The 57,671-nt window shown below is 49.5% G+C and carries 52 protein-coding genes (2 of these 52 running past the window's edge); 22 read left to right on the top strand and 30 right to left on the bottom strand.

Features of this window, described 5'->3' with window-relative positions; translation table 11 throughout:
* The 5 genes in view from ACO0LD_RS15620 to ACO0LD_RS15600 are tightly spaced (at most 52 nt apart) and all read right to left on the bottom strand, a layout consistent with a single transcriptional unit that may run on beyond the window.
* Positions 1–212, bottom strand: the 5' portion of a protein-coding gene (locus ACO0LD_RS15620) for a PilZ domain-containing protein (protein WP_423008371.1). It extends 133 nt beyond the left edge of the window; only the first 212 of its 345 coding nucleotides appear in the window; it begins with the start codon at positions 210–212; the stop codon falls past the left edge of the window.
* A gap of 52 nt (positions 213–264) precedes the next feature.
* A complete protein-coding gene (locus tag ACO0LD_RS15615) occupies positions 265–807 on the bottom strand; it encodes a histidine phosphatase family protein (protein ID WP_423008369.1) in 543 nt (180 codons plus the stop codon).
* A 1-nt stretch (position 808) separates the two neighbouring features.
* Positions 809–1,576, bottom strand: coding sequence for an adenosylcobinamide-GDP ribazoletransferase (locus ACO0LD_RS15610; protein ID WP_423008367.1), 768 nt, complete (start codon positions 1,574–1,576; stop codon positions 809–811).
* Between the two features lie 27 nt (positions 1,577–1,603).
* Positions 1,604–2,641, bottom strand: coding sequence for a nicotinate-nucleotide--dimethylbenzimidazole phosphoribosyltransferase (gene cobT, locus ACO0LD_RS15605; protein WP_423008365.1), 1,038 nt, complete (start codon positions 2,639–2,641; stop codon positions 1,604–1,606).
* A gap of 9 nt (positions 2,642–2,650) precedes the next feature.
* Positions 2,651–3,049 (bottom strand): diacylglycerol kinase, encoded by a 399-nt coding sequence (locus ACO0LD_RS15600; protein WP_423008363.1) that lies wholly within the window; start codon positions 3,047–3,049, stop codon positions 2,651–2,653.
* Between the two features lie 290 nt (positions 3,050–3,339).
* Between ACO0LD_RS15600 and ACO0LD_RS15595 the strand changes: the two genes are divergently transcribed.
* Entirely contained in the window at positions 3,340–4,119 is a 780-nt protein-coding gene (locus ACO0LD_RS15595; RefSeq protein WP_423008361.1) for an IclR family transcriptional regulator, read from the top strand.
* 82 nt (positions 4,120–4,201) lie between these two features.
* Here the strand turns inward: ACO0LD_RS15595 and ACO0LD_RS15590 are convergent, their stop codons facing one another.
* From ACO0LD_RS15590 to tkt, 6 genes are all read right to left on the bottom strand, one after another.
* Positions 4,202–4,663 (bottom strand): cache domain-containing protein, encoded by a 462-nt coding sequence (locus ACO0LD_RS15590; RefSeq protein ID WP_423008359.1) that lies wholly within the window; start codon positions 4,661–4,663, stop codon positions 4,202–4,204.
* 169 nt (positions 4,664–4,832) lie between these two features.
* Positions 4,833–5,300 carry a BON domain-containing protein gene (locus tag ACO0LD_RS15585; protein WP_423008357.1) on the bottom strand — a complete coding sequence of 156 codons (468 nt, stop codon included), beginning with the start codon at positions 5,298–5,300 and terminating at the stop codon, positions 4,833–4,835.
* 144 nt (positions 5,301–5,444) lie between these two features.
* A complete protein-coding gene (lepB, locus tag ACO0LD_RS15580; protein ID WP_423008355.1) occupies positions 5,445–6,125 on the bottom strand; it encodes a signal peptidase I in 681 nt (226 codons plus the stop codon).
* A 135-nt stretch (positions 6,126–6,260) separates the two neighbouring features.
* Entirely contained in the window at positions 6,261–7,274 is a 1,014-nt protein-coding gene (gap, locus tag ACO0LD_RS15575; protein ID WP_422974291.1) for a type I glyceraldehyde-3-phosphate dehydrogenase, read from the bottom strand.
* 216 nt (positions 7,275–7,490) lie between these two features.
* The gene (locus tag ACO0LD_RS15570) at positions 7,491–8,090 is read right to left on the bottom strand and encodes a GNAT family N-acetyltransferase (RefSeq protein ID WP_423008353.1); all 600 of its coding nucleotides are present in this window, start codon (positions 8,088–8,090) and stop codon (positions 7,491–7,493) included.
* Between the two features lie 14 nt (positions 8,091–8,104).
* Positions 8,105–10,108 carry a transketolase gene (gene tkt / locus ACO0LD_RS15565; RefSeq protein WP_423008351.1) on the bottom strand — a complete coding sequence of 668 codons (2,004 nt, stop codon included), beginning with the start codon at positions 10,106–10,108 and terminating at the stop codon, positions 8,105–8,107.
* A gap of 182 nt (positions 10,109–10,290) precedes the next feature.
* Here tkt and ACO0LD_RS15560 point away from each other — a divergent pair, with 182 nt between their 5' ends.
* From ACO0LD_RS15560 to ACO0LD_RS15530, 7 genes are all read left to right on the top strand, one after another.
* Positions 10,291–13,671, top strand: a complete 3,381-nt coding sequence (locus tag ACO0LD_RS15560) for an SNF2-related protein (protein ID WP_423008349.1) — start codon at positions 10,291–10,293, stop codon at positions 13,669–13,671.
* A 10-nt stretch (positions 13,672–13,681) separates the two neighbouring features.
* Positions 13,682–14,917 (top strand): polyamine aminopropyltransferase, encoded by a 1,236-nt coding sequence (speE, locus tag ACO0LD_RS15555; protein WP_423008347.1) that lies wholly within the window; start codon positions 13,682–13,684, stop codon positions 14,915–14,917.
* Positions 14,918–15,100: 183 nt separating this feature from the next.
* Positions 15,101–15,598: a hypothetical protein gene (locus tag ACO0LD_RS15550; protein ID WP_423008345.1), complete on the top strand. Its 498-nt coding sequence runs from the start codon at positions 15,101–15,103 to the stop codon at positions 15,596–15,598.
* Positions 15,598–16,731 (top strand): glutathionylspermidine synthase family protein, encoded by a 1,134-nt coding sequence (locus ACO0LD_RS15545; RefSeq protein ID WP_423008343.1) that lies wholly within the window; start codon positions 15,598–15,600, stop codon positions 16,729–16,731. Before ACO0LD_RS15550 ends, ACO0LD_RS15545 begins: the two co-directional genes overlap by 1 nt.
* A gap of 8 nt (positions 16,732–16,739) precedes the next feature.
* Entirely contained in the window at positions 16,740–17,147 is a 408-nt protein-coding gene (locus ACO0LD_RS15540; protein ID WP_423008341.1) for a DUF350 domain-containing protein, read from the top strand.
* A gap of 37 nt (positions 17,148–17,184) precedes the next feature.
* Positions 17,185–17,910: a 16S rRNA (uracil(1498)-N(3))-methyltransferase gene (locus ACO0LD_RS15535; RefSeq protein WP_423008339.1), complete on the top strand. Its 726-nt coding sequence runs from the start codon at positions 17,185–17,187 to the stop codon at positions 17,908–17,910.
* Between the two features lie 140 nt (positions 17,911–18,050).
* Complete coding sequence (locus ACO0LD_RS15530; protein ID WP_423008337.1) at positions 18,051–18,476, top strand: YidB family protein; 426 nt, start codon at positions 18,051–18,053, stop codon at positions 18,474–18,476.
* 64 nt (positions 18,477–18,540) lie between these two features.
* Here ACO0LD_RS15530 and ACO0LD_RS15525 read toward each other — a convergent pair whose 3' ends face one another.
* The 9 genes from ACO0LD_RS15525 to ACO0LD_RS15485 all read right to left on the bottom strand — a co-directional run bounded on the left by ACO0LD_RS15525 (position 18,541) and on the right by ACO0LD_RS15485 (position 28,167).
* A complete protein-coding gene (locus ACO0LD_RS15525; protein ID WP_423008335.1) occupies positions 18,541–19,182 on the bottom strand; it encodes an alanyl-tRNA editing protein in 642 nt (213 codons plus the stop codon).
* Positions 19,179–20,099, bottom strand: coding sequence for an ADP-ribosylglycohydrolase family protein (locus ACO0LD_RS15520; protein ID WP_423008333.1), 921 nt, complete (start codon positions 20,097–20,099; stop codon positions 19,179–19,181). Before ACO0LD_RS15520 ends, ACO0LD_RS15525 begins: the two co-directional genes overlap by 4 nt.
* 53 nt (positions 20,100–20,152) lie before the next feature.
* Positions 20,153–20,719, bottom strand: a complete 567-nt coding sequence (locus ACO0LD_RS15515) for a hypothetical protein (RefSeq protein WP_423008331.1) — start codon at positions 20,717–20,719, stop codon at positions 20,153–20,155.
* Between the two features lie 25 nt (positions 20,720–20,744).
* The gene (locus ACO0LD_RS15510) at positions 20,745–21,125 is read right to left on the bottom strand and encodes a DUF6713 family protein (RefSeq protein ID WP_423008329.1); all 381 of its coding nucleotides are present in this window, start codon (positions 21,123–21,125) and stop codon (positions 20,745–20,747) included.
* Positions 21,126–21,217: 92 nt separating this feature from the next.
* Complete coding sequence (locus tag ACO0LD_RS15505) at positions 21,218–21,826, bottom strand: glutathione S-transferase family protein (protein ID WP_423008327.1); 609 nt, start codon at positions 21,824–21,826, stop codon at positions 21,218–21,220.
* 206 nt (positions 21,827–22,032) lie between these two features.
* Positions 22,033–24,831: an Ig-like domain-containing protein gene (locus tag ACO0LD_RS15500; protein ID WP_423008325.1), complete on the bottom strand. Its 2,799-nt coding sequence runs from the start codon at positions 24,829–24,831 to the stop codon at positions 22,033–22,035.
* A gap of 530 nt (positions 24,832–25,361) precedes the next feature.
* A complete protein-coding gene (locus ACO0LD_RS15495) occupies positions 25,362–25,859 on the bottom strand; it encodes a protein-tyrosine phosphatase family protein (protein ID WP_423008323.1) in 498 nt (165 codons plus the stop codon).
* A 44-nt stretch (positions 25,860–25,903) separates the two neighbouring features.
* Positions 25,904–26,380 carry a hypothetical protein gene (locus tag ACO0LD_RS15490; protein ID WP_423008321.1) on the bottom strand — a complete coding sequence of 159 codons (477 nt, stop codon included), beginning with the start codon at positions 26,378–26,380 and terminating at the stop codon, positions 25,904–25,906.
* Positions 26,381–26,454: 74 nt separating this feature from the next.
* A complete protein-coding gene (locus ACO0LD_RS15485) occupies positions 26,455–28,167 on the bottom strand; it encodes a DUF885 domain-containing protein (RefSeq protein ID WP_423008319.1) in 1,713 nt (570 codons plus the stop codon).
* Between the two features lie 294 nt (positions 28,168–28,461).
* Between ACO0LD_RS15485 and ACO0LD_RS15480 the strand changes: the two genes are divergently transcribed.
* From ACO0LD_RS15480 to dut, 7 genes are all read left to right on the top strand, one after another.
* Positions 28,462–29,610: a methyltransferase gene (locus tag ACO0LD_RS15480; protein WP_423008317.1), complete on the top strand. Its 1,149-nt coding sequence runs from the start codon at positions 28,462–28,464 to the stop codon at positions 29,608–29,610.
* 85 nt (positions 29,611–29,695) lie between these two features.
* On the top strand, positions 29,696–29,911 hold the full coding sequence (locus tag ACO0LD_RS15475) for a hypothetical protein (protein ID WP_110257360.1): 216 nt from the start codon (positions 29,696–29,698) through the stop codon (positions 29,909–29,911).
* Positions 29,912–30,049: 138 nt separating this feature from the next.
* Positions 30,050–31,027, top strand: coding sequence for a bifunctional riboflavin kinase/FAD synthetase (locus ACO0LD_RS15470; RefSeq protein WP_423008315.1), 978 nt, complete (start codon positions 30,050–30,052; stop codon positions 31,025–31,027).
* A 68-nt stretch (positions 31,028–31,095) separates the two neighbouring features.
* The gene (gene ileS / locus ACO0LD_RS15465; protein ID WP_423008313.1) at positions 31,096–33,960 is read left to right on the top strand and encodes an isoleucine--tRNA ligase; all 2,865 of its coding nucleotides are present in this window, start codon (positions 31,096–31,098) and stop codon (positions 33,958–33,960) included.
* A gap of 82 nt (positions 33,961–34,042) precedes the next feature.
* On the top strand, positions 34,043–34,570 hold the full coding sequence (gene lspA / locus ACO0LD_RS15460) for a signal peptidase II (protein ID WP_423008311.1): 528 nt from the start codon (positions 34,043–34,045) through the stop codon (positions 34,568–34,570).
* A gap of 17 nt (positions 34,571–34,587) precedes the next feature.
* Positions 34,588–35,793 (top strand): bifunctional phosphopantothenoylcysteine decarboxylase/phosphopantothenate--cysteine ligase CoaBC, encoded by a 1,206-nt coding sequence (gene coaBC / locus ACO0LD_RS15455; protein WP_423008430.1) that lies wholly within the window; start codon positions 34,588–34,590, stop codon positions 35,791–35,793.
* 59 nt (positions 35,794–35,852) lie between these two features.
* Complete coding sequence (gene dut / locus ACO0LD_RS15450) at positions 35,853–36,302, top strand: dUTP diphosphatase (protein WP_423008309.1); 450 nt, start codon at positions 35,853–35,855, stop codon at positions 36,300–36,302.
* A 28-nt stretch (positions 36,303–36,330) separates the two neighbouring features.
* Here dut and ACO0LD_RS15445 read toward each other — a convergent pair whose 3' ends face one another.
* Both ACO0LD_RS15445 and ACO0LD_RS15440 read right to left on the bottom strand, forming a co-directional pair.
* Positions 36,331–37,686 (bottom strand): ATP-binding protein, encoded by a 1,356-nt coding sequence (locus ACO0LD_RS15445; RefSeq protein WP_423008307.1) that lies wholly within the window; start codon positions 37,684–37,686, stop codon positions 36,331–36,333.
* Positions 37,683–38,423: a response regulator gene (locus ACO0LD_RS15440; protein ID WP_423008428.1), complete on the bottom strand. Its 741-nt coding sequence runs from the start codon at positions 38,421–38,423 to the stop codon at positions 37,683–37,685. Before ACO0LD_RS15440 ends, ACO0LD_RS15445 begins: the two co-directional genes overlap by 4 nt.
* Before the next feature lie 307 nt (positions 38,424–38,730).
* Here ACO0LD_RS15440 and ACO0LD_RS15435 point away from each other — a divergent pair, with 307 nt between their 5' ends.
* Both ACO0LD_RS15435 and ACO0LD_RS15430 read left to right on the top strand, forming a co-directional pair.
* Entirely contained in the window at positions 38,731–39,390 is a 660-nt protein-coding gene (locus tag ACO0LD_RS15435; protein WP_423008305.1) for an ABC transporter ATP-binding protein, read from the top strand.
* Positions 39,380–41,806, top strand: a complete 2,427-nt coding sequence (locus ACO0LD_RS15430; protein WP_423008303.1) for an FtsX-like permease family protein — start codon at positions 39,380–39,382, stop codon at positions 41,804–41,806. The genes ACO0LD_RS15435 and ACO0LD_RS15430 overlap by 11 nt, the downstream gene beginning before the upstream one ends.
* Before the next feature lie 253 nt (positions 41,807–42,059).
* Here the strand turns inward: ACO0LD_RS15430 and ACO0LD_RS15425 are convergent, their stop codons facing one another.
* On the bottom strand, positions 42,060–42,584 hold the full coding sequence (locus tag ACO0LD_RS15425) for an NADPH-dependent FMN reductase (protein ID WP_423008301.1): 525 nt from the start codon (positions 42,582–42,584) through the stop codon (positions 42,060–42,062).
* 54 nt (positions 42,585–42,638) lie between these two features.
* The gene (locus ACO0LD_RS15420) at positions 42,639–44,588 is read right to left on the bottom strand and encodes a lipase family alpha/beta hydrolase (RefSeq protein ID WP_423008299.1); all 1,950 of its coding nucleotides are present in this window, start codon (positions 44,586–44,588) and stop codon (positions 42,639–42,641) included.
* A 336-nt stretch (positions 44,589–44,924) separates the two neighbouring features.
* Between ACO0LD_RS15420 and ACO0LD_RS15415 the strand changes: the two genes are divergently transcribed.
* Both ACO0LD_RS15415 and ACO0LD_RS15410 read left to right on the top strand, forming a co-directional pair.
* The gene (locus ACO0LD_RS15415) at positions 44,925–45,791 is read left to right on the top strand and encodes a pirin family protein (RefSeq protein WP_423008297.1); all 867 of its coding nucleotides are present in this window, start codon (positions 44,925–44,927) and stop codon (positions 45,789–45,791) included.
* A gap of 10 nt (positions 45,792–45,801) precedes the next feature.
* The gene (locus ACO0LD_RS15410) at positions 45,802–46,206 is read left to right on the top strand and encodes an OsmC family protein (RefSeq protein ID WP_423008295.1); all 405 of its coding nucleotides are present in this window, start codon (positions 45,802–45,804) and stop codon (positions 46,204–46,206) included.
* A 62-nt stretch (positions 46,207–46,268) separates the two neighbouring features.
* Here ACO0LD_RS15410 and ACO0LD_RS15405 read toward each other — a convergent pair whose 3' ends face one another.
* From ACO0LD_RS15405 to clpS, 3 genes are all read right to left on the bottom strand, one after another.
* The gene (locus ACO0LD_RS15405; RefSeq protein WP_423008293.1) at positions 46,269–46,535 is read right to left on the bottom strand and encodes a hypothetical protein; all 267 of its coding nucleotides are present in this window, start codon (positions 46,533–46,535) and stop codon (positions 46,269–46,271) included.
* A 77-nt stretch (positions 46,536–46,612) separates the two neighbouring features.
* Positions 46,613–48,913 (bottom strand): ATP-dependent Clp protease ATP-binding subunit ClpA, encoded by a 2,301-nt coding sequence (gene clpA, locus ACO0LD_RS15400; RefSeq protein WP_423008291.1) that lies wholly within the window; start codon positions 48,911–48,913, stop codon positions 46,613–46,615.
* Complete coding sequence (gene clpS, locus ACO0LD_RS15395) at positions 48,910–49,218, bottom strand: ATP-dependent Clp protease adapter ClpS (RefSeq protein WP_110257372.1); 309 nt, start codon at positions 49,216–49,218, stop codon at positions 48,910–48,912. Before clpS ends, clpA begins: the two co-directional genes overlap by 4 nt.
* Before the next feature lie 397 nt (positions 49,219–49,615).
* Here clpS and ACO0LD_RS15390 point away from each other — a divergent pair, with 397 nt between their 5' ends.
* From ACO0LD_RS15390 to ACO0LD_RS15380, 3 genes are all read left to right on the top strand, one after another.
* Complete coding sequence (locus ACO0LD_RS15390) at positions 49,616–49,819, top strand: cold-shock protein (protein WP_162021162.1); 204 nt, start codon at positions 49,616–49,618, stop codon at positions 49,817–49,819.
* A 197-nt stretch (positions 49,820–50,016) separates the two neighbouring features.
* Positions 50,017–51,384 carry a cache domain-containing protein gene (locus ACO0LD_RS15385; RefSeq protein ID WP_423008289.1) on the top strand — a complete coding sequence of 456 codons (1,368 nt, stop codon included), beginning with the start codon at positions 50,017–50,019 and terminating at the stop codon, positions 51,382–51,384.
* Complete coding sequence (locus tag ACO0LD_RS15380) at positions 51,381–52,040, top strand: response regulator transcription factor (protein WP_423008287.1); 660 nt, start codon at positions 51,381–51,383, stop codon at positions 52,038–52,040. Before ACO0LD_RS15385 ends, ACO0LD_RS15380 begins: the two co-directional genes overlap by 4 nt.
* A gap of 129 nt (positions 52,041–52,169) precedes the next feature.
* On the opposite strand, the gene ACO0LD_RS15375 is transcribed toward ACO0LD_RS15380, so the two are convergent.
* The 3 genes from ACO0LD_RS15375 to icd all read right to left on the bottom strand — a co-directional run.
* Complete coding sequence (locus ACO0LD_RS15375) at positions 52,170–53,402, bottom strand: hypothetical protein (protein WP_423008285.1); 1,233 nt, start codon at positions 53,400–53,402, stop codon at positions 52,170–52,172.
* Between the two features lie 38 nt (positions 53,403–53,440).
* Positions 53,441–56,305, bottom strand: a complete 2,865-nt coding sequence (locus ACO0LD_RS15370) for a DUF3857 domain-containing protein (RefSeq protein WP_423008283.1) — start codon at positions 56,303–56,305, stop codon at positions 53,441–53,443.
* A gap of 364 nt (positions 56,306–56,669) precedes the next feature.
* Positions 56,670–57,671, bottom strand: partial view of an NADP-dependent isocitrate dehydrogenase gene (gene icd / locus ACO0LD_RS15365; RefSeq protein ID WP_186954192.1) — the 3' portion only. The gene runs 252 nt beyond the window's last position; the window shows 1,002 of its 1,254 coding nt (coding positions 253–1,254); its start codon lies off the right edge, out of view; it ends in the stop codon at positions 56,670–56,672.

Raw genomic sequence — 57,671 nt, 5'->3', positions numbered from 1 at the left:
CTGACCTTGTAAATCTCAGCTTCTTGAAAGATGCCGGGGATTTCTATCAACATGGGGTAACTGCGTTGCGGAATCAGGTTTTCAGATGTGTGCAGGAGCACGCCTTCGGCGGAAATGTTAACGATCTTTGCCAGTATCAATCGACCGTCCGGCAACTTGACGCCTGAGCGCCAGGTCACGGTAACACGTGGAGATCTCCTGAGTTCTATCATTCAATAACCATGGCTTTTTGTGAATCTTGCGTAAATACTATCTGCAATATTACTAAAATACCAGTATTTCCTTATGTTCACCAAAGGCAAGGCTCAGCTTCTGTGTACAAACCGCTTGCGCCAGCTCCTCTGCCGTCATGTCTTCCTGCCATGCTAACAGTGTGCGCATAATGCCCGCATGCGTCACCACCGTGGCTGCCGGCATATTCAGCGCACGCAAATCATCCAACCAATCAATCACGCGTTGCGCCACGTTAACAGCTGATTCAATACCGCCGGGCTTGTATGTCGCCGGAGCTATAGCCCAGGCATCTATTTCTGATCTTGGAATATCATTCCAGGCCAGCATTTCCCATGCGCCGAAATTGAGTTCTTTCAAGCGATGATCAAACATGGGCTCAGCATGTAAAAGCCTTGCCAGCTTTGCACAACGCTGCAATGGGCTGGAAAATACCGGCAAGCCCGCTTGAAATTGTATGGATAATTTACCTGCCAGTGCCGCACATTCTGCGTCAGAGACATCCACGTCAGTTTGACCATAGCAAAGGCCATCAGCAATCTGCGGCCTGGTATGCCTGAGCAGATGCAGTCGCATCTCAAGACACCTGAAAAGCCAGCAGACCCAGATAGATAGCGACCTCAGCCACCTGCTGGGTGGCACCCAGGCAGTCCCCGGTAAAGCCGCTTATCCTGCGCTGGAACATGCGTGCCATGCGCCAGGTCAGCAATAGCATCAAGCCAAAGGCCAGCAACAATGCATAAACAGGGAGGGGAAAATAATACAGCAGCGCAGCAACAGGCAATAGCACGGTAAGACAGGCGATCAGGAATTCGCCATTGCTCATTTCTTGCGCCAGCGGTTTGGCTTTGCCTTCATGTCGTGCATATTGCATGAGCCAGATCAGGCTGCATGAAGCCAGCCGCGACAAGGGGTGGGCCAACAGCAGGGCTGGTACCGCCGTCAAGGCAGGCAAGCTGATCAAGAGTGTCAGCTTCAGTGCCAGCATCAGTAAAATACCGATGGCTCCATAGGCACCGACGCGTGAATCCTTCATGATTTCCAGCACGCGCTCTGGCGTCATGCCACCGCCAAAGCCATCGCAGACATCGGCAAAACCGTCTTCATGAAAAGCGCCTGTCAGCAAGATGCCTGCAACGGTGGATAGCACTACTGCTACCGCATGCGGCCATAATTGCGCTGTGGCGGCATACACGCCAGCACAGACCCCGCCTACTACCCAGCCAGTTGCTGGAAAATAACGTGAAGACTGCCGCAGCCAGTCTTGTTCAAACCCTACCCAGGCAGGAATGGGGATGCGGGTAAAAAACTGCAGGGCAATGAAGAATAAGCGTAGTTGATGCAAGCCAGCTCCCGCAGTGTTGGTGATTTTTTAGTCGCTACTTTTTTCGCTAACCTGTGCTGACGCAAAAGTCGCCATCTGGTTCAGGAAATTCACCGCGGCCTGCAACATGGGGTACACCAGTGCAGCGCCTGTGCCCTCACCCAGACGCAAATCCAGTTGCAGCACAGGCTTGACCTGCAATGCCTGCAACATGCGGGCATGACCACTTTCATCCGACTGATGTGAAAACACACAATAATCGAGTATCGCTGGCTGCATCCTGGCTGCCACCAGCAAGGCACTGGTAACGATAAAACCATCTATCAGCAAGACCATGCGACGCTCTGCCGCCGCCAGCATGGCACCAACCATGGTGGCAATTTCAAAACCGCCAAAAGTGACCAGCACATCGGCGGCCTCGTTAACACCCGCATGCAAGGAAACCGCCGCTTCAATCACAGCCTGTTTATGGCGTATGCCTTCCGCCGTCAAGCCTGTGCCAGCGCCTACGCAATCCACAACAGGGACGCCAGTCAGCTTGTGCATGAGTGCAGCGGCGGCAGTCGTATTACCTATGCCCATCTCGCCAAAACCCAGCACATTGCCAGACAAGCCTGCCACCAGTTCAGCACCATTTTGCATGGCTGCCTGACATTCAGCCGTAGTCATTGCCGATTCTTTGGCAAAATTGCGCGTGCCATTCGCTACTTTCATGCTCAGCAGTTTTTCACGTGGTCCAAAATCATGATTGACACCTGCGTCAACAACATGCAGGGCGATACCATTCTGACGTGCAAAGACATTGATCGCGGCACCATTGGCCAGAAAATTTTCTACCATCTGCCAGGTTACATCCTGGGGAAAAGCAGAAATACCCTCTGCCACCACACCATGATCGCCAGCAAACACGATGATGGCAGGCTCACGCAATTCTGGCTGCGTGGTTTGCTGTATCAAACCTATCTGCGCCGCCAAATGTTCAAGGCGACCAAGACTGCCCAAGGGCTTGGTTTTATTGTTGATGGCGGCAGTTAGTTCAGCTTCAAGAGCTGGATTAGCAGTAGCGACAATGTTTAAATTGAGCATATCAGGCAATCAATAGTAAAAGCGGTCCAACAAAATCACTACCCAGGTCGCCAGTGCGATCAATACCGTCAGCAAGACAGCAGCACTGCCAAAATCCTTGGCATTCTTGGACAAGGTATGGCGCTCCAGCGAGACACGGTCAACCACCGCTTCTATCGCTGAATTAATCAACTCTACAATCAGGATCAGTACCAATACCACGATCATCATCAGTTTTTCAAAAGCCGACACTGGCAATGCTAAAGCGATGACGGCACCAGTGACAACCAGTACCAATTCCTGGCGGAAGGCATGCTCATTTTTCCAGGCCGAACGCAGGCCATCTATGGAATAAAGGATGGCCGAAAATATGCGGCGCAGGCCACTTTTGCTTTTGAATTCACTGACTGCTTGTTCTTTTTCAGACATTTCTATTCCTTAAACCCACACTCAAACGTCACGCTGACATCACTCTCACGTCACTCTAACGTGCGCACTTCAACCGTATAGCCGTGAGAAGCAAGACCAGCATGCCCTCACTCAGGTGGCGAATTTTACAGGACTATAAGTCAGGGACAAGCAGATTTACTTCTTGCAAATTAAATTCTTGCAGGAGCAATCAAGCATCATGCACCGCAATGCTGCATTTTGACGATGAAACCGTGACGCCCATTTCACATTGTGGTATAACTTATATATTGCAGCGCACCAACCATAATATGAAAAACGATACGCCCGCTTCTGATAAAACTTCCATCCAGGTAATAGAACGCATGGTGTCCTTGCTGGACGCTTTGTCGCGCTACCAGGACCCAGTCAGTCTGAAGGAACTGGCCATCGTCACCGGTTTGCACCCCTCCACTACTCACCGTATTCTCAATGATATGGTACTCACGCGCTTTGTTGACCGTGCCGACACGGGCTCTTATCGCCTCGGCATGCGTTTGCTGGAATTGGGGAATATCGTCAAAAGTCGCTTGAATGTGCGCGAGGCAGCATTGGAATTCATGCGTGCCCTGCACCGCCAGACTAACCAGACCATCAATTTGTCAGTACGCCAGGGTGATGAAATCGTGTATATAGACCGTGCCTTCTCTGAACGTTCTGGCATGCAGGTGGTGCGTGCGATAGGTGGTCGGGCGCCATTGCACCTGACGTCAACCGGTAAATTGTTTTTGTCTCTGGATGAACCCAAGGCCATACGCGCCTATGCAACCCGCACTGGCCTGGCTGGTCATAATAAAAACTCGATTACTGACCTCGCCAAACTGGAAAAAGAATTATCGGCTGTGCGTGAAAATGGCTATGCCAGGGACAATGAAGAACTGGAACTGGGTGTGCGTTGCATGGCAGCGGGCATTCATGATGACAGCGGCAAAATGATTGCGGGCTTGTCTATCTCAGCGCCAGCAGACCGCCTGCAAGAAGAATGGCTCAGCAACCTGACCGATACTGCCAGACAGATTTCGCTGACCCTGGGTTACACCGGTACATTTTGAGTAGAAACATTATCCAAATAAAAAAACCAGCGCTTTTCACAGCACTGGTTTTTTAACATCTGCCACTCCGCAGTTTCAGGTCTTATTTGTAAGCACCGCTACCGACAAAATAGTCATCAATCTTTTCAAAATAACTGGATTTGGTTTCCAAAGCCTTGGTCACAGGATTTGGCCATTGATAATCGATCCAGCCATCATTCTTGGTTTTCAGCGCAGTAACCATGTCCTTGATGATAGTCTTGCCTTCGACTTTCAAGTCGATCAAATTCTTGCCTATCATTTTGGGATTGGCACCATGTGACAAATTGACGCCATTCATGTCATATACAAACAAGTACAGGTCGCGGTCGTGAAAATCTTTGTTGGATGCATCATTGAAGTCTGCAAAAGCTTTTTCTTTGCCGTTTTTCTTGATGTGGGCAATTCCTTTTTTAACCATGGCCTGAGCTTGTGCAGTCGTACCACGTTCTTCCCTTGCCATCGCTGACGAAGACATAAAAAAACCCATTACTGCCAGCAAAAACAGTTTGCTCATTAATTTCATGACTATCCTCCTTGTTAGGTCCGACCCGCTTGGCCGGCGCATGGTGATTATTGCTTTGCAGAACCAATCATTCATGACTTGCGCTGTCCAGTCCAGTATTAGTCACTGTGCAGCGCAATAAATTTGCCTTTCTTTGCAATCAGTGCCACTACAGCATAGTGCAATATGGCTATTTATAGCTAAGCAAATTTACAACTCCTTCTACATCGTCCAGACGACGCACCAGTTTTTCCAGTTCTTTTGCCTGACCAGCTGTTTGCACACAACCTTTCAGAGTGACGAAGCGACGCTGCCCTTCTATCCAGATACTGGTTTCAACAAAACGACCATCCGCTTCTATGGCGCGCTTTACCCTGGGAATAATTTCCTGATCATACAAATAGGAATTTGGCAGACGGCATTGCCCTGATTGATAGCAACTGGTGCCGCGTTCTATTCTGGAGTGTGCCTCTGACCTGGCTTGTGCCTCGGTCAATAAAGGACCTTCGGGCGCGGGGCAATCGCTGATGAATTGGGTAATTTTGAGGAAAGGATCGTTGAAGTAGTTGCTTCGTGCTTCGTCAGACATCGCTGGATTGGCACACAGGGCAAGCACGGCCATCAATGCAAGCTGGCGCCTGGAATCTTTTAGCGACATGCAAGTCTCCTCATTAGCGTATACCTTATGCAAAACTACCTGAACAAGTATTTGCATATTAACTAATTTTTATTGGATGTGCTTGCTACATAAAAAAGCCAGTACTTTACACAGTACTGGCTTGTCGATTCAACTGATACGGTACTAGATTTTTGCCCCAAAGCGGTCGAAACGTGGCGAATAATACTGATCCCCATTCAGTGAGTACATCAGACGCTTGACTTGCCCAGTGATCAGCTCACGCTTGACCAGGCCTATGTAGCGTGAATCCTGGCTATTGTCGCGGTTATCTCCCAGCATCATATATTCACCCTCTGGCACTTTGACGGGGGCAAAAGAGCGCAGCGCTTCGCGTTCTGGCATGACGATCATGTCATGCTGCAGACTCCCCAGGCGTTCTTTGTAGACCAGTTGCTGACCCTTGTATTCGCGTTTTGGTGTCAGATGGTCGTCACTACGAGGCTCCAGTGCTTCATAGCTGGCGGCTACACCATTAATGAACAGCTTCTCCTCGCGCATTTCTACTACATCACCAGGCACGGCAACCAGGCGCTTGATCAGGCGCACACCATCTGCTGGCGAGGTAAAGGTCACCACGTCACCACGCTGTGGATCAGCGACATGGGCAAGGATGACATCGGTGAATGGCAACTTGACGTCATAAGCCAGACGGTCGCAAATGACGCGATCCCCTTCCAGCAGCGTCGGATACATGGAACTGGTGGGCACGATGTAATAATCAGCCAGCGCGCTACGCACAAAGACCATGCCCAGCATGAGTACGATGAAACCTTTATTGTCAGCCAACAGTTTCTTGAGCTTCACAGCAATCTCCCAATGACAAGCAAAAAATATAAATCAATAAATTACCCCTGCCCTGCATAGACAAAAAAATACCCCGAAAGTTCGGGGTATTTTTAAGCATGTTGCAAAAACTATCTGAACAACAGATTAAGCAGATTATTTTGCATGCATCAGTGCAACAGTGGTGTCCAGCATACGGTTGGAGAAGCCCCACTCATTATCATACCAACTGGATACTTTAACCAGACGGCCAGATACTTTTGTCAGTGTTTCATCATAAGTACTGGAAGCTGGATTGTGGTTGAAATCCACAGAAACCAGTGGTGCAGTGTTGTAGTCCAGAATACCTTTCAGGGCGCCTTCGGATGCATCTTTCAATACCTGGTTGATCTCTGCCACTGTCGTATCACGGGCAGCAACAAACGTCAGGTCAACGACGGATACATTGATGGTTGGTACGCGCATGGCGTAGCCGTCCAGCTTGCCATTCAGTTCTGGCAACACCAGGCCAACGGCCGCTGCTGCGCCAGTTTTGGTCGGGATCATGCTCATGGTGGCAGAACGGGCACGACGCAAGTCTTCATGCATCACATCTGTCAATACCTGGTCATTGGTGTAGGCATGGATAGTCGTCATCAAGCCATTGACGATACCGATAGCATCATTCAAAGGCTTGGCCAGAGGTGCCAGGCAATTGGTCGTGCAGGAGGCATTGGAAATCACTGTGTCAGTGGATTTCAATACATTGTGATTAACGCCGTAGACGATGGTTGCGTCAACGTCTTTACCGCCTGGGGCAGAGATGATGACTTTTTTCGCGCCGCCAGCCAGATGGGCAGACGCTTTTTCTTTTGTCGTGAAAAAGCCTGTGCATTCCAGCACGACGTCAACATTCAATTCACCCCAAGGGATATTGGCTGGATTGCGTTCTGCAAATACCTTGATCTTGTCGCCATTGACGATCATGGTGTCGCCTTCGACCGTGACTGTGCCTGGGAACTTGCCATGGGCTGTGTCGTAACGGGTCAGGTGGGCATTGGATTCTGCATTGCCAAGATCATTGATCGCAACGATCTGGATCTCGTTCTTGAACTTGCCACCTTCGTAATGAGCGCGAAGGATGTTGCGGCCGATACGGCCATAGCCGTTGATTGCGACGCGAATCGTCATGGTTTTATCTCCAAAGGACTAAACAACAATAAATACAAATAAAAATCTGAGCACTTACAGCTTAAGACCTCTCAACACAGAGGCACAGAGACACAGAGGAAAAACATGAGAAAACTAAAGATATCCGAATGGCAATTTCAAAAGGTGCTGCCGTTCTCTTGCCTTTCTCTGTGTCTCCGTGTCTCTGTGGTGAGCTTTTCGGTCTTCAAAATAAGTTCAATGCAAAGAAGCGGAAGTACGCATTGCGTTGACCGATGCCATCAGCACCGAAAAATCGCGCCAGCCGTAACCCACTTCCATCAAATCCATGCCATCCCAGCTAAATGCCTGTTCTATCAACAGCGCACCACCCAGCTCTTCATAAAAATTGCGGGCGATGTCATTGCCGGAGATGACCCAAACCAGCAAACTGTCTGCGCCCTGCGCCTGCAAAGTGCGCGCTACTTTTTGCAGCATACGGCGGCCTATGCCAGAACGCTGCCAGGCTGGCCGCAGATAAATGGCGGTCAGTTCAGCCTGCATGCCCAGTTTAGGCTCAGGCAGCATCATACCGGATGCGAAGCCGATGATATGGCCTTCGCTCTCAGCCACATACACGCAGATGCGGTCTTCTGCCTGCGACATGGCTTGCAGGATTTGCCGCCATTGCAGCATGCTATCGTCTACGCGCATTTCATCCAGATAATTATCCGGGATCATGCCACGATAGGTAGCTTGCCAGCTTTCCACACGCACAGCAGCAATCGCCTCTGCGTCATCTACAGTAGCACGACGCAGGCTGACCTCTTTGATGCTGCTCACAGTAATGTCTGTCAATTCCGTCTTCCAGCTTAAACTAAAGTCGCTTTTACTTTGGCAACGACGTTATCGACAGTGAAGCCAAAGTATTTGAACAGGACGCCAGCCGGTGCTGATTCACCAAATGTATCGATACCAACAACCGCGCCTTCCAGACCTACATATTTATACCAGAAGTCAGTCACACCGGCTTCGATGGCAATACGTGGCAAGCCCTTGCCCAATACGGCTGCTTTATAGGCTGCATCCTGACGATCAAATACGTCAGTACAAGGCATGGACACCACGCGCACCGCAATACCTTGCTGTGCCAGCTCAGCCGCAGATTTGACAGCCAGTTCAATTTCAGAGCCGGTTGCGATCAATACTGCTTTTGCGTCAGCCACGTCTTGCAAGACATAGCCACCGCGCTGGATATCAGCGATTTGCTGAGCGCTGCGCTCTTGATACGGCAGGTTTTGACGAGAGAAAATCAGGGTCGATGGACCATCATTGCGCTTGACAGCATGTGCCCAGGCAGCAGCGGATTCCACTGTGTCACATGGACGCCAGTTATCCAGGTTAGGGATCAGGCGCATGCTGGAAACGTGTTCTACTGATTGATGCGTAGGACCATCTTCACCCAGACCGATAGAGTCATGCGTGAATACAAACAGGGTACGGATTTTCATCAGCGCAGCCATGCGGATAGCATTGCGGCTGTAATCAGAGAAAGTCAGGAAGGTCGCGCCAAACGGGATATAACCGCCATGCAGGGCGATACCATTCATCATTGCGCTCATGCCGAATTCGCGCACGCCATAATTAATATGGTTACCGGGCTGGTTGCCACGGACAGCAATACTTTCTTTCCAGTTGGTCAGGTTGGAACCTGTCAAATCGGCAGAACCACCGAGGAATTCTGGCAACGATGGTGCAAATGCCTGGATCGCGTTCTGGCTGGCTTTGCGGGTTGCGATGTTTTCTTTTTTCTCTACGCAGGATGCAATCGCATTCGCCACCACTTCATCGAAGTTGGCTGGCAAGTCGCCATTCATGCGGCGTGTCAGTTCAGCCGCTTTTTGCGGGAACTGGGCTGTGTAGGCTGCAAATTGTGCATTCCATTCGGCTTCGGCTTTTGCGCCATCTGCTTTGGCATCCCAGGCTTCATAAACGTCAGACGGCACTTCAAATGGTGGGTATTCCCAGCCTATGTGCGCACGTACTGCGGCAATTTCTTTGTCACCCAGGGCGGCACCGTGCACATTGTGCGTGCCTTCCATATTCGGCGAGCCCTTGCCAATCACGGTTTTGCAGCAGATCAGCGTCGGTTTGTCGGATGTTTTGGCAGCAGCGATAGCATTGGCCACGGCTTCTGCATTGTGGCCATCAATTGCCGGGATCACATTCCAGCCATAGGCTTCAAAGCGTTTTGGCGTGTTGTCAGTGAACCAGCCTTCGACATGACCATCGATGGAGATGCCATTATCATCCCAGAAAGCGATCAGTTTATTCAGTTGCAGCGTGCCAGCCAGTGAGCAGGCTTCATGCGAAATGCCTTCCATCAGGCAGCCATCGCCCATGAACGCATAGGTGTAATGATCTACTACTTTCAAGTCGCCCAGATTGAATTCGGCTGCCAGCAGTTTTTCAGCAAGCGCCATACCGACGGCATTGGTAATACCCTGACCCAGTGGGCCGGTAGTTGTTTCCACGCCTGGCGTGATATGAACTTCAGGGTGACCAGCAGTTTTAGAATGCAATTGACGGAAATTCTTGATCTCTTCGATAGGCAGGTCATAGCCTGTCAAATGCAACAGCGAGTAATGCAACATCGAGCCATGACCATTCGACAACACAAAACGGTCGCGGTTGATCCATTTAGGATTAGCCGGATTGTGGCGATAATGACCTTTCCACAAAGCAACAGCGATATCGGCCATGCCCATAGGCGCGCCTGGGTGGCCAGAATTGGCTTTTTGTACGGCATCCATGGACAAGGCACGAATTGCATTGGCCATCTTGGTGAGTGTTGCTGGCTGAAGAGATGAAATCATGGTGTCAGAAAGTAGTCTTGAGAAAACTGGTCAGTGTTGCGAGCTGGGGACATGAAACTATCCCCGCGAAAACCCGATATTTTACCAGAGCATGAGGTCCATACTACAATTGCGACGCTTCAGAAGCGCAAACTTGCTCTTTTAAACTGTAAAATCACTGGGTTTACACTTAAAGCTTACGCATGTCATCAAAAAAACGTCACTTCTCCCTCGACGATCTTGCCCGGCAATTTCCTCATGAGGTGTTCATACGCGGTATCAGTTATGCAACAGAAAACAAGGTCAGGGGTTGGAGTTTTGATAATGACTTTGTCGAGAGCGAAGTCCAGGGCAGTGGCCGCAATATTTATGCGCAAGAGATAGAGCTGGTATTTGAAAACGGCAAATTGGAAGCCGTGAATGGCTCTTGCAGTTGCCCGGTTGAATACAATTGCAAACATGTGGCGGCAGTTTTATTGAATATCCTCGACCACCACAACAAAGCCCATGCTCAGCCCGGCCATGCCGACAGCAATGACACCGCGCTGGGTTTCAATGAGCAAAAATGGTTGCGTGAGCTGGAATTTGCCACGCATGAATCTCCTGCTCCAGCGACCGAAGCAGAGTTTGCCAAAGAAGAGCGGGAAGATGGCATGCTGATTTTCAGCCTGTCCACAGTATCTGGCAGCAAGGAAGTGCGCCTGATACCCGGCAAGGCCAAGCAGAATGCCAAAGGTGACTTGAAATACACCAAGCTGTCACTGGCAGTGCGCGACATGATGAAGTCAGCCAGTTTTTTACAGGAAGCGGATTACGAATTGCTGGCGCTATTCAATATGTGCACCATGAATTCGTTTTATTACTCGCATTACTCTCCAAAAGGCAGGATGGGTGCGGTCTTGCTGGAACGTGTTGCCAAGGCTGGCAAACTGTACTGGCTCAATACTGACAATAAGCAAAACCATTTATCCAGGCTTTCATACCACCCATTGCAACAGGCACACCTGGCCTGGCAAGAAGAAAATGACTACCTGCGCCTGCGCTGGCAACTCGATAGCAATGAAGAGGATGCACCTGCTCCGCCATATATCCTGCCCACCGAGCCACCCTGGCTGATAGGACAAGATAGCTGTGGCGAGCTGCATGTAGCAGCGACCAGCAAGTTCCCTCTGCCTGCCCTGATCAATCTGGTGCAGGAAGCGCCGTTACTAGCTGTGGGACGAGCAGACACCCGGCAGGCAATGGCCAACCGTCTGCTGGACATGGGCTTGCAAAACCTGATCCCCTTACCGGCAGAACTGGACGCACAATTGCGTGCAGATATACGTATGCGCCCGGTGCTGGAACTGAATAGTTTGACGACATCCAGCACATGCACTGATTACGCCCTACTCAGGTTCGCCTACGAGGACGCGGTAGCCGAGTCAGACCAGACCGGAGATCACTTGTTGCGCCGTGGCCAGCATGGCCTGGAAAAAATACTCAGGGATTTGCCTGCAGAACAGAGTGCCAGACAAACCCTGCAGGATTTAGGCTTTCAAGCTCAGCCGGTAGCAGGCCATGAAAAAGAGCTGTTGCTCTGCCTGCCTGACCAAAATGCCTGGCTGAATTTTGCAACAAAAGATTTGCCTGATCTGATCAGCCAGGGCTGGGATATCCGTCAGCAAAATGAGTATCGCTACAACTTGCAGGAAGTGGAAGACTGGTATGCCGAGGTTGATGAAGATAACCAGCAATCGGTCTGGTTTGAGCTGGAACTGGGCATCGTCGTCAACCAGGCCAAGATTTCACTGCTGCCCTTACTGGTCAGCCTGATACGCCAGGCACCGCAAGACTTTAGCCTGCAACAAGTCAGCCAGCGCGCCGATGACGAACAAGTATTGCTGGCCCTGCCTGACAATACCCGCGTCGCCCTGCCCTATGCGCGCATCAAGCCTATCCTGCTGATTCTGGGGGAGTTGTATTTCAATGAACAGCAAGGCGATAAACTGCGCCTGCCCATGCTGGATGCAGCACGCCTGGCCGAATTGTCTGCCACTACCCACTTGCGCTGGATAGGTGGTGAACGCCAGCAAAGCTTTGGCAAACGCCTGGCAGAATTCGGTGGCATCAACAGCATCACGCCACCCGCAGGTTTGCAGGCCAGCCTGCGCGACTACCAAAAAGAAGGCGTGGCATGGATGCAGTTTTTGCGCGAATACCAGCTTGCCGGCATCCTCGCTGATGACATGGGCCTGGGCAAGACCATACAAACCCTGACCCATATCCTGATGGAAAAAGAAGCTGGCCGCCTGAACCAGCCAGCACTGGTGGTGGCCCCCACCAGCCTGATGGATAACTGGGCCAGCGAAGCGCAACGCTTCACGCCTGATTTACGGGTGCTGATCTTGCAGGGCAAGGACCGTAGTAAATTATTTGAACAAATCCCGCAGGTAGACCTGGTGCTGACCACTTACGCCTTGCTGCCACGTGATGAAGAAGCCCTGCGCCAGCATCGCTATCATTTGCTGATACTCGATGAAGCGCAGTACATCAAGAACGCCCAGGCCAAAGCCAGCCAGACAGCCAGCCTGCTGCAGGCCAATCACCGCCTGTGCCTGACTGGTACGCCGCTGCAAAATCATCTGGGCGAACTGTGGTCGCAATTCAACTTCCTCATGCCTGGCCTGCTGGGTGACATCAAGTCATTTACCAAGGACTTCCAGCACCCGATAGAAAAACTCGGTGACAGCCAGCGCCATGCCTTGCTGACGCGCCGCATCAAGCCCTTTTTACTACGCCGTACCAAGGACAAGGTAGCGACGGAATTGCCGGCCAAGACTGAGGTCTTGCGCCACATAGAACTCAGCGGCGCACAACGCGACCTGTATGAAACCGTGCGCTTGGCCATGGATGAAAAAGTCCGCGAAGAAATCGCCAAGAAAGGCGTGGCACGCAGCCAGATCGTCATCCTCGATGCCTTGCTCAAATTGCGCCAGGTATGCTGCGACCCGCGCCTGGTCAAGATCACTGGTGCCAAGGCCACCACCGCAACTAAGTCTGCGAAGAGTGGCAAGGATAAGATACCGCCTTCGGCCAAGCTTGAAGAGTTGCTGGCCATGATCGATGAACTGCTGGCCGAAGGCCGCAAGATCCTGGTGTTTTCACAATTCACCAGCATGCTGGCCTTGATCGCCGAAGCCCTGACTGAAAAACAATTGCGCTTCGCCATACTGACAGGCGACACCGAGCACCGTGGTGAAGTGGTACGCCGCTTCCAGGAAGGTGATATCCCCCTATTCCTGATCAGCCTGAAAGCGGGCGGCGTGGGCTTGAACCTGACCGCAGCCGACACCGTCATCCACTACGACCCATGGTGGAACCCGGCTGCAGAAAACCAGGCTACCGACCGCGCCTGGCGCATAGGGCAAGACAAGCCAGTGTTTGTTTACCGATTGATTGCCAAAGGCACGCTGGAAGAAAAGATACAGGAAATGCAGGCTAAAAAATCTGACCTGGCACGTGCCATACTGGACCAGGGTGAAATCGCCAGCGTACAACTGACTGCAGAAGACTTGCAGGGCATTTTTGAACCTTTGAATTAAAGAAAGACTTATGGAAGGCTTACACCTGACCGCCGACTGCTTTGCCTGTGAAGCAGCGCCAGAATATTTTGTCAGTCCGGAAAGCCTGCGTCTTTGCCTGCGCGACATCACCATCGCTGCGGGCCTGACGATAGTCGGAGAAAAATTCCACCCCTTTTCGCATGAAGATGGCAGCCCGGCTGGCGTCACCGGTGCCTTGTTGCTGGCAGAGTCGCATGTCGCCATCCATACCTGGCCAGAACGCAATGCAGTCACGCTGGATGTCTATGTCTGCAACTTCAATCATGATAATGGCAGCAAGGCCAGGCAAATCGTTGATGCCCTGATTGCTGTTTTCCAGCCACGCACGGTCTCGCGCCAGGAATTGCAACGCGGTGAACATGGCCCCGCCATGGCCTTTGAAGCCCTGACAGAAGACAGCTTTGCCGCCACCCGTATCAATCAGGTGTTGGCACGCCAGCGCAGTTCCATGCAGGACATAGAAATCGCTCACACCACAGATTTTGGCAAGGTCATGCGCATAGACGGTGCCATGATGACTTCAGAAAAAGATGAATTCTTTTATCATGAATGCCTGGTACACCCTGCGGCGATGACTCATCCGGAACCACGTACCGCCCTCATCATCGGTGGTGGCGATGGTGGTTCTTGCGAAGAATTATTGAAACACCCCAGTATCAGCAGTATTACGCTATGTGAAATTGATGCCGAAGTCGTCAAGATGGCGCGTCAGCACTTGGGCAGTATTCATCGCGGAGCCTTGGATGATCCAAAAATACAACACCGTTATGAAGATGGTTTTGCCTATGTCCGCAATAGTACAGAACAATTTGACCTGATACTGCTGGACCTGACCGACCCGGTCAGCCCGAATGGTAACTCACTCGCAGCCACCTGCATGACAGAAGAATTTTTCCAGGCTTGCGAACAAAGGCTGACTGCGCAAGGCATGCTGGTACTGCATCTGGGCAGCCCCTATTATCATCCGCACCGCTTTGCTGATACCTTGAAGAAACTCAGCAATATATTTCCACAACTACATCCTTATACAGTCTTCATCCCCCTGTACGGTGCCTTATGGGGTATGGCAATTGCCAGCAAGCATGGCAATCCATTATCGATAAGCCCGTCAACGGTAAATCTTCAGATCAAACACCGTGGTTTGCCATTGCTAAAGTATTACAATGGCGATGTGCATCAGGCATTATTTGCCTTACCCAATTATGTGAAAGACCTGATGCCTTAGAACGTGTTTGCGATCCTACTGCGCGGGCGTGATCGGGGCTCATGCGCTGCTCAAAATGCTCATGTACTTTAAGTACATTCCGCTTTTTGCGCTGCATTTTGCTACCCTTACCCCGCTGACACCCGCTCGCTACAGATCGCAAACACGTTCTGAACACCAAAAAATGGGAAAACAGGAGAAACCGTGAGTGCCGGAAAAACCAAACAACATGGCAAACGCAGAGTCAGCCGCACTCTGCCGCTAATGCTAGTGACCAGTGCTGCCCTGACTGCCTGCAGCGTCAGCAACGATAGCGCTGACGGCGCTGGTAGCAGCGGCAGCCAGGAACTGACATCCATACGCGACCAGTATAAAAGCCTGGAAGATTGTCGCAAAGACTGGGGCGATGGCACGGCTTGCGAAACCGTGGCCTCCAGCACTGACCTCAATGCTGCCAGCATGCCCGCCACGTCTACAGGCAGCAGCTACACCGGCACAAGTGGCAGCCACTATAGTGGTTATTCCCACAGTTTTTTCGGCCCCTTCTATTCACCCGGTTATCGTGACACTGTGCAAAGAAATTTTGGTGTCAGCAACTCTGGCAGTGATCACGCCATCAGCCGCAGTGTATCCTCCAGCCGCAGCAGTGTCAGCCGCGGTGGTTTTGGCGGCACAGCACATGGCCACAGTGGGGGTGGTTAATGATACGCACATCATTAACACCACGCACAGGCTGGCAACAGCAATTTGAATCCCTGGGATTTACATACCACTCCATCGACGGCCTGTATTGGGATGAGCGCTATGCCTATCGCTTTACTGCCGACCAGGTAGATACACTGGAACAAGCCAGCCTGGACTTGCACCAGATGTCATTGCAAGCCGTTGATCATGTCGTCAAACACGGCATGCAAGAAAAATTTGCCATTCCCCAGGCCTTCTGGTCACAGGTTGAAGACAGCTGGCGCGCAAAAGAATTTTCTTTGTATGGCCGCTTTGACCTGAGCTGGGATGGCACAGGCGCGCCCAAGATGCTGGAATACAATGCTGATACCCCCACCGGCCTGGTCGAATCCAGTGTCGCCCAGTGGTATTGGCTGCAGGATGTATTTCCTGATGCTGACCAGTTCAACTCCCTGCATGAAAAACTCATAGCCCAGTGGAAGAAATTCCCTGGCAAGGGCCTGTTGCACTTTGCCTGCGCAGGCGGCAATGAAGAAGATGAGGGTAATCTCTCTTACTTGCGTGACACTGCCATACAGGCTGGCTTTGCCACCAAGCAGTGCGCGATAGAATCCCTGGGTTGGGATGAAGACGAAGGCGTATTCGTCGATGATCTTGACAGTCGTATCGATAACCTGTTCAAGCTCTACCCATGGGAATGGCTGTGCCGCGAAGATTTTTCCAATCACTTGCTGAAGCGCCCCATGCGCATCATAGAGCCAGCCTGGAAAATGATCTTGTCGAACAAGGCGATACTGCCAATATTGTGGGAGCTGTTCCCAAATCACCCCAACCTCTTGCCCGCCCATTTCGATGCATGGCGTATCAGCGGCAACCATGTAAAGAAACCCTTGTATTCACGCGAGGGAGAAAACATTTCCATCTATGCCAATGGTGAAGTGATGCATACTGGTGGTGAATATGGTGAAGAAGGCTATATCTATCAGGCTTATGCACCACAACCAAAATTTGATGATGGCATCACACCGGCTTACACCTCCATCGGTGCCTGGATAGTTGGTGATGAACCCGCTGGTATAGGCATACGCGAAGATGAAACCCTGATCACCAAAAACACCAGTCGTTTCATTCCCCATTATTTTGTAGAATAGGATGCCCCATGAGTGAACAATTACTGACACACGGGCTACTTGCCTTCTTCAGTCATATTGCTGCCGCTTTCGTCTTGCTGGCGATATTTGTCGTCGTGTACATACGCATCACGCCTTACCGTGAAATTGCCTTGATACGCGAAGGTAATATTGCAGCAGCAGCCAGCCTGTCTGGTGCAGTGCTGGGTTATTGCACGGCGTTGGCTTCGGCCATTGCCAACAGTGTCAGCCTGGTTGATATGTGCTTCTGGGGTGTGATAGCGCTGGTCATACAATTGCTGGCCTTTGGTATTGCCCGTTTGTTGATTCCCGGCATAGTCTCCGACATACCAGGTAATAAAATTGCTTCTGGCGTCTTTTTGGGCGCCTTGAGTCTGGGCTTGGGCATGCTGAACGCCGCCTGCATGACCTACTAAAAGATTAATGATTTTGCTTTTGAATACAGAGAATTGAATGCCACGTTTTTACTGCCCTCTCCCTTTAAGTATAGGGGCCACCATCGAGCTTCCGGATGAAGTCGCACACCATGTTTTCGTGTTACGTCAGAACGTAGGCGACAACATCAGCATCTTCAATGGTGAAGGGGGCTGCTATGTTGCCACTTTGACCCAGGTGGCAAAGAAAAACGTGACGGCGGAAGTCAAAGTATTTTTACCAGAAGAATGTGAATTACCTTATTCGCTAAACCTGGTACAAGCCCTGCCAGAAGCTTCGAAAATGGACTGGATCATAGAAAAAGCCATGGAACTTGGCGTCAGCGCAATCCAGCCCCTGGCGGCACAGCGCTGTGTCGTCAAACTGTCAGCAGAACGTGCCGAGAAAAAACAGGCGCACTGGCAAGGTATAGTCGTGGCAGCAGCTGAACAATGTGGTCGCAACCGCCTCGCCCATTTGGCACCGCTGATGAATTTCAACCAGTGGCTGAGCCAGCAAGACATGCATCAAAGAATATTGCTGACGCCACGCGCAGAGCAATCACTGGCGGACTGGTCACGTCATCATCCTGCACAAGCTGTCAGTCTGATGATCGGGCCGGAGGGTGGATATTCCGACGAAGAGGAAAATCTCGCCATCAAGCATGGTGTGCTGGCGCTATCTATGGGGCCACGCATATTGCGTACCGAGACTGCAGGGCTTGCTGCGATTGCAGTATTGAATGCAGCATGGGGTGGCATGTAGACAGATAGGCATAAGGTCTGCACAAATTCTTAAAAATTTCCATCGCCGTAAAACATTGTCAAATTTCATACAGAGTTCACAATTGCTGTCGATATCCAGATTTACACTTGCAGCACTTTACCAATTCAGAAAGGAAAATCATGGGATTACTCGATAGCGCATTAGGCATGCTTGGTAGCATGAATCAAGACAATGATAGCAAGGCAGGATTGATGCAGGCAGTAGTTGCCATGCTGGGCGACAAACAACCTGGCGGCGTTGGCGGTTTGCAAGCCTTGATCAGTGCGTTTCATCAGGCAGGCCTGGCTGACATCGTGCAATCATGGGTGGGTACGGGACAAAATATGCCTATCTCTGCCGCGCAAATCCAGCAAGCTTTAAGTGGCGGACAATTGCAGCAACTGGCTGATGCTGCTGGAATTTCACATGAAGGAGCAGCGAGCCATCTCGCTGAATTTTTGCCTGGTATTATCGATCACCTGACACCACATGGCCAGGTGCGGGAGGCTGGCAATATCAATCCGGCAGCGGTGCTGCAACAGTTTTCGTCCTTGTTTGCGAAGTAAGCCTCAGTCAGCTACTTATTCACAGCGTAAAAAAACAGCGACAGATATTTCAGTCGCTGTTTTTTTATGGCAGCAGGTAAATCTCTACCCTCTCCTTACCACGTCCTATATTGTTACGCTTCAATCTGATCTGTCCCAGTTCGCCCGTGCTTTTGACATGAGTACCACCGCAGGGCACGCGGGAAAATCCGGCGATTTCCCAATAGCGTCTTTCCGTAATCTCATCTTCAAATGCGCATGTAATGTCAAGATCAGCATCAATGATGGCTTGCGCTTCTTGCGTATAAGCAGGCAGCAAGGGTGCGATGCTTTCAGGCCAGACAAAGTCTATGCGTGCCTTGTCATGGGCAATATGTGCACCGACCTTGCCCACACCAGGCAACGACTTGCAAAATAATTCCAGCACCAGTTCAGCCGCAAAGTGCAGGCGCATGAGGCGATAACGCCTGTCCCAGTTTATATAGACTTCTACATCCTGCCCAGCTTGCAAGCCATGACCATCTGCCAGAGTGTAGACCAACCCCAGTCCCTCCTTACGCGCAGCAACTACCGTATGCCCACCTATAGTGCCCTCATCACTTTCCTGCCCACCGGAGAATGCAAAGAAAATTGTCGATGCGAGGTAAATATCATTCCCATCCACTTTGCTGACTTGCGTTTGCAAACTGGTTTGATAGGGGTCGTCCCAAAAACTTTTCTTTGTCAATTTACCTCTCCAGATTCAAGATGCCATAATGGCAAAGCTTCACGCTTGGATTTCCAATTATCTGGAATACCTTCATCACCAACAAACGAGGCGACAACACCGCCAACTATCGCGCATAAGGTATCGCGGTCCCCTCCTGCACTGACAGTCAGCCACATCGCCTTCTCGAAATCTTCCAATACCTGTCCGCAACACCACAAGGCCAGCGGCACCGTATCTTGCGCCGACATATTATTACCATTGCCCAAAACAGAGACCAGAAAATCCATAGACCCTGCAGTCGCTATGGACTGAGCGCGAGCCAGTTTGGAGCGCACTTCACTCTGGGGTAACAAGTCGATAACCTTCCCTAAAAATTCTGCATGTTTGGGTCTTATTCCCACATCGCTGTAAAGGCAAGCCTGCGCGGCAGCCAATGCAACGGCAACGGCTCCCGCGATTCCTTCTGGATGCCCATGCGTTACTTCGGCAGACAAAGTGGCCTGCTTCATCAGCAATGCCAGATCATCTGCGAAATAAGCCCCAAGTGGCGCTGCACGCATGGCAGCGCCATTACCATAAGAACCCTGCCCTTCAAAAGCGCTGGCAACCACCTCTTGCCATGCCTCACCTGCATCAATGCGTGCCAGGACTCTATGCATGGACGGCCCATAGGCACGGTCGTAGCTGTAGTGTTTGGCAAAACTTTTTGCCAATGTGTCCTGATGAATTTCACCATGACTGCGCAGAACTGCGATGATGGACAGTGTCATTTCTGTGTCGTCAGTAAAATACCAGGGGTCTTCCGGTAGCTGTCGCCCCTCGTCAAGTAAGAGCTTGCTTTCTTCTTGAAAAAAACATTGGCCAAAAGCGTCACCGATAGATAATCCATCCAGTGATATCAATGCACGTTCCAGTGGAGTGTTTATACCAAGCATATCTCTCATTTTCCTACTCAAATCAAGGTCAGCAAAGATTCCTGATTGAAATTTCAATCTTTACATTTACCTAGCAATTTTCTAATTTCACCGACAAAAGTTTCAACTTCGCTCCGTGCCTGGGCGTCGCCTTTTCGATGAGTAATGCGCAGTTTGACGAAATTGTTTTTCATCGTGGTCAAATAAGTGTAGGAGGTATTCGCGCCAGTCGCGTTTTCAAATTCAAATTCCCGCCAGATAAATTGTGGCCCACAACTGAAATAATGAGTATTTTGTTGAAAGCCAGTAGTCAAATTGACAGAACGCGCCTGTCCTGAGTTTTCCATTCCCTTTGCTTCAGCAATGATCTGACTGAAATGCTGCTTGACTACTGGCGTATCTATACTGGCCGGGATGGGGGAAATGCCTGCAGTGTAAATGTAAATCGAGGCCAGCACAGGATCGCTACGTTTGTAAGCAATATAATTACCCAACTCCTTCACAGGAAAAGAGGAAGTTTCAGCAAATTTAAAACCCGCCAGTTGATCCGGAAAACTGATGTTGATGGCGTCGTTATGTACCTCGGCGGATACACTACCTACACAAAAAAAGAGCAGCAGGGGAAATGTGAATTTATGCATAATGTATCAGAAGTAAAGATGAAGGCTATTCGTGGACAATGCTACGAAGCAGGAAAAGTTGCATGCCAGAGAGCAGAGCCGTTGCGATTAACAAAGCAATGGACACAGGCTGCATGAATGCTTCGTTACCCACAGCAAAGAATGCAGAGTGAATTGCTACTGTAAGAAAACCTAAAAAAGCTATCAATTTGTAATAGCCAAGTGCGGTTTTATTATTCGCCATCACCTGCCCTTGCGCAAACAAGACAAGCGCGATAATCGGCAAGTTCAGTAACAGGTTAGTCTGATTTCCTCCTGGAATATGGAAAAGGTCCCACTCGTGCCAGAAAGCAGCGTCAATCTGATGAGTAATCAATACTGTAGCATTGAGCAAAAAAATAACTTGCAGCCGCGAATTCAGTAGCATCGTTGGTACTTTCCAGAACATTTTTCTACAAGATATATTGCCGCAAGCTTGACCAACATGGCGAGTTCACAGACCACGGAAAACTATCATCTTCAGGATACGATCGGGCAGCTGCTACGTAACGCTTCATTCGACATCAGAAATTGCCAGTACTGATCATACTCAGGCAAATCACTGCTTGACACACCGAGATCCAGCGCTTTGCGATAAATGATACTGACGAAGATATCGGCCATGGTGAATTGTGTGCCGACAGCAAACTGACTACTGCGCCATAATCGCCCTTGCAATTTTTCTAAATTGAGACTCAGCCATTTAGCACGCACTGGCCGCATCTGCTCTCTGCTCCAGTCTGGATGAAAAAATCGCACCGTGCTACCGTTCTGCTGGGGATGTATTGATGAATTAACTGCTTCACAAATCTCGCGCACCTGGGCGCGGGCAAATGCCTCTGTATATTGCAAAGGTGGATTGGGTGCGACCTCCTCAATAAATTCTGCCATGGCCATGGATTCACTTAAAGCGATGCCGTCAACTTCCATCATTGGCACGCGGGCAAAGGGACTCAGCAACCTGACTTGTTCACCGACGTCGCCCAAGCCGACATCAATACGCTCGTAATCGACTTTTTTATAGTCAAGTATCCACAACAAGCGTTCGCAGCAATTTGCATCTGGTGCGTGATAAAACCTGATCTTCATTTTGATCCCCGGCATTCGTTAGGAAGATGGGATATCTTACCGCGAATTACAGAAGCGAATTACAGAAGCCAATTATCACCACTCTTTTTTGTCGCATGTCCGAGGCAATTCAGCAAACTGAGAGTAAGCAAAGACAAAACACAAATGAAAAACCCGCCAGACTCGGCGGGTTTTCTCGTTTTTAATACTAAACCACCTGACCGCGTTTATTGGGATATCAGCGATATATCGTCAAGCAGGAAAGATGTCGCTGTCACACTACCTTCAACGCCAACAAAGTACACGCGTATGGTCTGGCCTTTATAGCTGCTCAGATCAAAGGTTTTGTTTACATAAGCTGTCCCTTTATTCAGGTTCGAATATGTCGCCAGTGTTGCCAATACCGTGCCGCTGCTGTTTTGTATTTGCAGTTTAAGAGTATCGTAAGCCTGGGTAGTCGTGGTTTCATCCGAACTGACCTTCAACCAGAAACTCAGGCTGGCGGATGTTGCTGCGGCAGGGATAGTCACTTGTTGATACAGAGTGTCAGTGTGGGCACTGCCATAGCCATTGAGCCAGGCTTTGTAGCTGCCTGTGCGCGATGCTTCTGAGCCACCGGTACTGATAACGCCCGAACTGGCAGTCCATGAACTGGCACCACTCTCAAAGCCACCATTGGTAATCAACTGTGTGGATGTACTGTTGTTGACAGTAAAGCTCACTGCAGATGATGTACCAATATTATTGGCAGCATCATAGGCTTTGGCAACCAGGCTATGTGTCCCATTTGACAGCGTGGTTGAATTCAATGTCGTTGAATACGGAGAGGTCGTGCTGCTTGCCTTCAACGTTCCGTCAACATAAAACTCAACTTTGGTCACACCCACATTATCTGTCGCTGTCGCTGACAGGGTAATGTTACCGCTAGTGCCACTTTCACTGGCCGACACGGTAGGTGCAGTCGTATCGCTGACAGGGTTATTGATGGTGAAGCTGACTGCCGATGAAGTACCGACATTGTTGGCTGCATCGTAGGCTTTGGCGACCAGACTGTGGCTGGCGTTAGTCAGGCTCGTCGAATTCAGTGTCATGCTGTAAGGCGTGCTGGTGGCTGTGCCTTTGAGTGCATTGTCGACATAAAACTCAACCTTGCTGACACCGACGTTATCTGTCGCATTGGCAGATAATGTGATGGTACCACTCGTGCCTGATTCACCTGCGCTGACTGTAGGTGGCGTGGTATCGACGCTGTTTGACTGTGTCACCCAGATCGGCGCAGACCACAGAATGTTTCCGTCATCCTGTGTGATCTTTGCATAATAAAAATGCTCGCCTACTGCCGGGGTAATTGTCGTCGTTGCAGTGCTGGACAATTGTGTGACCGTACCATTGCGGCCAGGCACGCCTTCATAGATAACGACGGTAGAAACAGAACGGCCACTGGTACTGGCGAAATTACTGACCAGGGTCAGAGAGCCGCTATTGGTGAAACGCTCACCCATGATATGACCATTCGCAGTCAGGATGATTTGCGATGTCTTGTCCATGGTAGCAAAGATGCGGCGCGCCTTCATGGCATCGACAAAATTTGCATTATTCAGAGCAGCGCCGTTTGCCAGCAAAATACCCGTGCGGTTGGTATAAGACGCACCCCAGTTGGCGCAGTGATTATCCTGGTCTGTCGTGAAGGCGACGTGGAAGCCAGCTTCCAGTGCCTTGTTACAAGCGCCTTCATAGGTACTGCGGCTGGTTTCTGTCTCTGTTGTATTCGTCGAGAAAGCCGAAGTATTTAACACTTCGCAAGCAACCATGGCCTGGTCACCATCTGCGGTATAACCCAGGGCAGTACCATTGACAATAAATTGGCCGCTGCTGGATGGATGGTTGAACTGACCTACCCAGCCACGTTGACGCATCAGGGTATACAGGCCGGCATAGTCGTTCTTGGCCGTGAGCGTATCGGCGATCAGTTGATTACTACTATTGTATTCCCAACCCAATAATTCACTGGTGTTGAAAATATTCATGTGACCACCGTTATTGATGACACCCCATTCCAGACCGTAGATCGCAAGGAAGCCTGCATGACCAGAATTAAAACTGCTCGCTGCGGTCAGGCCAGATTGAAACAGATTTTTAGCAGTTACCGGATTAGCTGACGCATTGGTGCTGTCAGAACCATCGTACATATGGTTATGCTCAGACGTCATCAAAAAGTCCAGCCCCTTGTTCAATGCATATTGATATGCGTCGGTTGGGCCATAAGCGGCAGATTGCGGGTTTTGCGCACCGGTACATGAAGTCAGTTCGCCACCACCATCGCTATGGTTAGTCTGGCTATGCAGGTTGCCGTAATAAATGGTGTAAGGCAGTGAGCCAGTTGCCGGAGCCGGTGGTGGAGCTGCGCCTGCTACGATTTTCGCAGCAGTTGTGGACGAAGTAGAAAGTGCTTTGCTGGCCTTGGTTGGCAAGGCAGCAAAACTAGGCATTTTTGGTGTAGCCAGCTTGCCGACTTGCAGTGGCCAGTTTTGTGTAATGATTTCTGTATCGTGCTTTGCCAGCGCACGTTCCACCGTACTGGCAACATCAGTTGCCGGTGCAGCTTGCAGGGCAGATGTGTCTGTCGCCTTGGCAGTCAACCTGACTTGATAGATGCCATCTTTCAAGGCTGCGCCAGTCGGGCCTCGGCCACTCCAGAACATTTGCGCAGTAACAGTTTTCTTGAACAGTTTTTCTGTGCCGTACCAGCGGTCAACGACTTTACCATCGCTGCCCAGCAACTCAAGGCGCCAGGTGATGGTCTGCTCTTTGGTGACATAAGGGTATTCGAATTCCATCGTAAAATAACGGGATTCGGCACCGGCTTTGGCATCTGAGCGATAAGGCACGTGCAGACTTGCATCAAACTCGTGATGATCCGGGATAGACGCGTAGGCTGCGCCCATGCCCGCAAAACTGACTGTAAACATAAGACTGAGTTGCAACGCCAGCACTTTTAGCTTGCCGGCTTTTTGTAGACCTTGCATAAAAATATTCCCCCTGAATGATTATTCATTAATATTCATATATGTGACCGTCTCACACATATCCTCATTCAGTTGAAATCATTAAAGCAGAGTCATACTTTGCCGGCGCGCATCCCATCGGGAACACGCCTCTCTCGCTTCTTTTTCTTCAGCCTTTGTTCAGATATCCGTAAGCAGCCATTCTTGTACAGCTCTACTATTCTTCTTACCACCATGCTGTTTGCAGCTTTCTAGAAACGAGATTTAACGAAAGTTATATTAAGCAATCGTTTGCGCAAACGATTACTAGATTAACATCCGCACATGTCAGTTTTGTTACCGAGGTTTGACTTTTTTTAACAAATTTGTGAAAAAACCACTCTTGCTTATCTGTTTTGTGCATTTTTACGACTTTTGCACCACAATTTTTGTGGATGCACCAAAACAGACGAGCGAATATTTTTCCGGCAGGAAATTTAAATTACTTCAGTGGAATATTTATCCTGAAAAGGAAGGGAATTAAAATCTGAATTGAACAGAATTTTGATATTTCAGGTCCGCAATGCGGCCAGATGCTTGTTCAGCCAATCGATTTGTTCTTGGGTATCGGGAACCATAACACCACGCGCTTTGCTGATTATGGCCAGCGCAGCCGCAGCATCAAACCCGTGTCGTATCAACACTGCTGCGGCAAGCAGGCCAGTCCGCCCGATTCCGGCGCGGCAGTGGATGACTGTATTGCTCCCCTTGAGGAGGTCATCATGTAATTGCGTCACCAGTTTCTGCGTGGCAGAAAAAGAAGATGGCAAGCCTCTGTCCTTGATGGGGTAATGCATAAAATTGATTTGATTTGCTGCGCATAAGTCTGGCGCAGTCTGCAAACCCAAGTCACGTATTTCATGGGTCTCTAACAACGAGACCAGCCTGCTAATGCCGAATTGCGCAATCCCGCGAAATTCGTCTTCTATCCATTCGCCTGCAACGGGTTTGGCCATGACGGCGAGAAAACCTTGACCGATTTGGGTAACTTTATAAATATCTGGGCGCATCGCTATTTGCTGTTGAGAATCATGTCAACTTGATTTGCACCATACTAGGAGCATTGCGGAGGGAACTTGCCAGAATATTTTCCCATCCTATCGCCTGTGCCCGCTTTTCCTATGGTCAATACAAGCTGTTCATTTATCCAATCAATTTTCGATACTTGCGTAAAGACCTTGCCTTTATTGCTGACCTCACTCACCAAATCACCAGCATCATTGATCTGCCAGGTCCCTTCAATAAAACTCATCCCAAGTTTACGCAAATCCTCCGCCTTTTTTCCGCAAGGCGGATACATGACGAAACTATGGTCCGCCTTATATTGAACCACCTCACCTAAACGGCTCAACGATTTGTACTGAGCCAGTTGATCTGCGCTTAATGCTGCAATTTCAGCGGTCAAACCTTTTTGCCATGTGCCGATAAGTAGTTGTTCTTTGTCCTTGATACTAGTTTCCAGGCTGAATGCGTAACCAGGGCATATCACCATGAGAACTAAAATAGAATTGAATAATTTTAATCTGATCATGGCGGGCGACTTTGCTTAATAATTTTTGAAGGAGAAGAATACCAGCAACTATTCCGGAATCCTGTAAGAAATTTTTATTTTCCCGCATCCTTCAACATCAGCTTCTTGATCATCCCCACAGGCGCACTGCCATAGCTAAGGAATTGCTCATGGAATTGCTTGAGTTTGAATTTGTCGCCCTGCTGCTTTTTGAGTTGTTCGCGGAATTCAAGTATCTCGCTATAACCGCTGAAATAGCTGGTGAGTTGCACGGATGTATATTGCACCCGCAGCCATTTTCCATCCGCTTCTGCCTTGGTCTGGAAGGCCTGGTTCATCAAGAAGTCTTTGGCTTCTGCCTCTGTCATGCCGAGTACATGCACTTGATAATCGAGGATAGTATTGCAGACCGCACGTAAATTCCACTTGTAATACATGAGCCACATCTCTGGCGTATTGTCGCCATAACCCGACTCCAGCATCATGCGTTCGCTATAGACCGCCCAGCCTTCTATCATGGCACCATTGCCAAACAGTGTCTTGATCACTGACGGTGATTTATTTGCATGTTGCAGTTGCGTGTAATGACCAGGAATGGCTTCGTGGATGTTCAATATCTGCAAGACCCAGTGATTGTATTCACGCAGGGTGCTTTCAATTTGCTCGGCAGGCTGCCCATCAAAAGGCGTCACGTTGTAATAGGTTTTATCGTTAGGCCTGAAGATGCCTGGCGCTTCGATAGAGGCAAGGCTGACACCGCGTTGATATTCCGGCGTTTCACGGACCACCAGCGGTTTTTTCAGATCAAGACTGACCAGGTCATGCTCGCGTATCCATTTCTCCAACTGTGGCAATTGCTTGCGGATTTCAGGATACAAGTCTTTTGCATCTACGTGTTTTTCAGACAGCTTGTCAATGACCATGGCAATCTTCTTGACGCGGTCAGCAGGTTTGGCTTGCGCGCCCATGGTTTTATCCCAGAGCTGGTCGGCCAATTTTTCCATATTATTATGCGCTTCATCTCTGGCGGTCAGTGCGCGCTGGTAAGTTTGTTCCGCGCTCAGTGAGGACTGGATATCTGCGGTGAATTTACCTTCATACAAATCCTTGCCTATGCGGAAAGAACGCGCCGTTGCCGGATCAAGTTTTTTTTCCAGGTCTTCAAGAAATTGCACGTAGTCATTGACGGCAGCACGCGCATTTTTCAAGCCCTCTTCCAGCGCTTGCTTGTCTTTGCCTGCGAGTTTCTCTTGTGCGGCTACTTTTTCCAGCCCTGCCAATACTGTGATGGCACCGCCACTTTGTTTGATTGCCAGACGGGTATGTTCAGGCGTAGGGTTTTTGATGCTGGCTTTGGCCGCTGCATAATACGCTGGCACGGCTTGCAGGCGCTGTATCGCTATCAGTACCCTCTTCGCTTTTGGGGCGAAATCAGTATTAAGAATGGCATCAAAACTGCCCGCTATATTATGCTGGGTAGGGTTCCATTCAAATTCGCGGAATTGTGTCACATACCAGCGTGCACCGTTCAGGTAGTTGCGTATCAACGCCAGGTCAGTCTGCTCTTTTGCGGACAAAGCTTCTGCGTCCACCTTGCCCAATTGCGCTAGCCAGTTATCAACAAAAGCAACATAGGCATCGCGGGTAGCCTGATTTGGCAGTACAAGTTTATTGGCATCCTGGTAACGGCCAGCCGCCATCGCCATGTCCGGGTCTTGTTGCCACAAAGCAGTGAGGAAGGCTGTCTTGACCTGTGCAAAACCCTGATCGGCTTTCTTGCTGACGGATACCGGTGCGCTCGCAGACATGCTGTCAGGGGCAGCGAATGTTAAAGTAGACAGCAAAGTGACTAGCAAAACAGGACGAAATGAAATGGGCATGGTGGGTATCTCGCAGGCTTAATATATTAAGAAGCATGAGGTTAACATAAGATTGTGCTTGGCAGCTGTATTTTTTACTTTGCCCCAGCAAAGGAAATTCACCGGCAAAATCCAGCGCGTTCCTCAGAGAGCACTCTTCCAGCCTGCTTTCTTTGTTACACTCCAGCCTTGGCCGCCTGCTGGCAAACCCGCACCATCAACAAAATCAACAAAAAGAAAAACATGAACACCCCCGACCCCGCTCTGCAATTGCACTGGATAGAAAACGACGAAGCCCGCTCATGCCGTTGGCATTCAGAGAGTGGCGCACCAGCGCCCAAGCGCGTGCAGATTGCTGATGACCGCATGAATACAGAAACAGCTTACAAGCTGGCCTGTGAAGGCACGGCCTTGCTGTGGCGTGGTGATTACCACAATGCCAAACAGTTATTGCAGTCACTGGCACGTCGTATCGATAAAAAACCGGCCAAGGCCAGCAAAAAAGCCAAAGTACCTGAATCTGCCAAAGAAGCATTCAACCTGCACCGCCAGGCGCAATCGCAAAGAGCGCGCGTGCTGGCCATGCTGTTAATCCCCTTTGAAGCCGATTACCGCATCACCCTGCGCCGCGCGCCAGATGTATCGCAAGCCTGCCGCGAAGTGTATGGTGAACCAAGCACTGCCTTTGTGGCTTCCATGCGTGAATTGCTGGGCCTGATAGGTGCGCATGAATGGCGCAAGAATGGTGTTGAGATCGCTGCTCTGGGTGCAAAAATCCACCCTTACTATGGCGTGTTCTCACCTGTACGTGGTGAATACATAGACTTGCTGGCGAAAGCACCGCTGCCATCGACAACACTGGCTTTTGATATCGGTGTGGGCACTGGAGTCTTGTCAGCCCTGCTGGCAAAACGTGGCGTCAAAAAAATCGTTGCGACCGACCAGGACCTCCGTGCCCTCGCCTGCGCCCGTGAAAATGTAGACAGACTGGGTTTAGCCGACCAAATTGAATTGGTACAGGCAGACCTGTTCCCACCCGGTCGTGCGCCGCTGGTGGTTTGTAACCCACCGTGGATACCTGCACGCCCCAACTCGCCGATAGAATATGCCGTATATGATCCAGACAGCCGCATGCTGCGCGGCTTTCTGGCTGGCGTGGCAGAACATCTGGAACCACAGGGTGAAGCCTGGCTGGTCATGTCTGACTTTGCCGAACACCTGGGCCTGCGCAGTGCGTCAGAATTGCCGGGCTGGATAGAGGCAGGTGGCCTGACTGTCATCGGCAAAATGGATATCAAGCCCCGTCATCCAAAATCTACGGATGAAAACGACCCCTTGCATGCTGCCCGCGTCAAAGAAGTTACTTCATTGTGGCGTTTAAAATTAAAATAGCAGCTGTATTGTGAGCAGCAATAGTTCTTGGCCTGCTCACTGAATTTATTCATTGTTTAAAAAAATCGTTTAGAAAATTAGCATCATGATCAACAAACCCGCCCGCATCCTGACCTTTAAATGTAAAAACTGCAGCAAGTCTGTCCAGGTCTTCTTGCAAAAAGTTTCTGCCTGCTCGCACATCCAGCCTTACCAGGGCATCTGTAATTGCGGCGAAATCATGAAACATGCGACTGGCAACAAGGAGGCCGTTCAGTCTTATCTGAGCTCCAACGATGTTTTGTGGTCACATCATCATTGATTCATACACCAAATGTTGAGAAATGTGATGATTTCACAAATTAATCCCTTGTGAAATTTGCATTTCCACCTCAGATCAGGTCTATAGCCAGACGAAAGCATTTATAATCTACGGCTTTGCAGCAGTTTTCTGGAAACAATGAAGGTATTTCGCGGACTTCCAAATGCAGCCTCCCGCGCACCCTGTGCGCTGGCGATAGGCAATTTTGACGGCGTACATCTGGGCCACCAGACTTTGCTTGCCCGTTTGCGGGATGCTGCCACACGTTTGGGCATAGAAGCCGCCGTGATGACATTTGAACCACATCCGCGTGCATTTTTTGCCCAGATGCTGGGTGATCTGTCGAAAGCACCAACACGCATCGCCAATTTGCGCGACAACATGGCTTCGCTGCAAGCTGCTGGTGTAGACAGAGTCATCGTTGAACACTTCAATGCCCACTTCGCTGCATTGTCACCGCAAGACTTCATAGAAAAAGTGTTGGTCGATGGTCTGCATGTCAAATGGGTCATGGTCGGTGAAGATTTCCGCTTTGGTGCAAAACGTGCTGGCGATATCGCTACATTGACTGAAGCGGGACAGCGTTTTGGCTTTACGGTTGAAACCCTGCCTTCAGTACAAAACAAGGGTGTGCGCATATCTTCATCTGCAGTACGCCTGGCCTTGGCCAATGGTGATTTTGATGAGGCAGAAGCCTTGCTGGGTCACCCTTACCGTATTTCAGGCCATGTGGTGCACGGCCAAAAGCTGGGGCGCACCATAGGCTTTCCTACGCTGAACCTGCGTATCGCCCATCACCGCCCTGCACTGAATGGCATCTTTATCGTGCAAGTACATGGCCTGGCAGACCAGCCTTTGCCCGCCGTTGCCAGCTTGGGTGTGCGACCTACTGTCGATGACAGTGGCCGTGTACTGCTGGAGACCCATGTATTTGATTACAGCGGTCAAGCTTACGGCAAAGTCGTGCAGATAGAATTCTTGAAAAAACTGCGTGATGAAGAAAAATACATAGACCTGCCTACCCTGACTGCGGCCATCAACAAGGATGCAGATCAGGCTCGCGCCTATTTTGCCGACAGTCACCGCCCTGCCCGCTCTGCCACTGACCGAATTTGAAGCTCACACATTGTTAGTTGTAATTGCCTGTGACTTCACCCTGATTTTAAAAAAATAGAAAACTCATTATGTCTGAAAACAAAGCGGCAAAAACTGCCAGTAAATACCCGGTCAATATGACCGAAACTGCATTTCCCATGCGTGGCGACCTGGCCAAACGCGAACCCAAGTGGGTCAAGGAATGGCAAGACAAGAAAATCTATGAACGTGTGCGCAAGGCTACCGCTGGCCGCCCGAAATTCATCCTGCATGACGGCCCACCGTACGCCAATGGCGATATCCACCTGGGTCATGCCGTCAACAAAATATTGAAGGACATGATCGTCAAAGCCCGTACCATGGCTGGCTTTGATGCGCCGTATGTACCTGGCTGGGATTGCCACGGCATGCCTATCGAAATCCAGGTAGAAAAACTGTTTGGCAAGAACCTGCCTGTAGCAGAAGTGCACGCCAAGGCACGCGTGTATGCGAATGAACAGATAGAGAAACAAAAAGCCGGCTTCATCCGTTTGGGTGTCTTGGGTGAATGGGATAACCCATACAAGACCATGGCCTTTGGCAATGAAGCCGATGAGTTGCGTGCACTCGGCAAATTGCTGGAAAAAGGTTATGTCTATCGCGGCCTGAAACCAGTCAACTGGTGTTTTGACTGCGGCTCTGCCCTGGCTGAAGCTGAAGTCGAATACGAAAACAAGCGCGACCCATCCATCGACGTCGGTTTCCCGTTTGCTGAACATGACAAACTGGCTGCTGCCTTCAAGCTCGACAAGCTGCCGCTGGACAAAGGCTATTGCGTCATCTGGACGACAACGCCATGGACCATCCCGTCCAACCAGGCGCTGAACATGCACCCGGAAATCACTTACGCCCTGGTCAAAACCCAGCGCGAAGGTGAAGACATCCTGCTGATATTGGCTCAAGACCTGGTTGAGGCCAGCCTGAGCAACTATGGCCTGACAGGCGAAGTCATCGCCACTTGCCTGGGTGCGGATTTGTCTGAGATCAAATTCAAACATCCGCTGTCAGCACTGGATGCTGGCTATGACCGCTTTTCTCCAGTCTACCTGGGTGAATATGTCAGTACAGAAACCGGTACTGGCGTGGTTCACTCTGCACCAGCTTACGGCGTAGAAGATTTCCAGTCATGCAAGGCGCATGGCATGAAAGATGACGACATCATCGCCCCGGTTATGGGTGACGGCAAATTTGCGTCCAGCCTGCCTTTCTTTGCCGGTATGACGATATGGGAAGCGTCCAAACCTATCTGTGACAAGTTGCGTGAAGCGGGAACGCTGTTCTCGTTCAAGATGTTTGAGCATAGCTATATGCATTGCTGGCGTCACAAGACACCGATCATCTATCGCGCCACTTCACAGTGGTTTGCCAGCATGGACAACACACCCAAAGCGGGTGGTGCCAGCCTGCGTCAAACGGCCTTGCACGCTATCGATGAAACCGCCTTCTTCCCGGCATGGGGCAAGGCGCGTTTGCATGGCATGATCGCCAACCGTCCTGACTGGACTTTGTCACGCCAACGTCAATGGGGCGTGCCTATGGCTTTCTTCCTGCATAAGGAAACTGGCCAATTGCATCCACGCACACCAGAATTGCTGGAACAAATCGCCTTGCGTATAGAAAAAGAAGGCATAGAAGCCTGGCAAAAAATCGAAGTCGCTGATTTGCTTGGTGATGAAGCTGCCATGTATGTGAAAAACCGCGATACCCTGGACGTATGGTTTGATTCTGGCGTAACGCATCAGACTGTTTTACGCGGCTCGCACAAAGAGCAGTCAGCCTTCCCGGCAGATCTTTATCTGGAAGGTTCTGACCAGCATCGCGGCTGGTTCCATTCTTCGCTGTTGACAGCGTCCATGCTGGATGGCCGTGCACCTTACAAAGCCTTGCTGACACATGGTTTCGTCGTCGATGGTCAAGGCCGGAAAATGTCCAAGTCATTGAAAAATGGCATGGAGCCGCAAGAAATCTCCAGCACCTTAGGTGCCGATATCTTGCGCCTTTGGGTTGCCTCGTCTGATTATTCAGGTGAACTGTCTATCTCCGATGAAATCCTGAAACGTGTCACGGAAGCCTATCGCCGTATCCGCAACACCCTGCGCTTCTTGCTGGCTAACACATCTGATTTTGATGCTTCAAAAGATGCTGTTGCCATCAATGAGTTGCTGGAGATAGATCGCTATGCTATCGCCAATATGGCGGCATTGCAAAAAGATATCCTGGCACATTTTGAAGCATTTGAATTCCATCCAGTCGTCAGCAAATTGCAATCATTCTGCTCAGAAGACCTTGGTGGTTTTTACCTCGATATCCTGAAAGACCGCCTGTACACCAGCGGCACGACTTCGCATGCGCGTCGTTCTGCACAAACTGCGATCTGGCATATTACACAATCCTTGCTACGCCTGATGGCACCGATGTTGTCTTTCACCGCAGAAGAAGCCTGGCAATTCTTTGCCGCCGCTGATGTTTACAAAGACAGCGATGAGACCATCTTCACGCAAACCTATTACAGCTTGCCAGAGATCGCCGATGCAGAAGCCTTGCTGGCCAAGTATACTGCCCTGCGTGCGGTGCGCACCGACGTTACCAAGCAACTGGAAGAAGTACGCGTGGCCGGTGGCATCGGTTCATCCTTGCAGGCAGAAGTGACAATCAAGGCCAGTGGCAGCAAGTTTGATGTATTGAGCAGCTTTGCCGACGACTTGAAATTCACCCTGATCACTTCCGCAGCAGGTGTGGAACAGGTTGCCAGCGAAGCAGAAGAAACCGTGGTCGTCACTCCATCCAAATACGAAAAATGCGAGCGTTGCTGGCATTATCGTGCAGACGTGGGTAGCAATGCTGAACACGCTGGCCTGTGTGGCCGCTGTGTCAGCAATCTGTTTGGCGCTGGTGAAGCGCGTCGCTTTGCATAGTAAAAATGTAGTTGCGAGTTTGGGGCAGGTGCAAACCTGCTCCTTCTTGCATTAATCAAGACTTCACAAGAGTTCAATATCCATGGCGACCAAAAAACGTCCCGCTGCATCGAGTAATTCTTCAGGCTCCCGTTCCTCCGGTTCCAGCCTGATACCCTGGCTGGGTCTGGCCGCCATCATTATCTTGCTGGATCAGGTCACAAAAATCACGATCAGCAAGGCCTTTGCCTACGCTGAGACCCTGAGCATAACCTCATTTTTTAATCTGACCCTGGCGTACAACAAGGGGGCTGCCTTCAGCTTCCTGGCTGCAGAAGCAGGCTGGCAACGTTATTTCTTTACCGCTATCGGTTTGATCGCAGCTGCCTACATCACTTACCTGTTGAAACGCCATGCCGGTCAAAAGCTGTTTTGCACTGCACTGGCGCTGATCATGGGTGGTGCACTGGGTAATGTGATTGACAGGGTGTTGTATGGCCATGTCATCGATTTCCTGGATTTTCATTACCAGGAAATTTATCATTTCCCGGCATTTAACATCGCTGACAGCGCGATTTGCATAGGTGCAGCATTATTCATATTAGATGAATTACGCCGCGTCAAAAAATAAGGAGTAGCACCATGAGTCTGCGACTGGCTGGTAAAAAGATCGTTCTGGGCCTGACCGGTGGCGTAGCCTGCTACAAGATTGCAGAACTGACGCGTGCACTCGGCAAGGCCGGTGCAGATGTACAGGTGGTGATGACAGAATCTGCCACCCATTTCATCACGCCTGTGACCATGCAAGCACTGTCTGGCAATACGGTGTACACCGACCAGTGGGATGCGCGCATCAATAACAATATGCCGCACATAGACCTGACGCGTGATGCTGATGCCATCGTCATTGCGCCTTGCAGTACTGACTTTATCTTCAAGCTCGCACATGGTGCCTGCAACGATTTATTGTCCACCCTGTGCGTTGCCCGCCCAGCCAGCTTACCTCTGCTCATCGCTCCGGCCATGAATGTAGAGATGTGGCAAAACCCGGCCACCCAGCGCAATGTGCAACAGATCAAGGCAGATGGAATACACCTGCTAGGCCCGGCTGCAGGCAACCAGGCTTGTGGTGAAACCGGCATGGGCCGCATGCTGGAACCTGAGCAGTTACTGACAGAAATCATCGCTTCTTTCCAGGCCAAGACATTGGCTGGCAAACATGTACTGATCACCGCTGGTCCTACATTTGAGCCAATAGATCCGGTACGTGGCATCACCAATTTATCATCCGGCAAAATGGGTTATGCGATAGCGCAGGCTGCCTGGGAAGCCGGAGCCATCGTAACGCTGGTCTCTGGTCCTACTGCGCTGGATGCCCCTTATGGTGTGCGCCGCATTGATGTACAAACTGCGCAGCAAATGTTTGATGCAGTCGTAGTACAGCTACAGCAGCAAAAACAAGATGTGTTTGTGGCAGTTGCCGCTGTCGCCGACTGGCGCGTTGCCAATGCCAGTGCCCAGAAACTGAAAAAAACCAGCGATGGTGATGCACCACAACTGCAATTTGCACAAAACCCGGACATACTGGCCAGCGTCGCAGCCATGCAGAATGCGCCCTACTGCGTGGGCTTTGCCGCAGAATCAGAAAATCTTTTGCAATACGGTGCAGCCAAACGCCAAAAGAAAGACGTACCTCTGCTGGTTGGCAATATCGGTCACCATACCTTTGGCAAGGACGAGAACGAGCTGGTGCTGTTTGATGTGCATGGCCATACTGTCTTGCCGCGTGCCGACAAACAAGCCCTGGCTCAACAACTGGTGGCTGAAATCGCCTTGCGCTCCAGCCTCATTTAAATCTTCCATACCTGCTCAAAGAGCGACCGCTCTTTGAGCATTATTTTTTTCTTAATACCATGAAAAACATAGACCTGAAAATTCTCGACAACCGCATGAAAGACATGCTGCCAGCTTACGGCACACCTGGCAGCGCTGGCCTGGACCTGCGCGCCTGCATAGATGAGGCCATCACTATCCAACCCGGCCAGACGGTGCTGATCCCTACCGGTTTAGCAATTCACATAGCAGACCCCGGCTACGCTGCCATGATCTTGCCACGCAGTGGCATGGGTCACAAAAATGGCATCGTCCTCGGTAATCTGGTTGGCCTGATCGACTCTGACTATCAAGGCCAACTGATGGTATCGACCTGGAACCGTGGCCAGTCAGAATTCACCCTGCAGCCTATGGAAAGACTGGCGCAACTCATCATCGTACCTGTGTTGCAAGTCGGCTTTAATATCGTTGATGATTTTGGACAGAGTGAGCGTGGCGAAGGTGGTTTTGGGAGTACAGGCAAGCATTGAGACTGTCATTCTTGACAGATCAAGACGCTTATTTTGTTTCTGCAGCTACAGGAAAAATCAGCTTGGCCTCCAGGCCGCCGCCGTCACGATTACTTAATGTGATGGACCCATTTACTGCAAGTGCTAATTGCTGAGCAATTGCCAGGCCAAGACCAGTCCCACCAGTCTTGCGGTTACGCGAATTTTCCACACGATAGAATGGCTGCAATACTGCAGCCATTTCACTATCAGGTATCCCTGGCCCTCTATCCAATACCGACACCGATATCTGTCCTGGCGATATTCTGCCAAGTTGTATCTCGACATCTCCTGCAAATTTCAAGGCATTGTCTATCAAATTAATTATGATGCGCCTGAGCGTATTGGGCCTTGAAGAAAGTATCGTGCCGATTTCCCCACTCAGGCGCACAGCGTGTTGGGCATCCACATAATCACAGACCAGGCTGTCAAGTAAAGCATCGATATCCACGCGACATACTTCTTCTGTGGTTCTTCGTGCGCTTCGTGCATAGGTGATCCCCTCCTCTACCAGTTGCTGCATGGCGTCGAGGTCGTTCAACATTTTTTCTTGTAAACTGCCGTCATCCATTAGCTCAGCTCGCAAACGCATGCGTGTAATGGGGGTCTGCAAATCATGTGAGATCGAAGCCAGTATATGCACCCTCTCAGCCAGATGTTCTTTGATCTGTGCCTGCATGGCATTGAAAGCAGCTGCGGCTCTGGCAACCTCGCTGGGGCCATCCTCTGGAATGGCTTCACCGTGCAATGATGAACCCAGCGTATCTGCTGCCTCAGCCAAACGCTGCAAAGGTCGTGTCGCCTGTTTTACAGCCAGCCAGGTAAACGTGATCACTGCAAGCATTTGAAGTGCGAAGACTAAACCAGCGCCCCAATCTACAGGCCAGACAGTTTTATTAATAATGGCGATTAATACGGCTCCGTCTTTCAATGAGAAATACAAACGCCCCATCTCTCCCGGAGAGATGCCAGCCGAGCTTCTCGCTGCGTAGCTTGTAGCCAGCTCCTCCTTGAGGGGATCAGCCAAACCATGCCGACGATGCGGGTTTGTCCATTTGCTCGTCGATGTTGCCAGGTAATCTGGAGCAACTGTGCTTAACTCATAGCGGTAAGCATGACGCTGCATTTTCTCCATCCAAAGCTTGCGTTCCGATGGCGTGGCCGCGTCAAGAATGGGCAACAGTACTGATAAATCTTTTGTCAGGTAATAATCTGTGCGGGCAATCTGATCTTCATGGATAGAAATGTATCCATATACATTGTTGATAAGATGTCCAAGCAATAAAGCTAATATCCATACAAAAGCCAGGCGTGAAAATAATGAATTGGGCCATATACCTTGCAATTTCCGTTTCAACTCAGTCATGACTGCTCATCCCGGTGTTCTACCGTACTCGAAAAAATATAACCTTCACTTCTCAGCGTCTTGATGTATTGGGGTTCTCGCGAATCGTCACGCAAGCGCTTGCGCAAACGACTGACCAGGATATCGATGGAGCGATCAAAATAATCTGCGTCGCGGTTTTGTGTCAGGTTGAGCAATTGGTCACGCGTGAGTACGCGCTGTGGATGGTCGAGAAAAACCCGTAACAGGCGATATTCGGCACCGCTCAAGGAAACAATCGCGCCACTGTCGTCAATTAACTGTCGGGCATGAGTATCCACGACCCAGACACCAAAACCCAGCATGCGGCCACCACTGAGTTCACGTAATTGCACTGGAATCATTCGGGCACGGCGTAATATAGCGCGTATGCGTGCCAGCAATTCGCGCGTCGCAAAGGGTTTGGTCAGGTAATCGTCCGCCCCCATTTCCAGACCCAGGATGCGGTCTGCCTCTTCATTCTTGGCCGTCAGCATCAAGATCGGCACTGGTTGCACTTGCGTTGCCGTCAACTCACGGCACAGGCTAAGACCGTCCTCATGCGGCATCATCAAATCAAGCACGATCAGATCAATACCGCCAGTAGCAAGTATGCTGCGCATCTGCCGCCCATTGGCTGCCACGCTCACCTTGAAACCACTTTTTTCAAGGTAACGCTTTAATAGATCGCGAATTTCTTCATCATCATCGACGATCAGTAAATGATCTGCTTTCTCCATAGCTTGCTTTATAACTGATTTGTTCATCAAATCGGTGCCTTTTTTCTCCATATTTGTTTCTGGATTGTTTCTGGATTGTTTCTGTTCATCCCTGGAAACACGGCGTTGCAAGAAGTGCCATGCACGGACACACAACAGAAACACCGCAGGAATTAAATAGCTTCAGTCGCAGTTCTGCACAGTATCCCGCTGGCAAATGCGCCTATCAAACCATATGGAAAAAAAAATGCCAATACAAACAATAGCAAGACCATTGATCGTATTAAAAGACATATGTAAAAAATACGAGACTGCATCAGGCGCATTCATGGCCCTTAAAAACATCAGTCTGGAGATACGAGAAGGGGAATTTGTTGCCATCATCGGTAAATCTGGTAGTGGAAAATCGACTTTGATGAACGTCATGACAGGTATCGACCACGTCAACTCAGGAGAAATATTGATAGGTGCTACTGCGGTGCATACTTTAAAACAAAGCGAACTGGCGACCTGGCGCGGTAAAAGCGTCGGCATTATTTTTCAATTTTTTCAACTCCTCCCCACCTTGACCATAGCTGAAAACGTCATGCTCCCCATGGATTTTTGCAATATGTACCTGCCTCGCGAGCGCAGGCCACGTGCCATCACGCTACTGGAAAAGCTGGGGATAGGCAATCAAGCCGATAAATTACCCAGCAGCTTGTCTGGTGGTCAGCAACAGCGCGCTGCCATTGCCAGGGCACTGGCAAATGATCCGCAAATTTTGGTGGCAGATGAACCTACCGGTAATCTTGATACGGAAACGGCAAATAGCGTCATGCAATTATTCGCACAATTGGTGGTGGAAGGAAAAACCGTGTTGATGGTGACCCATGAGCGCGACTATAGCCATTATTTTAGCCGCAGCGTCACCATGGCAGATGGTGAGCTCCGCAATGCAGCAGACCTCATTTCTGCCCCAACTTGCGGGAGGCAATATGTTGCTTAAGCCTCGCTGGATGAAACTGGCGCGCGACGCGCAATTAATGCCTGGCCGTACTGCCATGATGATACTGGCCATCGCTGCAGGTGTGTTTGGTCTTGCCACCATGCTAGTCAGCTACACCATATTGACACGTGAAATCCGGCAAAACTATCTGGCTACCAATCCAGCTTCCGCCACGTTGAGAATAGATAATATCGACGCTCAATTGATGCAGTCAATACGAAATTTCCCTGGCATAGCGGCTGCGCAAGCCAGTGCGAAAGTGGATGCGGGCATACAACTGGCAGATGGTCGTTTGCAAGCGCTCAACTTGATGATCGTCGATGACTTTAAAGAACTGCATATCAATAGCATTTTTCCAGAAACTGGTGCATGGCCGCCACCGCCAGACACACTACTTTTAGAAAAAGACTCCTTGAAGAAGTTGAAACTGAAAACAGGTGATGTGCTGCAATTGAAAATGGCGGATGGTAGCCAACGCCAAATAACTGTCTCCGGCAGCGCACATGACCCGGGCGTGCCCGTACCCAGCATGTCTGCCTTTGCCTACGCAACGCCAGATACCATGGTAGCCCTGGGTATCAGGGATGGTATGCATGATTTGAAAATTACCGTCCGCAATAATCCCTTTGACATCGATGCTATCGAGCAGCTTGCCAGCAGCCTGGCACTTTGGATACAGCAACAAGGACATGTCGTAGAACGCATCAGAATACCGCCACCCGGTGAACATCCGCACCAACTGATCATGACTTCCATATTGGGAATGTTGCTGGTATTTAGTGGCATTGCATTGGTGCTGAGTGCGGTGCTGACCGCGACTATCATTGAAAGTATGCTGGCACAACAAGTGCGCCAGATCGGTGTGATGAAAACCATAGGTGCGCGAACTTCGCAAATCGCTACCTTATATCTCAGCTTGGTATTAATCCTGGCTTTGCTGGCAACTTGCATAGGCGCACCAGCTGGCTTGGCGGCAGGTCGCGCCTTTTCTCAGCAAATTTTAGTGAGTGTACTTAATTTCAATATGAATAGTGGCGCAGTCCCTGACTATGTATATCTGGTACTGATCATGGCTGGAGTACTAGTTCCGCTTTGCATGGCAGTAGTACCTATTTCCAGAGCATGCAATGTAAGTGCGCATACTGCAATGACTGACTTTGGTAGCAAACAAAAATATTTTGCAGAAAAAGCTTTTGGCAAATGGCTATCTCATTTACCTGGACTGGATCGCGGCATGCTGATGTCATTACGAAACAGTTTCAGGAGCCAGGGCCGTTTAATGCTCACGCTGGCTTTGTTAGCGACTGCCGGGGCGATGTTTATCAGTAGTCTTAACGTCAGGAAGGCATCGCAGGAACACCTGGCAGAAGCAGCCGCAGAACGTCACTATGACCTTGAAATCCATTTAAGCAAGCCAGCAGACAAGAATAAAATCATTCGCACTATCGGCACCATCTCTGGCGTGAACCTGGTCGAAGCCTGGAGTAGTAGCTCCGTGGCCCGACACAGACCAGACGGTTTGAATATTGAAAGAACCTATCCTGACGGCGGCCACGGCTCACTCAATGTGACCGCTATTCCCGATGGCAGCAAACTGATCAACCTGACGATGCAAAGTGGGCAGTGGCTTAGTGAAATAAAGAGTAGCGCAGGAAATGGCCTTGATACGGTAGTGTTAAACAACAAGGCACTGGAATCATTTCCCAAGGTGAGAGTCGGCGATACCATTACCCTGGGAGTACGCGACAAGACAGCCAGCTTGCGTGTGGTCGGTATCGCCAGGCAGAAAATGACTGGCGCAATGGCTTACGTCTCACCTGCCACTTACGCCAAATTAACCGACCAGAGTGAGCTTTACAGAAGCTTTCGTGTAGTAATGGATCAGCATGATCCAAAAACGATAGATGCAATCACAAAGCAAATTGAAGCGGCTTTGAGCAGGCAAGAAATACGTATCAGTGTGAGCATTACGGAAAACATGCTGCGTCAGGAAGTTGACGATCACTTTGATCTTCTGGTCAACGCCTTGCTGTTTATTTCTATCCTGATGGCGCTGGTTGGCGTACTTGGCTTAGGCTCATCCATGAGTAGCAATGTCGCCGAACGTACTCGTGAGTTTGGCGTCATGCGCAGTATCGGTGCCAGCCCTGGTGTAGTGATACGCAACGTCATTGCAGAAGCTTTGTTCATCGCCCTGATGAGCTTTGGTATTGCCGTTGCCATGGCGCTGCCTTTGTCAGCAGGCATCAGCGCGTTTTTGGGCAATCTGCTATTTGACGAAGCCTTCCCTCTGGTCATCTCGCAAAAATCTTTGTGGATATGGCTATTCATCGTCACAAGTGGCGCTGTTTTGGCTTCAGCTTATCCGGCCTGGAAAGCATCACGTTTAAGCATACGTGCCAGTTTTGCGCATTAAGCCCTTTAATTCTTTGAAAGTATCATATGAAAAAATCTACCACCATTGCGATTGCCGTCATCGTTTTCCTGATTACTTTATTCATCGCTGCACATCACTTTGATCTGACGCTGATACACAAAATGGTGCATGGCGGTTAGAAACCAGCATCATTGTTGGGGGCCGGTATTGCCCCCACATTTTCTTGCTGAAAAGCCCGAGTAGAATTCCCTTGTAATTAGCGGAAGGATTCCAAAAACAAGTAGTTCCAGATTCAAGCCAAAGTTGCCAGCGCCGCTAGCAATTTGGCTTTCAATTCCTCATTCTTCAATTCCTGCTTCTCCACATCAAAATTCTCATAAAACGTCGGCACAGACAAACTCGCCTTCAACTGCCCGCCAAAGAAAGGCGCCGATCCTGTGGCTGCGGCCAACACGCTGGCGCCACCGCGTGCCCCTGGTGAAGTCGACAGCATGACCATGGGCTTGCCCTGGAATACCTTGCCATTGGCTCGCGAGCACCAGTCGAACAGGTTTTTATACGCGGCGCTATAAGAACCATTATGTTCGGCAAAAGAAATCAGGATGGCATCACTGGCAGCGATCTTGTCCAGAAAAGCCTGTGCCAGTGCGGGCTTGCCCAAGTCAGCTTCTTTATCAACGCTGAATAGCGGCAATTCATAATCATTCAGATCCAGCACTTCAACCTCAGCCCCTGCAAGCAAATTAGCGGCGTAAGTGACCAGTTGTTTGTTAACGGATTTTTTGCTGCTGCTGGCGGCGAAGGCGAGTAATTTCATGATGGTTCTCTGGTAAGTAAAACGACTATTTAAAAAGCAGGCAAACGGACCTGCTCAGTTTTTCAATGGAATCAAATCAATAGGCTTGAAGTAAGCATATTGACCCGGGATGATCTGATAAGTTTGTTTGTATGGCTGATAGCCTTTGGCTTTGATGAGTAACTCATACTCCCCTCCTTTCAGACCAACAAAAGAAAACGAAGACTGGAAGCTATAGTCACGGCCAGCCAGGTAAGCGTCAGCGCCAAGCTCACGCTCCTTGATTTCATCCTTGGCAGTCAGTGTGCGGCTTTCTTTTTCCCCGCTTAGTGTGATGGACTCTATCTGAATATGCTGATGCAGTGCGCGAAAACTACCAGCTGGATTGTCACCAGACTTGATCTCTGCACCTATATAGCCCGCCAGTACCCCTTGCGGCACGAATGAGAATTTCAACTCGGCTTTTTTGCCAGTGGCAATCACTACAGGAATTTTGGCGGGCACAGTTGTAAAACCATAAGCAACGACACTTGCAGTGTATTCACCTGGTGGGAAAGACCCCAGATCTGTGCCGCTATCACGTGCACTCAGAGGCAGAAGTATTTTTTCACGCTTGCTATCGGTCGGAGTCAGTAACAACAAGGGGTCAGACTTGGGTACATTTCCTTTCACTTCATAAGCAAAAGCAACGCTCAAATTGCCGCTACTGTCCTTGCCTGCTTGCCTGGCATTTTTTTTGTCAGCGGCAGCAAGTACCGCAGTGTATTGACGAAAAGCCTCGGGTGAAGACAAGATACCAACATGACTTTCATTGAAGCCCTTGACCATCCTGGCATCTGCCTGCGCATCTGCCCGTAACTCACTGGCCAGCGTAATGCTGCCGTCGGTATTGGCAGAATGCAGCAGGCTGTAACTGCCACCATGGCCAAAGAACAGGTAATAATCCAGATCAGGCGGCAGTGGTTTCTCAAACAGGGTTTGTACGAAACGACCTTTGGACTGCATGTCATTCCATGATGGCACTACCACCGGCGAATAGCGGACACCATTATCAGCCATGGTGTCACCACCCCAAGGCGTGGACAATGAGACAAACAATTTGATTGCCGGAAATTGCGCGCCGTAATTACTCAGGAAAGAACGGACGACCATCCCGCCCATACTGTGCGCAGTAAAATAAATTTTATCGAAGTGATAGCGTCGCTGCAGATTCGCCAGCTTCCAGTAAAGCAGATACGACATGGAATCAAGCGAAGCACCGGACGGATAATAAAAGAACCAGGGCTGATACTTGCTGCGGTCCAGGTGCTCAAAAAAATATTTCCAGTCTTGCGGTGAACCTGCGACACCATGCACAAACAGGATAGGCGTTTTGGCTGGATCATATTTATCCAGGAAATAAATATTGCCACCGGCCTTTTTAAAAAAATCTACTGGTGCCCAATAACCACTCTTGCCAGATTCAGCCGAAAATATGGGTTGCTCCAGTTCAGCAATCGCACCCACCTGTGTACTATGCAACTTGGCACTGGCTGGTGCTTCAGCAATCACCGTTCCTGTCGGTACAGCAGTTTGCGCCGCAGAAGAAATCACGAAATTGAGTTCAGCGACCAAACCAGTACCTGTAGCCTCAATTGATGGCGACACATATTGCCCAACCGGCTCGCCAGCATCCAGCCTGAGGTTAGCATTCGCGTCACCAAAGGCAAATACACTGTACTGCCCTTTGGGTACGATCAATTCATAGGCACCGGGTTCATGCAGCACAGTGTAGTGGGCGATTTCCAGTCTTCCATCACGTTTTGTATACGCGGCGACCACTACAGGTTTATCCCAGGGTGCATCAGTGGATACAGTACCGACAAATACCGTTGATGAATAAAAAACTTTTGCCTCGTCATTCAATTTGACGAAAGAGCAGGCATTCAAACAACAGAAAATTATCCCGCCAATAAGGTACTGTAACGAGCGCCCCATCATCTCGAACAATCTCTCTGTGCTGGAAAACAGTCTTGATTGATTCATTATCCGAAACTGCATGTTTACTGTTTCCCAATGAGATTTTTGTCGCATCAATATGAAGATGCATAAGATGAAACCCGCGCAGTACATACCATACGGGATCAATGACACCACCAGCAGGTTTAGCGCTTGAGGTCTGGTGCGTGAGGTTTGGCGCGTACCATCAAAAATTATATCAAATATAATAGTTTGAATTGATTTTTTTGCAGTGCAATACAAAGTACTTGCTTTGGATTTAGAATCGATAGCAAATGCAAAATAATTTTGTCACTTGCTATTTTTGTCGATGACATTATCAAGCGACTATTCTTAAAAACGCTTTTGAAAAAGGAATTACACATGAGCGTCATCAGTCTGACCATACCCGCACGCACAAAAGACCTTGGCGGCTTTACTGTCGGGCGCATTTTGCCATTTGCCAAACAGCACCTGGTTGGCCCATTCATCTTCCTTGATCATATGGGTCCCGCACAATTCACAGCCGGGCAAGGCATGGATGTACGACCGCACCCGCATATAGGTCTGGCGACTGTCACTTACCTGTTTGAAGGCAGCATGTTCCATCGTGACAGCCTGGGTACAGAACAAGAGATCTTGGCAGGCGCAGTCAACTGGATGACTGCAGGTCGCGGCATCACTCACTCGGAACGCAATAGCGATGCACAGCGAGCCCAGACACGCACTGTGCATGGCCTGCAAAGCTGGGTGGCCTTGCCGAAAGAATCTGAAGAAGTTGAGCCCTCATTTCATCACCATGCGGCAGAAAGCCTGCCTGCATTTGATATCGGCCAGGTTGCGCTGAAACTCATCGCCGGTTCTGCTTATGGACACACTGCACCCGTCAAAATTTTTAGCCCCCTGTTTTATGTCGAGGCAAAAATGCCTGCAGGTACGCAATTGCAGGTACCAGCAGAATATGCGGAACGCGCCCTGTATTTGATATCAGGCCAAGTGAGCATAGGCAAAGAAGTGATACAGGAACGCACCATGCCAGTCTTTGTTGAGGGTGCAATCGTGACCATTACGGCCACCAGTGACGCCCATCTGGTGTTACTGGGTGGAGCAAACTTGCCTGAGCATCGCTATATTTTCTGGAATTTTGTATCCACTTCAGAAGAACGCATAGAGCAGGCAAAAGCGGACTGGAAGGCCGGGCGCTTTGCCAAGGTCCCGGGCGACGACGAATTCATTCCATTACCAGAATAGGGAAAATTACATGTCAAATCAAACCATCTCCGCCCACGTCGTAGAAACAGGCGAAAACGCCTTTGCCGTGGACATCAATGTCTCAGGCCATTTAATTAAAGGTGACGAACCGCTGGAAGCTGGTGGCGGCAATCTGGGCCCTGCCCCTTTTGATTTGCTGACAGCTGCGCTGGGTGAATGCACCGCGATGACTGTGCGCTGGTATGCCAGCCAGCATCAATGGCCATTGGACAAGGTTGAAGTCAAGTTGACTCATCACAAGGAAGGTGTACAGGATATCTTCAAGAAGCAAGTCATACTGCATGGCGCAGAACTGACTGAAGAACAACGCACCAGACTGATTGCCATCGCCGCAAAATGCCCGGTACATAAAACCATCACCAGCTCACCCATCATAGAAACCAGCGCAGGCTGACAAAGCAAAAGCCCGTCTCAGTTCAATCCGATTGAACTGAGACGGGCTTTTTGTTTTTACAACTACTTTTTCATTTTGCGGCTGCGCCCTGCCGATTCGCGCAAGATGGTGTAACTCCAGTCATCGATATGCGCCCCCACAGAGACGCGGAACATGTCGCCATCCCCTTTCATGCGCTTGCCCGAGGCTACATGCTTCTTACTGACGTCGCTACGTTCGTAGACATCAACCTCAACCTCATTTCCTTCCAGTGCGGCCTGGGACAGAACTGCGTCTATGGTTTTAGTTGTATATTCAAGTACATATGTGGGTAGTGTCAGGCCTGCCATACTTGTCTCCATTACGCGAAAAGCGTACAACCATTAATGAAAAACCCCGGCCAGAGCCGGGGCAGACAAGGGTGGAATTATTCGACTTCGACCACCTCTTGTGATGCCTCTGGTGGGGTGGCGTCGCCTTCAGAAAACTCCAGTTTGACCTGGTCTTTATCATCAAGGTCGACAATCACACGTCCGCCTGTCACCAGCTTACCGAATAAGAGCTCATCCGCCAAGGCTTTACGTATCATATCCTGTATCAAACGTGCCATAGGACGGGCACCCATCAAAGGATCAAAACCTTTTTTACCGAGGAACTTGCGCAGATTATCAGTAAAGGTTGCTTCGACTTTTTTCTCATGCAATTGCTCTTCGAGCTGCATGAGGAATTTGTCGACCACACGCAAGATGATCTCTTCATCGAGTGCACGGAAACTGATAATCGCATCCAGACGATTACGGAACTCAGGCGTAAACATACGTTTGATATCAGCCATTTCATCGCCAGCTTCTTTGCTGTCGTTGAAACCGATAGAACGTTTTTGCAAACTTTCTGCTCCCGCATTGGTCGTCATGATGATAATGACATTGCGGAAATCTGCCTTGCGACCGTTGTTATCTGTTAACGTGCCATGATCCATCACCTGCAACAAGATGTTGAAAACATCAGGATGCGCTTTTTCAATTTCATCCAGCAGCAATACGGCATGCGGCTTTTTGGTGATGGCTTCAGTCATCAAACCACCTTGATCAAAGCCCACATAGCCCGGCGGCGCACCGATCAGACGGCTGACGGCATGACGCTCCATGTATTCAGACATGTCAAAGCGGATCAGCTCTATACCCAGGGTAAATGCCAGTTGCTTGGCGACCTCGGTTTTGCCCACACCAGTAGGACCGGAGAACAGGAAGGAACCGATAGGCTTGTCAGTCTTGCCCAGGCCTGCGCGCGCCATCTTGATAGATGATGCCAATGCTTCAATCGCAGGTTCCTGACCAAACACCACATTCTTCAAATCGCGTTCTATGGTTTGCAGCTTGCTGCGGTCATCCTGATTAACAGTCTGCGGCGGAATACGGGCGATTTTCGAAATGATGTCTTCGATATCGGCCTTGCCTATGGTTTTCTTTTGCTTGGACTTGGGCAAAATACGCTGCGCAGCACCAGCCTCGTCGATGACATCAATTGCCTTGTCAGGCAAATGGCGGTCATTGATGAAACGGGCTGACAGTTCTGCCGCCGTCGTCAGCGCAGATGCTGAATACTTGACGTTATGATGCTCTTCAAACTTGGATTTCAAGCCGCGCAAAATTTGCACAGTTTGCTCAACCGTTGGTTCGTTGACATCAATCTTCTGGAAGCGACGTGCCAGGGCATGGTCTTTTTCAAAGACGCCACGGTATTCTGTGTAAGTCGTCGCCCCTATGCACTTCAGTTGTCCACTGGACAAGGCTGGTTTCAAGAGGTTGGACGCATCCAGCGTACCACCCGATGCTGAACCAGCACCGATAATGGTATGGATTTCATCAATGAACAAGATACCGTTAGGTGTGTCCTTCAACTGTTTGAGCACACCTTTGAGACGTAACTCGAAATCACCCCGGTATTTGGTACCGGCCAGCAAAGCACCCATGTCCAAGGAATAGACAACGGCATTATTCAAAATATCTGGCACATCACTTTGGGTAATGCGCCATGCCAAACCCTCGGCAATGGCCGTTTTACCAACACCGGCCTCACCCACCAGCAAAGGATTATTTTTGCGACGGCGGCAAAGAATCTGGATCACGCGCTCAACTTCATTGTCGCGGCCAATCAGCGGATCAATCTTGCCTTCAGCCGCAGCCTTGTTCAGATTCTGAGTGAACTGATCAAGCGGATTTTCCTTGGCTTGTGCTTCAGCCTGGTTTTCTTCCGTGCCTTCAGGTGATTTTGGTACTTCGTTATGGCTGTCTTTGCGCACACCGTGCGAAATAAAGTTGACCACATCGAGGCGTGTTACGCCCTGCTGATGTAAATAATACACAGCATGAGAATCCTTTTCACCGAAGATAGCCACCAGCACATTTGCGCCAGTGACTTCTTTTTTGCCATTCGATGCTGACTGCACATGCATGATGGCGCGCTGTATCACCCGCTGAAAACCAAGTGTAGGCTGGGTATCAACCTCATTGGTGCCAGGTACGGTGGGGGTATTATCAGTAATGAAATTACCCAGGGTTTTGCGCAAATCCTCAATATTGACCGCGCAGGCTCTTAGCACCTCCGCAGCAGAAGGGTTATCCAGCAAGGCGAGCAACAGGTGCTCTACCGTGATGAATTCATAACGAGCCTGCCTGGCCTCCACAAAAGCCATGTGCAAACTAACTTCCAGTTCTTGCGCAATCATACTTCCTCCATCACACATTGCAGGGGGTGTCCTGCCTTACGAGCGTGCGTTAAAACGAGTTCCACCTTGGTCAGCGCAATATCCTTGGAATAAACACCACATATCCCTTTGCCATCCCTGTGCACTTTGAGCATGATCTGCATGGCAGTCTCACGATCCTTATTAAAATATTCCTGAACGATCGCCACCACAAACTCCATAGGAGTGTAGTCGTCGTTGAGTAAAATTACCTGATACATGGAAGGCGGTTTTAACTTCTGCGCCTGTCGTTCCAGTATCGTACCGTTTTCTTGCTTGTTTCCCATACGTATATTCTAGTACGTTGATTCATTTCAGAGACAAATAATAAGCGAATAAAAACGGCTTAATTTTCTCCTTGGTCAATGTTACGCGCTTTCTGCTTTATTCGCAGATGGTGATCAATTCCTTTAGATCAAGTTTCAACAGCAAAACTATTTCTTCACATCAAATATAGCGGTATTTTCTTGTCATTAAGTAAAAATACAACAGTACTGCAAATCTACTTGATATGTAACCAGAAGTTTCTTGACTTTAGCTTTTTTTCCGCCAAGAATGATATTTATTGACAAATAAAGTAGTAAATCGTCAATATGAAGTGAGCAGGTCAAGGGGGAGGTAGCGTAGTGCTAGGTTTCTTGCTTTTACGGCTCGTGTGATTAGTTTTTATTTGAAAGATGCATTATGGCAACAGGTACCGTCAAGTGGTTCAATGATTCCAAAGGTTTCGGCTTTATCACTCCGGATGACGGTGGTGAGGATTTGTTCGCCCACTTTTCCGCAATCCAGATGAACGGCTTCAAGACCCTGAAAGAAGGTCAAAAAGTAACGTTCGAAGTCACGCAAGGCCCTAAAGGCAAGCAAGCTTCCAACATCCAAAACCCTTAATCTTTGATTTTTCACTGATTTTGGTTTTTTAAAAAACCCCGCATTGCGGGGTTTTTTTTCATCCTTGCCGATATTGCCTCATCATCCCTCATTCAAATTATCCAACTTATTCATTAAATTTTGCTTTAATTGAGTTCAAGGCTACAGTAGAGACCTTTTTTAGTTACCTTTATCAAGCGCAGACTCAGATTGTCCCCATGAAGCTAAGGCATAAAATCATACTGTTGGCGGTGGCTCCCCTGCTACTGGCTTTCGCTGGTATCGCGATGGCGGTATTTTATCAAGCGACTTTTTTAGCGAAACAACAAAGAAGCACCATAGAACAAGCCTATCTTTCCAGTAAAGAAGCCGAACTCAAGCATTATGTCACCCTGGGCACTGCAGCCATCGCCCATCTGTATAACGGCAAGCAGCAAGGCCCTGCCGTCCGGGAAGAAGCAAAAAAAATACTGGCTGCCCTGGATTTTGGCGATGATGGCTATTTTTACATCTACGATATCGATGGCAAGAACCTCATGCATCCCCGTCGCCCAGACCTGGTTGGCAAAGATTTGTGGGATATGACAGATCAGGAGGGCAGCAAGACCATACAAAACCTGCTCAACAAAGCCAAGGCAGGTGGTGGTGCCATCCGCTATATGTGGGAAAAACCATCCATGCACAAGGTCATGCCCAAACTGGGTTATGTCGTCCAGCTGGAAAAATGGGGCTGGATGATGGGCACGGGAATCTATCTTGATGATGTCGACGACGCTTTAAATAAAATTGACATACAAGTGGCAAAAAACATACAAAGCACCATGTCCTGGATTGCAGGCATTGCCATTATCAGTGCCTTGCTGATTGCCTTGTCTGGTCTGGCCCTGAATATCACCGAATCACGCCTGGCGGAAGCCAAGCTCAAGGTGCTGGCGCAAAGCGTAGTCAGTTCACAAGAAGATGAGCGTGCACGCCTGTCGCGTGACTTGCATGATGGCCTGAGTCAATTACTGGTTTCTGTCAAGCTGCAAATAGAATCTGGCCTGGTCAAGCTTAATCAAACAGTGACAGGTCCAGAGGCGGCAAAAACATCTTTTGCACGTGCCACAGATCAACTCAATGAAGCACTCAGCGAAGTCAGGCGCATCTCACATAATCTGCGCCCTGCCCTGCTGGACGACCTGGGACTGGTCGCTGCCTTTGAGCATCTGGCCGATGAATTTGAAAATGCCAGCGGCTTGCCAGTCAGTTTTCATGCTGCCGGTGACTTCCATGCGCTGGATGAAATCAGCAACACTGTCTTGTTCAGGGTAGCGCAAGAAGCACTGACGAATATACACAAACATGCCCAGCAAGTTAGCCATGTCAATGTGCACTTGCTCAGCGATGCTGAAAACATCAACCTCATCATCGCGGATGATGGTCGTGGCTTTGACATCAAAGGTGTGGCGAACCACCCACACCGCGGCATAGGTCTGAGCAATATGCGTGAACGACTGGCTGCGATTAATGGCAGTTTGCAATTACAATCCGATACCAGCGGCACCACCGTGACCGCCTGCATACCGAATGGAGAAAACCAATGACCGAGCACATACCGGTCCAGTCAGCGCAACAGACACGACATGCACAACAAGTGCACTTATTGCTGGTTGACGATCACCCCCTGGTCAGGGACGGGCTCAGGGCAAGGCTGGAGACTATCGCCAGCATCAAGATAGCTGGTGAGGCAGGTACGGCAGAGGAAGCCCTGGCGATAGCCGCCAGCAAGCCTGTGGACCTGATACTGATGGACATTAACCTCGGCACTGACAATGGCATCAGCCTGACAGCCCGCTTCAAGACAGAATATCCGCATATTGCCGTCATCATGTTGTCCATGCATGAAAAAACTGAATATGTTAACCAATCCATGCAAGCCGGTGCCCGCGCCTATGTACTCAAGGATGCTCCGGCAGTGGAAATCATCGAAGCCATCGATACCGTCATAGCCGGTGGCACCTATTTCAGTTCAGGCTTGACCAGGCAATCCACCAGCAGCGATACCAGCCAGGCTCTGACGCAGAGAGAGAAATCCATCCTGAAATGCATAGCGACAGGCAAATCCAATAAACATATCGCCAGGGAACTGGGGCTCAGTGTCAGGACAGTGGAAACCCATAGACTGAATATCAAGCGCAAACTGAATATTGAAGGCCAGGCTGATTTGATACGTTATGCCTTGAATAATGTGATCGTGTAAAGACACTGTACTGCAAGGCGCGGAGCAAAACGCTGAACGAAATTCGTCGCCGTATGGAATAAAAAAATGGAGAAAGAAAAAAAATAGCCAGCCCAGCGTGAGCTGATCTCTGAGCTGGCTATTTTAATATTATTTCTTTTTGAACGTGTCTAATGTACGTGTACGCTCTTCCAGATCCTGCTTCTCCAAATCCAGCAAGGCTTGTCTTTCTATATTAATCTGCTTGGCCAGGCTGTTGTATTTATTTACATCCTGATCATTGTCGAAAAGCAGCGTGTCGCCATCGACTTTTATTTTTCCGTAGCTGCTTTCACACAGTGCCAGGACCTGTTTTTTCAACTCAAGAAAAGCACGCAAATGTTCATTGCGTCGTATCCTCAGGTCGAGAATTTCTTCCATGTTCTTTTTATTGACAGCAATAATTTCTTGCCTTTGTTGCGGAGACATGACGATTTTTTCCAGTGCATCCGTATAGCTTGCACGCAAACTGTCGTAACGTTTGGAATTATCATCAAACATATTTTCCGCGGTCAAGATCACCAAATTACCGTTCTCGATGCCTTGATGGGAAGTCAGGTTGGCGGGTTTTAACACATTTGCCAGGTCCAATGCCTTCAACTCTTCCGAGAAGCGTACATTCTGTTTGATATTGGCGCGCAGGTATTCAAATGTCAAACGCGCCTCCTGGTCAAAAAAACGCTGACCAGTGAGAGGAATACGTTCAGATAATTTCAGGTTCTCGCCTACCTCGTCTTTCCCAAGCTTGATACTTATTTCCATCAATTCCGCAATCGACTTACGTGCTTGCCGCACCCTTCCCTGCATTTCATTGCCAGACCAGGCTGCCAGTTCTTCCTTGCGTTCTTCCTTACTATTATTGAGTGCGTTAAGCATACTCAGAAAAGTGGGCGATGAACGAAATTCGTTCACAGCCTTGCGGTCTGCGGGGGACAGTTTATTGAATTCGCTGCGAGCGGCATCAAGATTCTGGTTCATCTCGATGAGCCACAGGCGAGTAGAAATTTTCCCTACTGGCTTGGGTAATTCCTTCAACAGCTTTTGTGCATAATCATGAGATATATACTTTGCGAGTACAGTGGATGTGTGCAAATTGATCGCATCCACCGTAAATGGTCGCATATAAATTTCCTGATCAAAAAATAATTCGGGCTTTGTCCTGTTATTATTTTCTACATCACGCCGGATCGCATTCTGCATGCCCTGGTCTATACCAAAAGTACTAACGATTTTCTGTACATCCTCAATCCTGGCTGGATTATTTATCTGTATCCCGGCGGCTTCAGCAAACGAAGCCAGAGAAGACAAAAACAGGACTATCAATAATCTGCATACCAACATCATTACTCCCTCATTTATGGTTTTATTTGCTTTGTTTTGTTTTATTTGTTTTTCTTTAATCGTTCTGATTCAAACTCTGCCAATGGCCTGTAGTCTGCAGTGAGCATGCTTTTTTCAACTGATCGTTGCATATACACCATAGCCTTGATCTTGTTCCCGTTAATAATATTCAGTTGAGCGATGTAAAAGTATGCCTCAGCCAGGGCCACATCAAGTTCGTCTCCCGTTCGCTTGTGCACCTGGTGCAATACCTGATCTTCAGACTTTCCACCTGCATAGGTCGCCGACAGCATGTCATTCAGCCAGTCATCACCACCATCCATCGTATTGCTTAAAATGGATGGCGAATTTTGACGCCTGAGTGCAAGCTGGCGCATGATGCTGGCACGCAATTTAGCCTGACTGGTGTTGCTTTGCTCAACTGCCGTCGCAAAATTGTCTGCAGCTTCGCGCCATCTCCCCAATGCATACAAGGACATACCCCGTAATATATAAAGTTTGCCATCACTAAGCCCCTGGGACAGCAAACGCGCGCTGTCGACTTCGCTATTCTTGAAATCCCCCATAACGAAATACACGTTCGACCTGCAACGCAGATATTCATGGGTATCTATCGTTTCTTTTTTAAGCGCCTGTAAATCTGCATTCGCATCAGACTTGCGTCCGGCACGTGCATAGGCCAGACTGCGTTCACAAAGAGCAAGTACGGGATTATTGCCATTGGCTCGCGCTTCATTGATCATGCTTGATTTGTTGCGAATTTCTTCTTCCAGTTGCTCTTTGACTTTCTGCTTCAAGGGCAAGTCGGGTTGGTCGCGGGTAGCAGATTCACGCAAATCCGTCTTGCGAATTTGTATGGAACCTTCCAGCATGGCACTTACTTTTCGCGTGTCAGCCATAAAATCAACTACTTCTTGTGGCTGGACGCGGTCTTTCAAACTGCGTAACTCAACAGTAGCCCTGAAGACATTTTTCTTGAAAGTCAGGACTTCATTTGCCTGGAATGCAGCGTTCTCGATTTTAGCTGTCGATGGGTTGTAGTTGGCATTTACCTCTTCTGGCAAAATGACTTCCAGTTCATAGCGCAGTAGCGGCGGTTGCACAGGCGTTGTCAAAGGCTGCTTGCGCTTGGGATTTTCTGGCAAGAAGAAACGCTCGCGCATATTCGAAGCCTGATAACGCATTTGCCAGCCGATAGAATTCTTGGTCAGCATTCCGGGTATCTGGAAATTCAATTCAATATTGAGCGTATTTGCCTGGCGATTGTCAGTGACGGTTGGGCCAGACTTCAGTTCTGCGTTCGGATAGCGTCGCAAAACTGAAGCAATATAGCTATTCTTTAACTGCTCCTTGCTCTGCCTGCCAAGATAAAAACGCGCGTGCTCTGCGTCTATCCCTGCATATTGATGGGTCACCTGAAATTCTGCCACGCCATCCAATTTATTCAAACGTATTTTTTCCAAGCGGCCTGTCACTGTAGGCGTGCCTTCTTCGTTCTTTGGAACACCCGCCAGATCATGCGTATCCTTTTGGATGACGAGTACTTGTGCGCCCTCATGTACCTGCCCCATATTCACCAGCGGACCATATTGCGCTGCTCTGGTAGGGTCAAGATAATATAGTTTGCCATTGACCTTTGCCCTGACAATTGCATGGTCAAACGCCATGGGCGTTGGCAACATTTTTGTCGGCATTGCTGGATTGGACGCAGAAATTAATACCGGAGAAGCTTCTATACCCAGTTTGCGCAAAAGCGTGACCAGTAGCAAAGATTTATCCTTGCAGTCGCCATAACGTCGCGCCAGCACCACCTCAGGTGGAAAAGGTTTATGGGAATTTTCACCGATTGAAATGGACAGATAGCGTATCTCGGCCTGCACATAAGCCAAAGCCCGCTGGACAGTTTCATCTGGATTGGCAGCGCCACGCAAACTGGCGACCACCTTGTCAACTTCGGCACTCGCGGCATTCACATCAAACAGGGATTGCGCCCACTGATTCACCTGGCCCCACTGTGAGAATTCAGAAAATTGCACGAATCTGAACTGGAAAACATCACGGGGCACATAAGGTTCAAATTCAATGGCTTTTAACTGCTCTGCAGAAAAAGTAAGGATTTTCCTGCCAGCGGCTTGCTCTTCTTTGATCTGGATATTGCCCTCACCCTGACCGAGTATGCGGTATTTGATGGGTCTGCTGAGAGGAGAATTAAGGCGTATGCGCTTACGCAAAATGGGATAAGCATTATCCCATACCATGGTCTGGAAAAAATTCCCGTCAAAAACCGGGTTCTGGCCTGTCGTGGAATAGGCAATATCTACAATATCGCCGACACGGATATCTTCAATGACGACAGAAGCGGTGACTGAACCAGTGAAGATGCCGGAATCGAGTTCGCTTTCCATTTGCAGATAACGGATATCTGCCGTATTGGTCTTGTCAAATACCTGGTTGCCGCGTATGACCTTGATACTGTGCAACCCCACCTTTTGATATTCAGGGTGAAATGGAATTTCAATCCGGCCAACTTGCGTCAGCATAGACGCTTCATTCGCTTGCATCATGCGGTGCACATAGGTCGTGGCTTGCTTGTCCAAAAAAGTCTGGACGTCGGATAAACGGACGACTATAGGCGCGGCGGTATTGGAGTCGGCGATTTGTCTGCCATTGTCCTGCTCCACCCATGCAGGTACCGCTTCGCCACGCGTCAGATTTTTTTCAAATCGCTGCGCATCTTGTGATTTGCCATTTGCCTGAGTCTCTGCTTGAACAGCATATACAGAGCTGCAACACATCCAGGCCAACAAAAACAGGCAAAGACGGAGAAGGCCATTGCAATCGCGCTTTTTAGTCAGCCTGCTCGGCGTGATCAACTCGGATGGGGCTTGCGTGGTAGATGGCGTCATAAGTATGCAAAGAAGGGATCACTCGCTTGAAATCCACGATCAAGAAAAGTGAATAGCATCCTGCCATCAAAAGCCATGAGAACACATACCAGAACGGTCGCATTCGGGTCCCGAAGCAATGATTCAACACACTATACCTGCCTTGAAAATCAACTTCGAGATTTGTTTTTCTATTTAATTTTATCAGAACGAAATATCTCTTTGGTAAAAACTCTATAGAAGAAATGCTTCAAAAATCCAGTGTCGCAACGCAAAAAAATAGCGTAACGGCAAAAGAAAAAGCCCCCTGTCTTAAAACAGAGGGCTTTAACTGTCTCTTTATCACCTGGTTAAATTTCTTTAAACCAGGGAAAAAGAATCAGATTTACATGTTTTCAATCATGACATCGCCAAAACCGGAGCAAGACACTTGTGTTGCGCCTTCCATCAGACGGGCGAAGTCATAAGTAACTTTCTTGGCTGTGATGGCTTTTTCTGTCGCGCTGATCAACAGATCAGCTGCTTCCAGCCAGCCCATGTGGCGCAACATCATTTCTGCGGACAAGATCAGGGAACCTGGGTTCACATAATCTTTACCAGCATATTTAGGTGCTGTACCGTGGGTTGCTTCAAACATCGCGATAGAGTCAGACAAGTTGGCACCTGGAGCAATACCGATACCACCAACCTGAGCTGCCAGCGCGTCAGAGATATAGTCGCCGTTCAGGTTCAGTGTAGCGATAACGCTGTATTCTGCCGGACGCAACAGGATTTGCTGCAAGAATGCATCAGCAATGGAATCCTTGACAGTGATTTCTTTACCTGTCCTTGGATTCTTGAATTTGCACCATGGGCCGCCGTCGATCAGTTCAGCGCCGAATTCTTTTTGTGCCAAAGCATACGCCCAGTCACGGAAGCCACCTTCGGTGTACTTCATGATGTTGCCTTTGTGGACGATAGTCACAGATGGCTTGTCATTGTCGATTGCGTACTGGATCGCTTTGCGAACCAGACGTTCTGTACCTTCGCGGGATACTGGCTTGACGCCGATACCAGAAGTTTCCGGGAAACGGATTTTCTTGACGCCCATTTCTTCAGTCAGGAACTTGATCAGTTTTTTCACTTGATCAGAGCCTTCAGCGAATTCGATACCAGCATAGATATCTTCAGAATTTTCACGGAAGATGACCATGTCAGTTTTTTCTGGCTCACGCACTGGAGATGGCACGCCTTTGAAATAACGCACTGGGCGCAAGCAGACATACAAATCCAGCTCTTGACGCAGGGCCACGTTCAAGGAACGGATGCCGCCGCCAACTGGTGTCGTCAATGGGCCTTTGATGGAAACAACGTAGTCTTTCAAGACTTTCAGTGTTTCTTCTGGCAA

The sequence above is a fragment of the Undibacterium sp. Ji83W genome (assembly GCF_049340385.1).
Taxonomy (GTDB): Bacteria; Pseudomonadota; Gammaproteobacteria; order Burkholderiales; family Burkholderiaceae_D; genus Undibacterium.
Note: the sequence above shows the minus strand (reverse complement) of the source record. Positions and strands in the feature narration are given on the sequence as shown.

What these genes read in the sequence shown, in the direction of transcription:
- ACO0LD_RS15615 (WP_423008369.1), bottom strand. Translation starts at nt 807, where the DNA reads ATGCGACTGCATCTGCTCAGGCATACCAGGCCGCAGATTGCTGATGGC.
- cobT (WP_423008365.1), bottom strand. Translation starts at nt 2,641, where the DNA reads ATGCTCAATTTAAACATTGTCGCTACTGCTAATCCAGCTCTTGAAGCT.
- ACO0LD_RS15600 (WP_423008363.1), bottom strand. Translation starts at nt 3,049, where the DNA reads ATGTCTGAAAAAGAACAAGCAGTCAGTGAATTCAAAAGCAAAAGTGGC.
- ACO0LD_RS15595 (WP_423008361.1), top strand. Translation starts at nt 3,340, where the DNA reads ATGAAAAACGATACGCCCGCTTCTGATAAAACTTCCATCCAGGTAATA.
- ACO0LD_RS15590 (WP_423008359.1), bottom strand. Translation starts at nt 4,663, where the DNA reads ATGAAATTAATGAGCAAACTGTTTTTGCTGGCAGTAATGGGTTTTTTT.
- ACO0LD_RS15585 (WP_423008357.1), bottom strand. Translation starts at nt 5,300, where the DNA reads ATGTCGCTAAAAGATTCCAGGCGCCAGCTTGCATTGATGGCCGTGCTT.
- gap (WP_422974291.1), bottom strand. Translation starts at nt 7,274, where the DNA reads ATGACGATTCGCGTCGCAATCAACGGCTATGGCCGTATCGGCCGCAAC.
- tkt (WP_423008351.1), bottom strand. Translation starts at nt 10,108, where the DNA reads ATGATTTCATCTCTTCAGCCAGCAACACTCACCAAGATGGCCAATGCA.
- ACO0LD_RS15560 (WP_423008349.1), top strand. Translation starts at nt 10,291, where the DNA reads ATGTCATCAAAAAAACGTCACTTCTCCCTCGACGATCTTGCCCGGCAA.
- speE (WP_423008347.1), top strand. Translation starts at nt 13,682, where the DNA reads ATGGAAGGCTTACACCTGACCGCCGACTGCTTTGCCTGTGAAGCAGCG.
- ACO0LD_RS15545 (WP_423008343.1), top strand. Translation starts at nt 15,598, where the DNA reads ATGATACGCACATCATTAACACCACGCACAGGCTGGCAACAGCAATTT.
- ACO0LD_RS15540 (WP_423008341.1), top strand. Translation starts at nt 16,740, where the DNA reads ATGAGTGAACAATTACTGACACACGGGCTACTTGCCTTCTTCAGTCAT.
- ACO0LD_RS15535 (WP_423008339.1), top strand. Translation starts at nt 17,185, where the DNA reads ATGCCACGTTTTTACTGCCCTCTCCCTTTAAGTATAGGGGCCACCATC.
- ACO0LD_RS15530 (WP_423008337.1), top strand. Translation starts at nt 18,051, where the DNA reads ATGGGATTACTCGATAGCGCATTAGGCATGCTTGGTAGCATGAATCAA.
- ACO0LD_RS15520 (WP_423008333.1), bottom strand. Translation starts at nt 20,099, where the DNA reads ATGCTTGGTATAAACACTCCACTGGAACGTGCATTGATATCACTGGAT.
- ACO0LD_RS15515 (WP_423008331.1), bottom strand. Translation starts at nt 20,719, where the DNA reads ATGCATAAATTCACATTTCCCCTGCTGCTCTTTTTTTGTGTAGGTAGT.
- ACO0LD_RS15510 (WP_423008329.1), bottom strand. Translation starts at nt 21,125, where the DNA reads ATGCTACTGAATTCGCGGCTGCAAGTTATTTTTTTGCTCAATGCTACA.
- ACO0LD_RS15505 (WP_423008327.1), bottom strand. Translation starts at nt 21,826, where the DNA reads ATGAAGATCAGGTTTTATCACGCACCAGATGCAAATTGCTGCGAACGC.
- ACO0LD_RS15500 (WP_423008325.1), bottom strand. Translation starts at nt 24,831, where the DNA reads ATGCAAGGTCTACAAAAAGCCGGCAAGCTAAAAGTGCTGGCGTTGCAA.
- ACO0LD_RS15495 (WP_423008323.1), bottom strand. Translation starts at nt 25,859, where the DNA reads ATGCGCCCAGATATTTATAAAGTTACCCAAATCGGTCAAGGTTTTCTC.
- ACO0LD_RS15490 (WP_423008321.1), bottom strand. Translation starts at nt 26,380, where the DNA reads ATGATCAGATTAAAATTATTCAATTCTATTTTAGTTCTCATGGTGATA.
- ACO0LD_RS15485 (WP_423008319.1), bottom strand. Translation starts at nt 28,167, where the DNA reads ATGTCTGCGAGCGCACCGGTATCCGTCAGCAAGAAAGCCGATCAGGGT.
- ACO0LD_RS15480 (WP_423008317.1), top strand. Translation starts at nt 28,462, where the DNA reads ATGAACACCCCCGACCCCGCTCTGCAATTGCACTGGATAGAAAACGAC.
- ACO0LD_RS15475 (WP_110257360.1), top strand. Translation starts at nt 29,696, where the DNA reads ATGATCAACAAACCCGCCCGCATCCTGACCTTTAAATGTAAAAACTGC.
- ACO0LD_RS15470 (WP_423008315.1), top strand. Translation starts at nt 30,050, where the DNA reads ATGAAGGTATTTCGCGGACTTCCAAATGCAGCCTCCCGCGCACCCTGT.
- ileS (WP_423008313.1), top strand. Translation starts at nt 31,096, where the DNA reads ATGTCTGAAAACAAAGCGGCAAAAACTGCCAGTAAATACCCGGTCAAT.
- lspA (WP_423008311.1), top strand. Translation starts at nt 34,043, where the DNA reads ATGGCGACCAAAAAACGTCCCGCTGCATCGAGTAATTCTTCAGGCTCC.
- dut (WP_423008309.1), top strand. Translation starts at nt 35,853, where the DNA reads ATGAAAAACATAGACCTGAAAATTCTCGACAACCGCATGAAAGACATG.
- ACO0LD_RS15445 (WP_423008307.1), bottom strand. Translation starts at nt 37,686, where the DNA reads ATGACTGAGTTGAAACGGAAATTGCAAGGTATATGGCCCAATTCATTA.
- ACO0LD_RS15440 (WP_423008428.1), bottom strand. Translation starts at nt 38,423, where the DNA reads ATGGAGAAAGCAGATCATTTACTGATCGTCGATGATGATGAAGAAATT.
- ACO0LD_RS15435 (WP_423008305.1), top strand. Translation starts at nt 38,731, where the DNA reads ATGGCCCTTAAAAACATCAGTCTGGAGATACGAGAAGGGGAATTTGTT.
- ACO0LD_RS15430 (WP_423008303.1), top strand. Translation starts at nt 39,380, where the DNA reads ATGTTGCTTAAGCCTCGCTGGATGAAACTGGCGCGCGACGCGCAATTA.
- ACO0LD_RS15425 (WP_423008301.1), bottom strand. Translation starts at nt 42,584, where the DNA reads ATGAAATTACTCGCCTTCGCCGCCAGCAGCAGCAAAAAATCCGTTAAC.
- ACO0LD_RS15420 (WP_423008299.1), bottom strand. Translation starts at nt 44,588, where the DNA reads ATGAATCAATCAAGACTGTTTTCCAGCACAGAGAGATTGTTCGAGATG.
- ACO0LD_RS15415 (WP_423008297.1), top strand. Translation starts at nt 44,925, where the DNA reads ATGAGCGTCATCAGTCTGACCATACCCGCACGCACAAAAGACCTTGGC.
- ACO0LD_RS15410 (WP_423008295.1), top strand. Translation starts at nt 45,802, where the DNA reads ATGTCAAATCAAACCATCTCCGCCCACGTCGTAGAAACAGGCGAAAAC.
- ACO0LD_RS15405 (WP_423008293.1), bottom strand. Translation starts at nt 46,535, where the DNA reads ATGGCAGGCCTGACACTACCCACATATGTACTTGAATATACAACTAAA.
- clpA (WP_423008291.1), bottom strand. Translation starts at nt 48,913, where the DNA reads ATGATTGCGCAAGAACTGGAAGTTAGTTTGCACATGGCTTTTGTGGAG.
- clpS (WP_110257372.1), bottom strand. Translation starts at nt 49,218, where the DNA reads ATGGGAAACAAGCAAGAAAACGGTACGATACTGGAACGACAGGCGCAG.
- ACO0LD_RS15390 (WP_162021162.1), top strand. Translation starts at nt 49,616, where the DNA reads ATGGCAACAGGTACCGTCAAGTGGTTCAATGATTCCAAAGGTTTCGGC.
- ACO0LD_RS15385 (WP_423008289.1), top strand. Translation starts at nt 50,017, where the DNA reads ATGAAGCTAAGGCATAAAATCATACTGTTGGCGGTGGCTCCCCTGCTA.
- ACO0LD_RS15380 (WP_423008287.1), top strand. Translation starts at nt 51,381, where the DNA reads ATGACCGAGCACATACCGGTCCAGTCAGCGCAACAGACACGACATGCA.
- ACO0LD_RS15375 (WP_423008285.1), bottom strand. Translation starts at nt 53,402, where the DNA reads ATGATGTTGGTATGCAGATTATTGATAGTCCTGTTTTTGTCTTCTCTG.
- ACO0LD_RS15370 (WP_423008283.1), bottom strand. Translation starts at nt 56,305, where the DNA reads ATGACGCCATCTACCACGCAAGCCCCATCCGAGTTGATCACGCCGAGC.